Source organism: Bremerella alba, from assembly GCF_013618625.1.
Lineage (GTDB): Bacteria > Planctomycetota > Planctomycetia > Pirellulales > Pirellulaceae > Bremerella > Bremerella alba.
In genome coordinates, this window is the sequence record NZ_JABRWO010000001.1 from 1 (window position 1) to 57671 (window position 57671).

The window sequence follows — 57671 nt, forward strand, 5'->3', positions numbered from 1 at the left end:
TCAGTCGGCCAGAAAAGCCTACCGATAACGCCTTCATCGAGTCGTTCAACGGCAGCGTGCGAGCAGAATGCCTGAACGAAACTTGGTTCTTGTCATTGAAGGACGCCAAGGAGAAGATAGAATCCTGGCGACGCGACTACAACGAACATCGACCACACAGCGCCCTGGGCAACCTGGCCCCCAGGGAATTCGCTTCATCTGGCCAGGCTAGCCTGGCCAGATGAAGATCCTGGATTTTCTCACTTAGGTTGGTACAGAAAAGGGGAGCAGGTCATTACCTCCCAATCTCGTCCCAAAGGTATCACCAGATTCGACGGCGAAGAGAACTCTCCTATGCCTCGCAAGTGCATCCTCACCTGGCAGCCCGGATCAGGCGATCGCCCTGGTGGTTGGCGAAAGAAGTATAAAGGCCGCGTCATCTATTGCGGCCATGGCAATTCCAAAAGCGACATCGAATCGTATAAGAAGGCCGTGAACGGCTTGGTGGCGTGCTAAAGCACTATCATCGCCAAGCTGCGTGATTAGCTTCTCCGAAATTCTTCTCTCGTTCAACAGCAAGTTAATAGCGGCTGACTTGTAGTGCTGCGCTCGTGATTGAAAGCTCTGTCGGAAAGACGGATTCGCAGTCGATAATTCTGGTTCGCCTACGTTCAACCGATGTCCAATCAACCAAGCTTCGTCGCTTTTTATTGTATTCAAATCGACGTCTGACTTTTTGCACGGGACGAGTCAACACGGAAGGAATTTATGCGGGTAAAGATCGAAAGGAAATCGGCAGAGGGTCCTTACTCGATGGTAATCCTATTTGGAAATTTCTGCAGAATTTAATTGGCAAAGAGCCTAGAAACACGGTCCATCTAGATGAGTTCGCGCTCACAACCAGTAGTTGGCAAAATCGAACGCGGGGAAATCGGAAGAGTCCTTGGGAGTTCTCGAAATCAAGGCAAAAAGCGGCCGATCTCTTGGACGCCTTGGGGCAGAAGCAGCGCAAGTAAACGATTGGAGTACGCGCGGATATGCTTTGATCCAAAAGTAAATAGGACAAGTATAGTTCAATAACCGGACCGTCCATGTCGCCGATACCTTTCGTCGTGGAATAAGATGCACGATGAGACCAGTGGAACTTGCCCTGCTCAACTCGAAATCAGTCAAGCCTTGATTTCATCGATCTGTTTGGTTGCGATGCCAACCGGGCGGTCTAGCGGTACTTCGGCGGCCGAGAGCAATGTCGTGAGCAGGTCACCTTGATTGCCCTTTATATCAGGCAGGAAGCGACCGGTATTAATCGAACCTCCCCCCCTGCCCGCGATGATGAACGGCAGGTTTTCGCGAGTATGCCTGTCACCGTTTTCCAGACCTGATCCCCACATCATAATACAGTTATCAAGCAGCGAGCCGTCCCCTTCTTTGAGGCTGTGCATCTTTTTCACCATGTAGGCAAACTGCTGAATGTTGAAAGCCGTGATGGCGGCAACCTTACTGACCTTTTCCGGCTGGTTGTTGTGGTGAGTGGTCGAATGGTGCTTATCCGAGAACCCCAACTCTGGATAGGACACGCCGTTCGGGGTGGAACCGATGTACGTGCAGACGCGGGTCGTATCAGTCTGAAATGCGAGTACATTCAGGTCACACATTACCTGCATGTACTCGCTTCGTTTGTCCCCTTCGGGAATCTTGATCTCGATTGGTGGCGAGTCCGCGTCATTGCGTCGGCTGGACCGGACGCCCGTCTTCTCGAGGGCTGCCTCTTTTTGACGGATCTCGATCGCGGCTATGCGGCGTTCCACCGATCGAACGCTATCCAGATATTCGTCGAGTTTTCTCTGATCGTTGGCTGGCAATGTGCGTCGGAAATCACGTGCACCGCTGAGGACCAAATCCAACATACTGCGGTCCAAAGGACTTGCCCCGGTCGATGCCTGTCCGTTTTGCTCTTTCTTGTTGAACAGCCGATTGAGCACGTTGCGTGGATTGATCTCGGCCGGGACAGCCTGAGTCGGGGAACGAAAGCTGCAGTGCGAATAATAGGCCTCGTTCAGCCCAGCCTGGTTCTCTTTCCACGTTTGAGGCATCGTGGCAAGTTCTAGCGACGGAAGCGTTGTGAATGCACCCAGGGCATTGGCGGCAATCTGATCTGCAGAGATCGAGATACTGATCTCGCCCCGCCGGTTCGGATCGGGCAATGCGGCTGTAAGCCAGGTCGATAGCTCCAGTGCGTGAGGCGCGCCTTTGAATGGACCGTTGGAGACTCCCGCGATCCCTTTCAGCATCAGGCATTGATCTATTACCGGTCGCAGCGATTCAAGTGCAGGTGGCGGTGATGTCAGGAAACTCTCCGCGTCGGCAGGCCAGAATTGATCCATGATCACGCCATGCGGCATGTACATGAATCCGAGGCGTACCGGCGGTTTGAATGCCTTTTTCTCGCTCGCTTCCGCCCAGCCCATCGTGTCTAACAGCGGCAACGCAAGAGCCATGCCCACGCCTTTGAGGCAAGCACGACGGTTGATGAATCGGTTATTACTCATGGGAAGGCCTTTTCGTGGGATTGGTATCCGATTACGGGGCTGTTATCGGATGGAGGGAAAGTCCGCCGGACCATCAACATATTATGACCGATTACCGGGATGATTTCGAATACCTCTTTTCGATCTTCTTGCGGAACTCGGGGTCGGTGAACGGATCGTCCGTCCGCTCTTGCCAATCGGTCAGCGCTTGTTTCAGCCGCTGTTTCTGGTCGGTATATTCGGAATCGTTCGACAAATTGACAAACTCTATGGGGTCATTCTCCAGGTCGTATAACTCCCACTCCGGTGGATTCTGCAATCGCTCCAGGGCTTGCCGGGCTGGATGATCGGCTCCAAGTTGCTTCGCCATTGCAGGTGCCCGGTCTCCATCAACGGAGGAGGAAGCCGACAATTCATTGGCACGAAGGTTGTGAATCAATTTAAACCGCCCATCGGTGATGGCACGTCGCGGGAAAAAGGGAGACTCGCCATGGTAATGGAATTCCGCAGCAAGCGTGCTACGCCAATCAGCCGAGTCCGATGCCGTTAAGACTGGCCGGAGTGAGCGACCGTGGAGTCTTAACGGCATTTCGACACCCGCTGCGTCTAGGATGGTTGGGTAAATGTCGACGCTTCCCACGAGCCGCTTCGAGACATGTGGTTGAGAAACCCCAGGCCAGCGAACGAGGAACGGCACACGCAGACCGGCTTCGTAGCAACTAGTCTTGCCGCGAGCGAAAGGAGGTCCATGATCACCCAAAAAGAGGATCAGTGTATTGTCCCATTGATTCGTCTCGTGCAGCATTTGCTTCAGCATTCCGATCGCCGCGTCGATACGATGCACGCAGTTGTAATAGCCTGCGATCTTTGTGCGTTGCTCTGGGGAATCGATCTGCTGCCAAGGCCAGGCGGGAACGTCGTCTGCTGTTAGGACTGACTTGGGCAATCCTTCGACTTGATCGGGGAAGAACTGCGGCCCTCGTCCGCCATCCGGCATGCGTTTGCGGGCAACGTGCGGATCAAACAAGTTGAACATTAGGAACCAAGGTCGATCGTTAGACTGGTTGATAAACTCGCGCGCGTATTGCACTTGCTTTTTAACTTGGCGGTTCCCGAATCCATTTCCTTGTCGCATGTCGAACTGGAATTGCTTTTCCGGATTCACGTGCAGCTTGCCGATGATGCCGGTGCGGTACCCGGCCTCTTTCAGCACATTGGGCAGCAAGTTGTCATACATTTCCTGATGGACCTGAAACCCAACGTTCGCGTTGGCGAGTCCATAGTGGCCGTTTCCGTGGGGGTACAGGCCTGTGAACATGGTGGAACGCGACGGGCTGCAGGATGCCTGGCTCACGTAAGCAGTTTGGTACTGAACCGATTGCTCTGCTAACTGGTCAATGTTCGGTGTTTGGGCGATCGGATCACCATAGCACGAGAGCTGAATTCCCAGGTCGTCGGCAGTGATTAATAAGATGTTGAGTTGATCTGAAGCATTACCAACACTAGGGCAAAGCAACAAAGTGAAAACAACAAATCGAACAAACAATTGAGCCACGTGGTTAACCTCATTGATGGACGATGGGTAAATAACTCAGCAGGGAAGCAGGCATTCTCACGGTACTTCTTCGGTGTCTCTCGTCAACGAGGGGGCCTTCTTTGGTATGGAAATCACCGAATCCCGCATAACCTGTATCATCTACCATGATGATGACGAAATTCGGGCGTTCGTAGGCCGTACTCCTCGAAGCCGACAGATAGCGGAGCAGGTTTTTCATGGTTGGTTTATAATTGAAAACGGTAGCTATCTACTCCAAACTTTGTCCTTAATTCGGCCGCGTTCGGAGAAGTTATCGCATTCAATCTTGGACTCTGCGATGTGTAAACAAGTAGCTAGTGATAACCTCCGCGATCATCGTTCGCATACGGTAATCTTCCTGGGCAATCTTGACCATCAGTTGATCGATCACGACCTCATCATAGCCTTCCAGGTTTCGCCCAATCGCATAGGCCATGAACCTTTCGGTGAGGTTACGAGCGAGGTCTTCCTTTCGCTTGGCCAACAGCCCTTTCAATTCGGCTGGAGTGGAAAAGCTTTCGCCACCGGGAAGCTTGCCTGCGGAGTCGATCGCAACGCCGGCGTTATTCTTGTCGCGCCACCGACCGATCGCGTCGAAATTCTCTAGACCGAAGCCAATCGGATCGAGAACCTTGTGACAATTTGCGCACGTGGATTCCGATTGATGCAACTCCGTTCTTTGACGCAACGTTAATCCCTCGAAACTTTTCTGCTCCTGCTCTTCGAGTTCGGGGACATCGGGCGGGGGTGGTGGAACACGCTCTCCCAGAACCTGCTCAAGTACCCAAACACCTCGCCGAACAGGGCTGGTCCGATTGGGGAACGACGTAGTTGCCAGTGTGGCCGGCATGCCGAGGATACCGCCTCGGTCGGGATTTTCCAACTTGACGCGCCGCATCTTCGGCCCCGTAATGGATTGCTCGAGACCGTACAATTCAGCAAGTGGCTCGTTCACAAAGGTGTAGTCGCTGTCCACAAACCGCCATACGCTTTGGTTTTCTTGAACGATGCTTTGAAAGAACAGACGTGCTTCTTCTAGCATGGCCTTGCGCAGCGCAGGGGACATTTGCGGGAACAGATCCGGATCAAACGTCTGATTTTTCAACTCACCGACTCTCAGCCATTGGGCACCGAAACCATCGAACAGAGCCCGCGATCGCTCATGCTTTAGCAGTCGCTCGACCTGAGCCCGTAGCACTTCCGGCTTGTGAAGATCGCCATCGTCAGCAAGCTCGGAGAGCTCGGCATCGGGAGGGGCAGACCAAAGCAAATAGGACAGACGGGAGGCCAGCTGAAAATCGTCAAGCGGTACGACGGTCTCTTTCGAGTCGACTTCAGCCGCTGGTGTGATGAAGAGAAACTGTGGAGAGACGAGGATTGCCTTCCACATTAGGCTGAGCGACTCCGTATAACTCAGATGGTTCTCGCGCCCAAGAGCAAAGATGCTCAATAGGACATCCAATTCCGACTCAGTAGGGGGCCGTCGGTAGGCGTCGCGAGCCAGCGACCGTGCGACATCGCGAGCCGCTGCACGGAGATCAGTACCCTGGGATGGCATCTCGCCAAAAAGACGTTTCTGGACTCTTGTCGGCGGGTCATCCTCCGGTGCCACGACCTGATTGACAACCTTGTTCGCGATATCGAGAAATAACTCAGACTGCAGTGGAGAAATCGAATTCAGATAACCCTCGCCGACGACCTCTTCTGGCAGGCTGTCTGCGATCGACTGGGATACTCCGTAAAGGTCGTGTAGTGTGTTGCCGTACTCGACTTTGCTCAGCCGACGAAGCACGAAGGAGCCTGGGTCGCGTGGAGCCAAATACTTGAGTTTGCCGATCCACTCGATGAATTGGCGGCGTTGCTCTTCGGAAGGGATCTCATCCGCATATTCGGGCGGCATGTCGTGCACCTTGACGTTGGCGACCGACTTCTTCCAGTGCAGGAACGACGACGTGGCGCCGGGGGTCCTAAGGGCAGATTGAAGATTAATTCCTGCCTCGGGACGAGTACCGTGGCAACTTATACAGTACTTCTTGACGAAGGGGCCGACCTTTTCTTTGAATGTTTTTTGTGCATCGGCCCGAAGCGCCGCCTCGCTCTCGGACTCTGCATGGCAGAGCGAAACCAATGACAAGACCAGAGCAATGCACATTGCCGGAGGTATCATCTTGCGAGCCGCAAATAATTTCGTTCTATACGACAAGTCGACTGTTCTCATTTTTATATGCTTCTGAATCTCTTCAGGTCAAAACTCTCTTTGCCACATGCGACCTGCCCCTTTTCCGTAATAGCCTATGCGACAAAATACAGGAACTTCATCTGGCCAAGCTACCCAGAGGGCTGCAGTAGCGGTGCTCGGCATTAACGCAACACCAGAGTTCTATCTTCTTCTTTACGTCGAGCCGTGGCAAGAACCTTTGTTCGTTCAGGCACTTGGCGTGCAAACTGCTGCCGCACGGTTCAAAAAAAGCGTGTCCTGAATAAGTGCCTAGGCGTTACCAGTAAGAACTGCGTGGCCTGTGCGGGGACTGTGCGATTTTGGAGCAACCGACCGCTACAATACTAACAGCGAGTATCAACGAGCAACTGAACAGCACGAATGGGGGTCGCGGTTCGATAGTCAATCGGATCCTCGCCTTGCTGTCTCGGCATCTGACCTTTGTTGCAGGGGGGCTGGGGCAACGTACGGTGCTTGATTAGAACGCGGTGGTGGCAAAGACAACTTCAACTTACGGTCGTTTAATCGTCAGTAGTCAAGTCAAAGTTCAAAGTGTTTGTTCCGGCTTGAACCTTATGTTTTAGCTCGGATTTGCCTCGATACTTCTTGGGGACCATCTCTTCAATAATTTCCGTGTTCACAATTTCGCCTTCAAGCTTTTCTTGTTTGAACTTACCGGTCCCTCGTCGCCCCATAATTTGCACAAGATGTTGGCCTGGTACTGGGCCATCCGAGGCGTGAATTTGGTATTTACCATCTACAATTTTGCCGCCTGTCGCGGGCCCGATCGTTCCGTCCGTCGGTATAAACGTGATGGAGCCCATCTCAACAGGGACTCCGTCCACGGTTACAGTGCCGTCGACCGACGCACGCTGAAGGCCGTCTTGGGCATTGCACCCACACAAGACCAAAGTTGCGAGAACTAAAAGTCCCATACGAATTGATCGAGATAACATAGAGACAACGGCCTTATTTGGAAAAGTCAAAATGGAATAAAAGGTGTGCGAATAATTTCACTCGTAGTGGCTGATCATCGCGAGAGAGGTTCAGGGGCTACTTCGATGGCTTGAGTAGCATCTAGCGACCGTTCGGTGCTTCGGCTCCAATAGTTTGCCAGAAGCGACCCTGAGATATTCATCCAGGTACCAAAAACATTCGGAGGCAATGCGGCCACATGGCTCTTAAGGACGTTTACGGCAAGCCCCGTCGCCATGCCTCCGTTTTGCATACCGACCTCAAACGCAACAGTTCGGCAGTCGCTTTCAGAAAGACGTGAGAGCGGGGAATCAAAAACACCTAACCAATGGCCAAGCCTGCCTGTCAGGTTGCCAACGGCCTTAGCTCCCCAGTATCCGACCGATAGCCCAACTGCGTTATGAATCACCGCCGCAACGAAGAGCATACCGCCAACCTGAATCAAGACGTCGTAAGTCTGCGCTGTGATGATAATCAAGATAGCGCAGATACCAAACATCGATAAAATCGGCAGTGCGCGATCTAGCCAGGTTTGTCCGTTTCGCCCCATCGTTATCAGGACCGTTTTCACGGTTGCCATCGATCCAATAAGGATGAGAGAGAATGACAGGCTATTGGCAAATCCCTGCAACTGCGGGGCGTGGCTTGCAAACAATAAGGCGACGGACGTACCCGTCGCTAAGAACGCGATCGACACGCCGAGCAAAATGCTGGGCCGATTCAGCCATCGCTCCTGACTAAAGAGAATAGTATGGGCAACCATGCCTGCAATAACAGGAGCAATAATGATATTCACCACGCCAATCAGCATGGCGAACGTATCGACGTCGATGTACTGACCAGCGAAGATGGTCATAATCATCGGGGTCATAATCGGTGCAATTGAGGTTGAGAGGGCCGTCATCGTAACGGATAAGGCAACATTCCCTTTTCCGATATAGCTCATTAGATTTGACGCCACACCTCCCGAGCACGCACCAGTAAGTATGATTCCCGCTGCTAATTCACCGCTGAAGCCAAAAGAAAGAACCAGCAGGTAGCCCGTAATTGGCATGACTCCATACTGCAGCGAGATCCCAAGTAATACCGGCCAAGGCTCCTTTACGATTCGCAGGAAGTCCCCGGCACTTAGGGTGGTCCCCATGCCGAACATAATCAGTTGAATTAAGGGAACGATCAGGGCCCCCAAAGAGATTCCCCACCAGACTTGAAAGGCTTCTGGATAGCAAAAGGCTGTACCTACTCCTGCGAGCACCCAAGCAGTAAACGCTATGCTTTTCAAATAGCGTGTTGCGAGAATCGCCATGATGATCAAACTGGCGACAATGATCCCTTCAATGCCCATTGTTTTCCGTGGTGTTTTTGCCTAGTCAGAAAGTTCCCAAGACGCTAAGCAGGTTTATTACTCTTGCTCGTCGGCAACCGTTGTCTTTCCAGTGGTATCGATAAGCCCTTTGAAGCCTGGACCACCTCCAGCAACAAATCCATGACTTGCCCCAGATTCATCAGGTGAGACCCAGAACGAGTACAGTCGACCGTTTTGAAGATGAAAGCGGAATCTTATCGGCTCGCCAGCAAGGGACGAAAGATCGCTCCCTTCTTTCCAGGTAACTTCTTTAAGTGTGCTGTTTTCGGATATGACATGGCAATCTTCCGCCGAATATTTTTCGAGGACATCTCCATCTTTGTTGATGACATCCACAGTCAGTTTTCCTTCGGGACAGTCGACGTTTACAAAAAGGCGATTCCCTTGAAATACGACCGGCCTTGTCGTCAAGCTACCCCCAAGCCCGTCGGCATCCACGGATGCGAAGCCGTCCCTTCTTAGCTTGGCTATTCCCGTTGACGCATTGGCGTACATACCGTTGGCATCGATCGGCAGATTCTTTCTCTCGGGGTCGCCTTGAAAACCGGTGTAATAGAACCACAGCTCGTCTCCCATTACCAAGCAAATCGCAGAGTTGGAATGGAGATAGCCTCGATCCCAGGCACCTTCCTCTCGGGAAGCTCCAATGAAAGGTGTGCGGTCGTCCGGTCGATGCCAATGGAAACCGTCACGGCTGAACCCAAGATGGATCTCCGTTAGCTTCGGAACACCTTCCTTCGCACAGGTTCCGTTGTCCGGACCTTGATAGATAGCTAAAGCTCCTAACATCAACGATTCGTAGGCCACGGCATCCAGGTTGTAAAGCGAAGGAGTGGTTGGCTTACCAGTACGATCCGGAAAAGCATAAAACCAATGGTCGTCTGGCAAATCTAAGTTATCTGCCCGCATCCACCTCACTTGGTCAGATACGGGGGCACCTGCCAGAAAATCGTCGCATTCGCTGTAGTTTCGGCTTCGGCCATGCCATCCAGACCGGATACTATAAACCCATTTTTCGCGAAAGGGATTGAAGAAGATTGTGCTACGATCTCCCATGGAGCCTGTGGCGACCGGTTGGCTCCACTGGATGCCATCGGCAGAAGTGAAGCTTTCGCCCCCTTGAGGACGGCTCCAGATCAGCATCTTGAAACGTTGTGCTGCGTCGTCTGTGAATGGATCGAAGATTACGGCCGCTGAGTCACGAACTCCCTTGCGAGGGACGATTCTGTTGGTGCCAGGAACGACCTCAAGTTCAGGGCGTTCCCAATGAAGGCCATCTTTGCTTTCTATGTAGGCTGTTCCATCGAACCAACCAGCGCAATACCACATTTTGAAACGATTGTCGTTATGGTCGTACCAGACTCCGCCACTAAAGGGCGCGGCCATCGGAGAGTTTCCGCTTGAGGTGCCTAACTCAAGATCGGTTTTGGGAGATACAATTGGGTTGCCCTCGAACTTGCGTGCCTTGTGCCAGGTACGCGTCAAGGTCGTCGATTCAATAAGAAAGTCATCGACAAACAGCTGACGTCCTACGTCGATGGCAATATTCTCCGGAGGAAACTCAACATAAGGAACTGGAAGTGGGGAGTCATCTTTCGCGATGACATTCTCCGGAGGCCACATCGCGGGCAGACGGATTGAGTTGTAAAGTAACTCGCCTTGATTCTCTGACCAAGGCTTGGGTTGCCACTTCGTTATCTTCGTATTTGCCGGCAATAGTAAAACAGCCCACTTGTCGACCTTTAACGTTTCGTCTTTTTGCAACGTCTTGCGGAATGCTGAGACGCGATCGATCTTGTTCTTGCCAAAGAGTTGAAACTCATCCTCGGAAAGCTTTTCAAATCCTTGGTTGATTAAACCGTCTTCTTGGCTTGCGGCACCAGGTTGATCGCTATTTGGCGTCAAGGCGAAAACGACTCCTGGGCTTGTACATCGCATGCGAAACCCATCAATGCTTGTCGTCGCGATGCTCATGCCTTGAAAACGTTTGGGAACCGTAGGTGCCGTATATTCCCGATCTAAAAAGAGTATCGCTCCCTTTTGAAATAGCTCGAGTTCAACCGGAATGAAGAATTCTATCCCCGGGGCTGGATAGCTCTCTGGCTGCGATGAATCGCTACTTGAGTCCGCTCCGCTTACTTGCATAAGTGGATGCGACAAAATAAATGCCATGCCTATCGCCAGTGGCAATATGGCGAGCGGCAAGGATGTTCGCGTTTTTTTTGGTGAGCGTGAAGAGAAGGTGTGCATTCGACGGATCTCGGTAGGAGTGAAGTGTCTTGATTTGCGGGAATCGAAAACGCGCGAGAACTGCCGGTTCGTGACACAGATCCTTTCACAAGATCTGGATGCATTAACGCGACGGCTTTGCGGTCTGAAGGTGTTAGGAAAGAGGGCATTAGAGAACGTTAGTATTCGCCAACAACTTCTCCCCCTTGAGCCGTGCTAAGAGAACGCCAGGTAACGGTGTCGATCGTTTCGCTAAAGAAACGTACCGAACCATCGCACAGTGTCGCGTTAACGCCGCCCGTGTGTCGACTTCGTGGGGCAATGACCACCTCTTGAATACTGTCCCAGTTGCTGGCAAGCAATACGCAACTGGCAACGTTGTTCCATGCCGTGTCGAGCGGACAACCACGTGTGGATTGATCAGGTGCACTGGAATTGGGTGTTAGAAAGCCGTTGAACGTTTGCCCGCCCTTGGCGTAACTGATTTCGCTGACGATGAGATTGTTGGTTGTTTGATCGGAGGTAATCACTTCCGAGGTCATGAGCGTGTTGGATAGCCCATCGGTGATATCCCGAAACCCCTGGCCTTCTTGCTGACTAAATGGAGCACCCTGAAAAGCTAAACCATCCTGAGCTGTTTGGCCGTAGTTGGTATTTCCAAAATTGACAACATAGCTGCCGGTCCATGTCGAGTAATTGTCTTCGGCGGTTGTTCCCAAACAGGTTTGGATCATTTTATCGGATGGACACCCAAACATGGGCACTTGAACTTGGCGTGCCGCCGCATTGTGGGTGGTTCCTGCCCAGGGACGATTATGATCGATCAGGCTATCTAGCCCAGACTGCTCAACGAAAGGCAAAATCATGATGTACCACGATCCGTGATCGATCCAAGACACATTGGACACGGGGTCACTGGGGCCAGATCCGCCCCCGGCATTTCCTTTCATACGAGAGCCGGGAACCAAAGTATTGTGCGTGTCGTGGTAGTTGTGCATTGCTAAGGCCAATTGCTTTTGCTGATTGGTGCATTGCATACGACGGGCAGCTTCCCGCGCTTGTTGGACAGCCGGCAAAAGCAAAGCGATCAAAATCCCAATGATTGCGATGACGACTAAAAGTTCCACCAGGGTAAAGCCGCGTTTTATTTGAACGTTCAAAGAGAATAGCTCCACTGACATGTAGGAAAAGAATGAAAACAAAACGCTTCGCAAGATCTCTAGTAACGCTGAAAACGAATCCGGATTGCCATGAGAAAGTTCGCAATGAGATGCCTGCGGGCTACAGCGGGCTACTTGTCTCGATGCACAAGGCTTTTTCCAGTCTGGCATTATCCATAGGCAGACAGATGAAATCCATTGCCTCAATTAGTTAATCTATTGCGTAATATTGTCATCCGACATTAAACTGAATTCGTTAGATATTGCCCTTCGTGGCTCAATTACTGGGTTTTCACCCAAAAGGTCCTCGGCGTGCCATGCCAGTGTGTGTTGAATGTCCGATCGATTTCAAATTGCTCTCCTCGTCGAAACGTCACGCGGCCACGGTAGGCAGATTATCGAGGGTGTGGCTCGTTATTCTGCGGAGCACGGTCCTTGGTCGCTTCGCATGGAGCCACGTAACCTCAATGATCCTCCACCAAGTTGGCTAAAATTCTGGGATGGCGATGGAATTATTGTCCGATGCGACTCTGCAGCTATGGCCAAGGCTATTCAGGCAACAAAGCTTCCAGTAATCGATGTGCGCGGTGGAGTTCCCGAGGCTAATTTCCCACTGGTTGGTGTTGATAATAATGCCATTACAGATGCCTCGTTCGAGCATTTTCAGCAGCGGGGATATCGGCATATCGCTTGGTACGATTTCGGGATCCGTAAACTCAGCTGGGGCAACCAACGCCGAGCACGATTGATCCAGCGTGCCAACCAAACCGGCATCACTTGCAGTGTCTTTTCAACAAAGCAGAAAAGGCCAAGTATCACGACGCAATCACAACACGCGTTTAGCGACCTTATCAACTGGCTCGCTCAACTTCCGCGCCCAACTGGGATTTTGGCTTGCGATGACGAACAGGCTCACTTGATATTGGACGCCGCTCAGCATTTGGAAATACAAGTCCCCAATGACTTAGCCGTCCTTGGAATTGACAATGACGAAGTGTTTTGTCGTGTCTCCAACCCTCCTCTGAGTAGCGTCGACGTCAACGCTGTGGCGGTTGGGTACAAAGCGGCTGAAATGCTTCACCGGCAATTGCAAAATAAGCAGGTTCCTAGTCGGACACTACTTCCGCCACGCGGAGTCGTCACGCGACAGTCTTCAGATATTATCGCCGTAGAAGATCCAGAGGTCGCGTCAGCGCTTAACTACATTCGCGAGAATGCTTGCCAACCAATTCAAGCGTCAGACGTAGCTGAATTCTTATCTGTATCAAGAAGTACGTTAGATCGATACTTCCAAGTCGCCATTGGGCAGACCACGACTGATGCGATCATGCAAGCGCGACTTGGTCAAGTTAAAACGGATCTTGTTAATACCGACCTACCTCTGAAATCGATCGCAGCCCGATCAGGCTTTGCTTCGGTTCAACACCTGGCCAACCTCTTTCGAGAACGTGTTGGTACAACGCCGGGCAACTACCGCAAAGACATGCGATATTAAGGAGCGTTCGCCTAATTGCGATCTAAGTTCTTTCTCTGGGTGACTTCGCTTCTTCGCTTTACAAACGAGCGGGGTTCACTGGCACGGTGGGCGTCTTGCCTGACGCTTTCTTTTTCAGTTTGATGCGTAGCGATGCCATCACCGCTTGGGCTCGCTCGTCAGGATCTTGAGCCAGGTTATGAAACTCGTTCGGATCGGTGTGATGATCGTATAGCTCCACGCCATATTTGCCGTCGCTCCACTCGGTATAGCGGTATCGATCGGTGCGGATGCTGCACCCCATGACCATCTCTCCCAAGCGGTCGTCGGCCGGTCTAAGGACTTGCGTGATGGCTTGGCCGTTCCATTCTGCATGCGGATTATTGATCAATCGACGCAGGCTACGACCGGCCAGATTGTCCGGCGTCTCGACTCCCGCCAGATCGGCTACCGTCGGATAGATATCGACGAACTCAACAATTCGATCACAGGCTCCTTGCCGTTTCTGACCAGGAGCATGAACGATCAACGGAGCGCGAGCCGCTTGCTCGAACAGAGTACGCTTCTGCCAGATACCATCGTGCTCGCCCAGATGGTAACCATGATCGCTCCAGAAAACGACGATCGTATTCTCGGCGATCCCCAACTCGTTCAACGCCGACAGCAGACGGCCGATCTGGGCATCCACCATCGAGACACACGCGTAGTAGGCCTGCGTCGCCTTTAACAATGTCGGTTCGTCGAGACCATAGTTCGGCACGGGGCAATTGTGTGCCAGCGCGGCTGTAGGGATATCGTTGCGGTCATTCTCCGGGGCGTAAGGTAATCGCAAAGAATCGAGCGGGTACATCTCGAAAAACTCTTTGGGAGCCACGTAAGGCGTATGAGGTCGAAAGAAGCCCACGCCCAGAAAGAATGGTTCGTCCTTCTTTTCATGCATGATCTTGATTGCTTCGGTGGCAACCATGCCGTCGGTCTGCTCCTGGGCGGTCCCCTCGGCGGCTAACCAACTAAGGGCCCCGCTGATCTGGCGATGTGGTTCAGCATTGAAAATCTGCGCCTCTTCGGCCTTGTCACGTCCCTTGGGATTGATCGTTCTATCCCACGAAGGAGGATCGTCGAAGCCATCGGTTCCAATCGCTGCTGGCACGTTGTAGTGATAGATCTTTCCTACGCGTGCCGTGAAGTAGCCCGCTTTTTGAAAAGCCTGCGACAACGTCACCACATCGGGCACTTTGTCGCGGAAGTGACGGTCGAGATCATACACTTTGATCTGATCGGGCCGCAGTCCCGTCATTACCGATGCCCGAGTCGGATTGCATAGCGGCAATTGGTTATAAGCCCGCCGAAAGCACGTTCCCTCGGCTGCCAAGCGATCGATGTTCGGTGATTTCGCGACGACATCGCCATAACATCCAAGCGTGCAAGCCAAGTCGTCCACGGCAATGAACAACACATTCGGCTTGGCAGCATGGGCAGGCGCCCCGTGGAGAAGCAGAACAACCAGCGCACAAAGAACCGGTAAGGCAGAATGAACTGGTTTCATGATGGCTCTCGAAAAGATTTCGCCGCGAAAAATGGATCTCCAGGAAGACGACAACTTCCATCGTACCCCAACCTCGCTACCGAGATCGAGCCCTGACGAAATCATCTCGAACCGGAGTATCCATTGGCAATAGCATCCCAAGCATCGACAGAACGGACAAAATTTCAGGGACCAAGAAAATAGCCCAAGGTGGCCCCGATATGGCCGTCCTCTAGCCTGCGTCCAAACAGCTGAAAGCACCTATTATCTGGATCGAAAGGGGAAAGCCCTGAACCGTCTGCGTCCCAGATGCTGGCCACCACTCAATTGGCCACGGGCACGAAAGGCCGTAACGAGTTGATAACTTTTCCTATCTGACGCCCTAGATGAAGTTGACTTGGGTCACACACATCGTTGGCCGTGATCTTCGTATCGTGTATTCAGTAGAACACACTTGCCGGATCTCATCATAGACTACCCATCATGGCGTAGTCGCCGTTGTGGCAGAATAGACGGTCTTACCACCAACTACCGTTTGCAAAACGCGGACATCTCGAATTTGCTGCGGTTCTAGCGAAAGTGGATCCTGATCCACGATCACAAAGTCGGCAAGTTTTCCAGGAACAAGACTTCCCTTGATATCTTCCTCGAAGTTCTGCCATGCGGCATCAATGGTAACGGCTCGCAGCGCAGCACTGACTGGGATGCTTTCTTGAGAACCAAGTACCTTGCCGCCACTTGTTTCGCGATTGGCCGCTACCCAGACCAGTTGCAATGGATCGACTGGAGTTACCGGCGTGTCGTCATGTACCGTGAATGGGACCGATTTCTGTAAAGTCGTCGCAAGCGGGCTGATACGACTTCCTCGCTCGGGGCCCAAAAAGATGTCGCGATGCCGGTCTCCCCAGTAATAGACGTGCCCAACAAAGTAGGAAGGACTTACGCCGAGCTCATGCATTTTTTCGATCTGGTCTTCACGCATCATCTGAGCATGCTCGATGCGATGGCGTGCATCGGTTCGGGGGAATTCCTTCTGGGCTTGCTCGTAGGCGTAAAGTATGTCATCGATCGCCGCATCTCCGTTACCATGAGTGGCAATCTGAAACCCCGCCCGGTGCAATGTCTTCACTTTCTGAGTGAGTTCCTCTCGGCTACGAAATGGTAGGCCTCGATGTTCACCGGATCTGTAATAAGGTTCACGGAGATAACCCGTGTACCCTTGGATAGAGCCATCTTGCATTAATTTAATTGCCCCAGCTTTAAGAAGTGGGGAGTCTAGGTCTAATACTTCCGCACGGGCCTTCGCGTACGGCCCACCAGAGGTCATGGTCACAATGCGGAAGGAGAGGATGTCTTCTGCGATTGCACGCTTCAATAAACTAACTGAACGAGTTCCTCCATGAGCAATTACAGTAGTGGTTACGCCTTGACTAACGTACTGCTCAACAGCAGCCTTCACAGCTGCCAATTCATTTTCATCTGAATTGCGTGGAATGTGGCGTGTAATGAGCCCACCACACTCTTCTAGAACACCATTTGGATCCCCTGTTTCGGGATTTTTGCGAATGTGCGAGCCCTTGGAGACCTTAGTGTCTCGAGTAACCTTTGCAATCTCCAACGCCTTTGAGTTTGCCACGCCGAGATGACCCGATGTATGCCCAATCCAAATTGGATGAACCTTTGATACTTTGTCCAGATCATTTCGCGTAGGATGACGCTGTTCTTTCATCAGGGTGTCATCATATCCCCGCCCTCTAATCCAGGTTCCAGCGGGAACCTGAGAAGCTTGCTCTTTTAATACGGAAATCAATTCATCGATCGTTTGAATTTTGCCAATCGGAGGACTGCTTAAGTCGACTAGTGTTATGCCGACTCGGCCTGAACCAGGAAAGTGGTCGTGCGCTGCATACAAACCAGGCAAAATTGCCTTGTGCTGTAAATCGTGCATTTCCGTTGTTGCTGCTGATAGCTTTTGTATCTCCTCATTGGTTCCCACGGCGAGGATCTTGTTTCCACGGATCGCCATGGCCTGGGCGACATCGTCATCTTCGTCAAGCGTGATGACTGTTCCGTTGAAGTAGATGGCGTCTGCGATCTCTTGTGCCCATGAAATCGTTGAGGTCGAGTATAAGACCAGCCAGAAAAACGCCAGGGTTGTGTATTTCACGAAGGACATGCAGGCTCCTGCTCGGACTAAATTTTAGGGAGGGGAGTATTTATAAAACGTGGCACTCCAAAGTCGTTCTCGAAGTGCTTCCTAGATACCAAAGTACGCATACGATGTCGCTAAATGCGACTGAATCAGTTCTTTAGGAAGAGGTCGCATTGACCACCCAATATCGTCCTTCGCGTCTAAGGGATGTACCCCGTGTTCGACTTGCCTTGTTCCCTAAGGCATGGGCAACAACGATTTAACTTGGGCAATGGTTTGATCAGCCTGCATCAGGCACAGGAGTGGTGGACAATTCCAGATCAATCTGATTACTGCCGGGACTCACCTCATAGATCAGAAAATCATTCCCGTAGTAATGAATCGGAATGATTGACGTAGCCGTAGTCACTGGCTCTCTCGGCTCAACCTCCATGGGCGAGACTCGCACTTCATGTTCGCCCGTTTTGGCTCCTAGTTCCCGGGATGTATATCTCAACTGGTAATTGCCCGAAGCATCGGTGATTCCGTAGCTTTCTCGCCCGCCGGTACTAGGGGTGAACGTCACCACAACCTGAGGTACCGGTTCCCCGTCTAAGGAAACGGTACCTGACACGCTACCCAAGCCGTCTCCAGTACCGTAGCCGCAACCCGATATACAAAGGCAGACACAAATGATCAAAAACAAACGATTGAACATGGCGAAACCGAGAAGAGATTGAATAGTCATTTATCGAGTTCCATTGCAGCAAAGGCAAACAAAGGTAAATCAACCAAGGGAACGCCAAACATCTGTCCAAAATCCCCACTTCCAATTGATGCCTGCGAAGGCACGCAGGCAGTCATGTTGGATGTCTTTGATCTCTAGTATGCTCCGACAACATTTCCATCCGCTCGATCCGCGAGATCTTCCGATACTTCCCCGTCGATTGTCTCAGGAAGAAAGTGGACCGAACCATCTCCGAAGAGAAACTGTGCTCCGCCAGGATGGTGAGCACTAAATGCGTTTCGATAGGTGCCGTTAATCCGTCGAGCCGTCGTATTGGCAAGTGATTCGGAAAGCACGCGGACCACTTGATCGTTACCGTTCCAGCCGGTGCCGTCGTACATACCTATCCATGCGCCTGCCATCCGGTCGACTCCATCGCCCAGGTCGCCGTAGGTAACCTCACCGATGGCTAGTGTGTTAGATGTTCCATCAGTGATGTCGCGGAACTTGACCTTGCTTCCCGCACCAAAAAGCCCCGTTTCCGCATTGAAGCAATAGCCTCGCCACCAGCCACTGGGACAGTCGGAAGGTCCACCTGAAGTTGCACCCTCGTTAAACGATCCGAAGACTCCCTTGTAGTTGGAGCTCGATGGGACGTCGGCCGCGTCAAAGGCGTTCTTCTTGAACTTGGCATTTAAGTCGTCGATCGGAGACGAAGGACAGAGATACGCTGTTAGTTTCGCTTGCGAAAGTTCAACGAAATTAGGAATCGTGGCATGGTTTTCCAGTCGATTGAAAGATACCCCCAGAGCTTCGTGTAGCGCATCCTGTTCGATAAATGGCAGAATTAGCGAGCCCCAACCCCAACCTGGTTTGCCGTACCAACCTAAGGACGTTGTGTACGGGGCACGTATGGTCGCCGAAGGTAGCGAACCGTACACATCGTGATAGTTATGAAGTGCCAGCCCTATTTGCTTAAGGTTGTTGTTGCACTGCATACGGCGAGCCGCCTCGCGTGCTTGCTGCACGGCAGGCAGCAAAAGAGCAATCAAAACGCCAATAATGGCAATCACAACAAGTAACTCGACCAGCGTAAACGCCGCACGCGGCATCGTCGCACGATTTGGAGCAAATGACGACATCTTCCGGATCCTCTATAAATGTATGTTTGCGGAAAGAGGTTCGTAGGTGGCGTTGGGGCTGGCTCTACGAACAATGACAGCAAAAACGGGGAGCCATGTTGTCAATCGTTGTGTATGACCTAAATTCGACACACCTAGACTAAACCGCCGTGAACGATGCTTCTTGCGCAAAGAAGACTTATTTGTGCCTGATCAAGACATAGAACGACCATTTCAAAACAAAATGCGTCTGCTTGTGCCTGGCCAATTAGCTTGAGGCCTTCATGGCAGGGTACTGGCGTATGGCATTTCGAGTTCGGGTTTGCCGAGGAGAGACTCCGAACTTCTCTCGATACACGCGTGAGAAATGCGATTGCGATTGAAAACCACAAGCGAATGCCACTGCGTTGACACTCATCTCGCTATGTAAAACCATTTGATGAGCACGATCCAACCGCAGTTCCAGGTAGAATTGCCCCGGGCTGATCTGCAAATGCTCCTTGAAAAGACGCGATAACTGCCGTGGGGAGAGACAGACCGCGTCTGCAAGCTCTGCAGTACTTAGAGGTTCCTCGATTTCGGCCTCCATCAATTCAATCGACTTCACTAGCTTGTTATGGTGAATGTCCCACCGATCGGTCGTTCTCAGGCGTTGGCCTTCCGAGCCATTGCGGATTCTCTCGTGCATGAAATGTTCGGCGGCACGGATAGCAACATCCCTTCCGTACTCAGCCTCGACTGCGTGCAAGACCATATCGATGCCTGCGGTACCACCGGCACAGGTCACACGATTTCGATCAAACTCGAATAGATTGAGAGTTAATTCCGATTTGCGAAATCGCTCCCGAAACGCCGAGGCATTTTCCCAGTGGACCGTGACTCGGTAGCCATCCAGTAGGCCGCCCAACGCTAAAACCTGCTGCGCCGTGTCGAGCGCACCTAGCATACTGCCCTGACTGGAAAACCAGCGAAGCTTAGAAAACAGTTGACTCGTTCCAAAACGATTTGGAGCCGTCCCTCCGACCACGATGACCGTCCCCGGAGGATCGCTTAGATCGAAGAAGTTCTGCGAAACACAGATTTCGATTCCATTGGAATCTTTCGCTGAACCGCCCTCGAGCGACGTCAGGTTCCACTCATACTTGCGAGGAGCGTATCGGTTGGCGACACGGAGCGCTTCAACAACTGAAAACAGAGCGATCGACGTGAATTCGGGAAGCAATAAGAAGGTGATGGGATTGGGTAGCGTATAGGGCGTTTCATCCGTCCGACTTGCTTTGCCGAGCCGCTCACGCTGAACATTTTGAGAATCGATCACCAGATTTAACTCCGCGAAAGGCCTAAGCAGTCAACGCGGTGCGATTGGCGTCGAAATTGTCAGCCGGTGGCCCCCTCAAAAGGTTGTTTCCACCGAACGAGCCGCGTTTCAATCTGCCGCAGAGCTAAATCCATCAAAGTGCCCAGCAAACCGATCGTTAACATCCCGACGATGACAACATCCGCATGGAATGTCTGTCGGGCATCTACGATTAGGTAGCCGACACCTGATTCGGCGGCAATTAGTTCTGCAGCGACAACACATGTCCATGCAAATCCAATACCAATTCTCAACCCCGTGAGGATTGACGGCAGTGCCCCGGGCACAATCACCCTTGTGAAAAACTTCCACCAACGGATCTCGTGGACACGTGATAACTCGATAAACTGCTTGTCCGTTTGGCGGATCCCTGCGATCACGTTGACCAGAATAGGGAAGAATGCGCCCAGAAAAATAATGAACACTTTCGAGACCTCTCCGATCCCAAACCACAAGACAGCCAAAGGAAACCAACCGATTGGTGGAATAGGTTTAAGGGTTTGCAGCAGCCAGTCACAAGTTCGATCGAACCTGGACCAGAGCCCGATCGCCGACCCCAGAACAATTCCGCAGAGTGCCGCGAGCAAGAACCCTTCAAAAACGCGCAGCAGACTGACTGCGACGTGCTTAAAGATTTCGCCAGTGCTGACGAGGTTCACAGCGCTGTTGGCGACAGCCCATGGCGAAGGAAGTAACAAGGGAGTAACCGCACCAGCGCTGGACATACCTTGCCAAATCAGGATAACGGCGACCGGCAACCAGATTCTCCAAGCAATATTCGCCATCGTCGTTATTTAACCTTTAAAGTGGCATCGGGTTGGAACTGAAAATCGATGAATTCGGCGACATCGATCGTACGTCGATTCACCCCGAGCTCGTGTAAGAATTTCTGGGTCGCATCAAACTCCGCAAGAGTCGCGTCGTCGAGAGGAGTAATGTACTTGATCTTCTGAAAAGCAGTTACAAGTTGCTCGGGTTGCAGGTCGACATCCGTAGCAATGAGCTTTGCGGCGTCTTCGGGGTTTTCTCGCAAGTAGTCATGCCCCTTACGAAAGACTTCCAGAATCTTTTGCACTACGTTTGGCGATTGCTGGGCTAAATCCCGAGTGACCACAATGACTTCATTGCCCGACTTCAAGTTGGTGCCATCGAGCAGGATCTTTGCTGAACCGCTAGACAGAATCTGTGTAATGTAAGGTTCCCAGGTCACACCTGCGTCGATATTTCCGGTTTGCAGGCTGGTGTTGATTTCAGGACCAGACATGTTGATGAAACGAACATCGTCAAGTGAAAGTCCTTCCTTCTGCAGTGCGAGGGCCAAAAGATGATGACAAAAAGACCCCTTAGTCGCAGCGATCTTTTTTCCTTTTAAATCCGCGACGCCTTTGACCTGTGAATCGGCAGGGATCAGTATTGCCAGGCTTTCGGGGCTGGTGGCAGCTAAGGCCACAACCTCTATATCTAGGCCTGCAGAACGTCCGATGATCGCTGGAGTATCGGCCGTGAGCGCCACGTCGATCATACCGGCAGCAAAAGCCTCGTTCTGAAGTGGACCATCCCGCATCGTCGACCACTCTACGCTACCCAGTCCGGCTTCATGAAGGGCTTCCCGCAGCCAACCTTTGCGTTTCGCGATCCAGAGAGGGGCATACGAAGGAATCGGCTGCAAACAGACCCGTACGACGTGGTCTTCAGGGGAAGTGCTCGCCGCAGACGAACATCCGGCAGCGAGCACAATCGCCGTCAAACTAGCGAGAAATACGCTTTGTATTTTCTGTATAGAGCACTTGAAAGAATAGCTCATGACGTCTCATCTTATTATTTGACCAGGTACTCGGAAACTTCTTCTTGCTCCGTTGCGATAGGCGTCGCTAACGCCGATTGATCCGAGGGTTCCGGCGTCTTCGAGCTTGGCCGGAAAATAGAATCCCACAACTGTTGCCGCAGCTGATCGAAGCCACGATCACCCCGACTTCGGGGCCGCGGCAATTCAACCTGAACCAGTTCTCTTACTTCGCCGGGACGGTTCCCAATCACAGCGATTCGATCTGCCAGAAAGATGGCTTCGTCGATGTCGTGTGTCACCAGGACCATCGTGGTCTTCTCGGCCTTCCAAATGCGAAGTATTTCGTGTTGCATCTGCTGTCGCGTTAATGCATCAAGCGCCCCCAGGGGCTCGTCCAGTAAAAGAACTTCGGGGCAATTGACTAGGGCCCGTGCCAAACCGACCCGCTGGGCCATTCCACCGGACAACTGCCGTGGATAGGCGTTCTCGAATCCGCAAAGCCCTACGAGCTGGATGTGCTCTGCGACAATTGCCTTGCGGTTCTGTTTAATCGATTCGCGGAGTCCAAAATCAATATTTTGCTGGACAGTCAGCCAAGGCAGGAGGCGATGCTCTTGAAACACCATTCCGCGATCTAAGCCTGGTCCAGATATCGTATGACCTCCTACCGAGATGTTTCCTGCGGTCGGCTGCTCTAGGCCAGCGATCATTTTCAGCAGGGTGCTCTTGCCACACCCGCTGCCACCCACGAAGCAGAAGAATTCTCCTGGCTCAATGCGCAAGCTGATTCCTCGTAGCACATCAACCTTCTCTTGGCCGACCAGAAAGCTCTTGCTGCAGTTGTCGATCTCCACGCCATTACCGCCCCAAGAGGCTCGGTCGGATGGAGAATCAGGCTGCGGAATTTGCTCTGGGACAACTTGTTGATTCCCTCGCAACGCGCGGGCTAACCTCGATACGATCTGTCTGGCCGAAATAGCGATCGTTCCACCTAGATGGCTGTTATGAAATCTTCGCGTGAAGGGGGCATATTCACGAAAAAGTCCATAGGTAAGGATCTTATCTGAACGACGTGCGATGATGGAACAAGGCCAACCTAGCTAAGAAAGCTGCTGCCTGTTTGCCTGACAGGGACGTTTATTTGCCAGTCATGAACATAGTACTTGTAGCGTAGCAGCGGCTCCAAGCCTCTTTAAAGAATTATGTCGACTTCGGTTCATTTGACTCGGATTGCAGGCCCCCATGAGGACTAATCGGCAAACGAAGTTGCTTAACAATCAAGCAGATCTTGCAACCAATTTGCGCGAATGAAAGTCGCGATGCCGCGGAAACCACTTCCTGGATGGTTGCCTTCTGCTATTTCGCCGTCGCCGATAGGCATAAAACAGTCAACCTCGGTCAAGAGGGATAATCGGGTGCCATCTAACCTGGATATCCGCCAGAGAGGAACACTTGGGCTGCCAATGCAAGGTGAAAGCCAGAAGAAGGAGGCAAACATGTCGCTAGACATAGATATGAGCAATTATTGGATGCCGTTCACCGCGAACCGAGCATTCAAGGAGTCGCCGAGGATGATCACCTCGGCTCAGGGTATCAACCTGTTTGACCCTTCGGGCCGCCGCATATTGGATGGTTCGTCAGGTCTGTTCTGTGTGCCGGCGGGACATTGTCGCCCCGAGATTGCCACAGCGGTCGGCGAGCAGTTGCGCAAGCTAGATTACACGACCCCCTTTCAGTTCTCGCATCCTGGCGGTTTCGAACTGGCAAATAAAATCGCATCATTGACACCACCGGGACTCGATCGCATCTTTTTCGCGAACTCTGGCTCTGAGTCGGTCGATACGGCCTTGAAGATCGCGTTCGCCTATCATCGAGCCAATGGCCAACCGTCGCGTTACCGAGTTGTCACCCGCGACTTGGCGTATCACGGAGTGAACTTCGGGGGGCTCTCGGTGGGTGGCATGATGAAGAACCGAGAGGGATACGGTTCACTTCTTCCTGGTGTGGTCCACATGCGGCATACCCAAACGGTCAAGAATTCGTTCACACAAGGACAACCCGAAACGGGTGCCGACCTGGCAGATGACTTACTGCATGCCATAAATCTCTACGGAGCGGATTCGATCGCTGCTGTCGTCGTCGAGCCGATCGTGGGGTCGGTCGGGATTCTCGTTCCCCCTAAAGGATATCTACAGAGGCTGCGGCAAATTGCCAACCAGCACGGTATTTTGCTTATCTTCGATGAAGTCATCACGGGATTCGGCCGAACGGGTACACCCTTCGCGGCAGAAACCTTCGATGTCCGGCCTGACTTAATGACCATGGCCAAGGCACTCACCAATGGCTCGATGCCCATGGGAGCTGTCGCGGCCTCGACAGAAATCTACGACACCATAACGAATGCCGCAGCAGAGAACGCGATTGAGTTCTTTCATGGCTATACCTACTCTGCCCATCCGGTCGCGACGGCCGCAGCACTTGCAACGTTACGAATCTTCGAGCAAGAAGGATTGTATGAGCGTGCGGCGGAACTTGTGGCGCCTTTCCAGCATGCCGTGTCGGAACTTCGATCGCTTTCGTTAGTCACCGACATCCGGGGCTATGGCTTGCTCGCGGGAATCGACCTCGCGACAGACGAACGAATGGGACAGCGAGGCTATGCCGTGCTGAGAAAACTATTCGAGGCTGGTCTGATGGTCCGTGTTACCAACGACACCATCATCATGGCTCCCCCATTCGTATCCGAGGTGGCCGAAGTCGAACAGATGGTAGATATCGTCAAAGCAGTCGTCACGCAATTGTAAATTGTCGACATCATCCGCAATGATCATAAACACAGGATAGATAATGAAATTCAAACACATTGGTGAAGAACGAGTTCCCGTATCGACAGTGGCACTGGGGTGCATGGGAATGACCGACCTCTACGGAGTGCGGGATGACAAGGAGTCGATAGCGACGATTCATGCGGCCCTGGACGCCGGTGTAAATTTCCTGGATACGGCGGACATGTATGGTCCACACTCGAACGAACAGTTGATAGGCGAGGCGATTCGGACACGCCGTGAAGATGCCTTCATTGCGACCAAATTTGGCATCGTGCGAGACCCGAACGATCCACAAAAGCGAGGAATTTGTGGCCGGCCAGACTACGTTAGGCAGAGCTGCGAAGGTTCGCTTAAGCGATTGGGAATCGACACCATCGATCTTTACTATCAACATCGCATCGACCTGAACGTTCCCGTCGAAGAAACGGTGGGAGCAATGAAGGAGTTGGTGACCGCAGGAAAGGTCCGATTTCTAGGACTCTCAGAAGCCTCCGTCGAAACAATCAAGCGGGCTCAAACTGTACATCCAATTGCATCGCTTCAGACCGAATATTCGATCTGGAGTCGAGACGCAGAAGATGCCGGTGTCATCGAACATTGCCGGACAAGCAATATCTTGTTCGCCTCGTGCAGTCCCCTGGGGCGTGGATTTCTCACTGGCCAGGTGACCAAATTCGAAGATCTGGCTGAGGACGACTATCGTCGTCATTCGCCACGTTTCCAGGGAGAGAATTTCAAAAAGAATCTGGAGGTATTGGATCGTCTTCGCGAGATCGCAAACCAGCGAGGAATGACGCCCGCCCAATTTGCCCTGGCTTGGCTCATGAAGAAAGAAGACCATATGATTCCGCTCTTTGGCACTAAGAAGGTGAAGTATCTGGAAGAGAATTTACGCTCCCTTGACTTCACTCTGACAACAGAGGATATGCAGCAGATTGAAGAGGTCGCCCCTGAGAGCGCCTTCGCAGGGACTCGCTATACCCAGGAATTGATGAAGCTTGTCAATGCTTGAGTCTGCTCCATAAGCTAACTCTCCCAAGGCTCACCTTCGCGTGAGACGCCATAAAGCAACACTTAGCAACGGTGTTTACAATGACGGTTCTGCGCCCTGGGATGTCCACCACAGCTCGAGTAGCCCATGTCCGCTGACCCGCTAAATCGCATGGGTGGCAAGCGGCAGATACTCGAGCCTCATTTTGCTTTCTGCTAATTTTGAGTGAAGAGCGCTGATTCGTTGAGTTTTTGGCCGCTTGCCGCAATCTGGTCTTTCAGAATTGACAGAATACCTGCAGAAGCGTATCGTTAATCGACGATAGGCAATTTAGCTTAGATTGGTGAATCAATCTCAGAGGCGTTAAAAAATGGTCCAAACCAAGCCAGAAGCTCAAGAGTGTTGCACCACCGGCGAAAAATTATCGCTGCCGGATGTCGCATGGGCAGAAGACATAGCCAAGCTGACCTGGGCTCTGGCGCATCCGGCTCGAGTACGAATTGTGCGATTACTGCTAAACCGAACTTCGTGCATGTGCGGCGAGATCGTTGAAGAAATGCCACTGGCTCAATCAACGGTTTCTCAACACCTAAAGATCCTCAAGGAAACCGGCTTGGTGCAGGGCGAAATTGATGGCCCGCGCGTTTGCTATTGCATCAACATGGAAGCGATGGCCAAGTTGAAGAATCTAGTCGCAGAACTGTAAACGAACCAATTTTTTTACCTGCACCCATCGTCTCCCGGCGATAGGCGATAATAAGTGAAGGAGTTCACAATGAGCGAGCGAAAGATTATCGACGACGTACGAGACCAGTACGCAGGCGTGGCCCGAGGCGGCCTATCGAACGAGTCGAATTCGATTCGGTCGATCGCTTCTGCTTTTGGATATTCCGAGGATGAACTGAACCAGCTGCCGTCTGAAGCCAACATGGGACTGTCCTGCGGCAACCCCTTGGCACTGGCTGGCATTCGCGAAGGCGAAGTCGTTGTGGACCTCGGATGCGGAGGTGGCATGGATGTGTTTCTGGCGGCTCGCAAAGTGGGAACGTCAGGCCGTGTCATTGGCATCGACATGACAGCCGAGATGCTCGAGCGTGCCCGGGCCGGCCAAGAGAAACTTGGACTAACGAATGTCGAATTCCACCAATCTACCATCGATCGATTGCCGCTGCCTGACAATTCCGTCGACTGCGTGATTAGCAATTGCGTGATCAATCTGGTGCCTGACAAGCTGGCCGTCTTCCATGAGATCCAGCGAGTGCTCAAGCCTGGTGGCCGCGTGGCACTGAGCGATATTGCGCTTAAGCAAGAACTGCCAAACGAAGTAAAGCAAAGTGTCGAAGCCTATATCGGTTGCATCTCAGGTGCAATTCTCATCGATGAGTATCGCAGCTTATTGCAGCAAGCGGGCTTTGCCTCCGTGGCAGTGACGGATACAGGCGTAGATCTAAATGCGTATGCAATGGCGAGTGACGGCGAATGCTGCGGCGAGGTTTCGTGTTGTTCCGATGCAGGCGGATCGACTGGCGATACCGAGCAAAAGTCATTACATGATGGACTCGCTTCCGTCATGCGATCGTTCGATGCCAATGCGTATGCCGCGAGCGTACGAGTGCACGCCCTAAAGCAGTCCTCGACGCATGAGTCGAACCCCCTTCCCGTTTTAAATCTTCAACCAGTTACAGAGGAGAAAGCCATGAAGTCTGTTCAAGTCTATGACAAACCGATGTGCTGCTCGAGCGGCGTCTGTGGTCCAGATGTTGACCCAGTATTACCAAAGTTCGCTGCGGATTTGGACTGGATCAAAAACCAAGGCCACAACGTTGAGCGATACAACTTGGCTCAGCAGCCACAAGCCTTCATCGAGAACAAGGCGATTCACCAATTGTTGAGTACCTCTGGAACGGACTGCCTGCCAGTTGTGGTCATCGATGGAGAGATCGTCAGTCAAACCACTTATCCATCGCGTGAAGACCTTGCCGGCTGGGTCGCAGGTTCACCTGCCAAACAACTTTTACCGGTTGCCAAACCAGACGGTGGATGCTGCGGAAATAGCGGTTGCTGTTAGGGACAACAAAGCGATGGCGATACGCTGGCAACAGATAATCAACACAAGGAACGTGACTCATGAAATTTCTAGATCATCCAACCCGGAACTTGTTCTTCACCGGTAAAGGTGGCGTCGGAAAAACTTCGGTGGCATGTGCGACCGCGGTAAAACTTGCAGATACAAACAAGAGAGTATTGCTAGTTTCCACCGACCCCGCGTCAAACCTCGATGAAGTTCTGGGCATCACTCTAGGTAACCATCCCACAGCGATCCCAGAGGCACCGACGCTGTTCGCGATGAACCTTGATCCGGAGAAATCAGCAGCCGAGTATCGCGAACGCATGGTTGGGCCTTATCGTGGGGTTCTCCCCGAGGCCGCCGTCGCCAGCATGGAGGAACAATTCTCCGGTTCTTGCACGCTTGAGATCGCGGCCTTCGATGAGTTCTCACGGTTGCTCGGCGATCCGTCGGCCACGGCTGAGTTCGACCATGTGATCTTTGATACGGCTCCGACCGGCCACACGTTAAGATTGCTGACGCTACCATCGGCCTGGGATGGCTTCATGGAGCAGAACACAACCGGCACGAGTTGCCTTGGGCCGCTGGCCGGTCTGCAGGCTCAGCAGAAGCTTTACCAAGAGTCGGTTAAGGCGCTCAGCGACACCGCTGTAACCACACTCGTGCTGGTCGCTCGTGCCGAGCCCAGTGCCTTACGAGAAGCGGCACGAACCAGCGAGGAACTGGCTGAGTTGGATGTCCGGAATCAACATCTCGTAGTCAACGGGGTTTTCCAGGCAATCGACTCGAGCGACTCGTATGCCGTCGCATTACAACATCGAGGGACGACAGCACTTGACGCGATGCCTGAGCAGCTGAAGACGTTTCCTCATACCATCGTGCCGCTCAGCCCAAATGGCATCATGGGGATCGATTCGCTCCGTCGTCTCGGTACAGCCGATGCCCCTTCCGCTACTAGTTTAAGCGACGAAGATAATAACAATAGGCTTGAAGAACTTCCGCCGCTATCCGACTTAATCGATGACCTGGTTGCCCCAGGGCATGGGGTAATCTTGGCGATGGGCAAAGGAGGCGTTGGCAAAACGACTGTTGCCGCAGCGGTCGCAGTAGCGATTGCCGAACGAGGCTACGAAGTCCATTTGTCCACAACCGATCCTGCGGCACATATCGCTGCAGCGATGAACGACGAACGCTTGCCAAACTTGTCGGTCAGTCGTATTGATCCGGCTGAGGAAACCGCCAAATACTCGGCAGAAGTTTTAGGCAAAGCAGGAGCAAACCTCGACGAACAAGGCAAGGCACTTCTGGAAGAAGACCTGCGTTCGCCATGCACGGAAGAGATTGCGGTGTTCCGAGCATTTGCCGATGCCGTTTCTGCTGGCACCAACAAATTTGTTGTTCTCGATACAGCTCCCACGGGGCACACGGTATTGTTACTTGATTCGGCTCTTGCTTATCACCGCGAAGTGACTCGACAGTCGAGCGAAATGCCCGAAGCAGTCACGAACCTGCTACCACGACTCCGCGATCCAAACTTCACGCGAGTACTGATTGTCACGCTTCCAGAAGCGACTCCGGTGCATGAAGCGGCTACGTTACAGCGAGACCTGCGACGCGCCGAGATTGAGCCTTACGCCTGGGTGATCAACCAAGTGCTCAGCCCTCTGCCGATCACCGATCCGCTGATGAAACAGCGTCGATCGTACGAGCAGAAGTACTTGCGAGAAGTGTCAGAAACGCAGGCCAGTCGTGTCGCAATTATCCCTTGGCAGCTCGAGCCACCAACCGGCCTTCAAGGACTAAGCCGGTTGACACATTCGGACCTAAGCATCTTAAAATCCTAAAGCGGCTCCACCATAGCCAAAGTCTAAGTCCTAGGTACCGGCTGGTGGAATGCAACGAAGGTCGTGCTGGTGAGGAATTCCAGCACGACTACAAACTCTGCATGGCAAGACTCGTGCTAGTGATGACCGTGATTCACGAGCAGCCCAAGTGTCAACACGCACCACAATTCGCATCTCTTACGGCTTTAATTCTCGTCGCTTGCCTCGAATCGCAAGAACGCTCCGCTCGTCTTGTTGGCGTAGGCGACAAGTGCCAGCATCACCGGGACTTCCACCAGCACACCCACAATCGTCGCCAGAACAACGGGCGAAGACGTGCCAAACAAAGTGATCGCGACAGCGACCGAAAGCTCGAAAAAATTCGATGCGCCGATCATACCTGCAGGGGCAGCAATGTCATGATGACAGTGAAGCCTGTAGCAAGCACCATAGGCCAGAAAGAAGATCAACACTGTTTGAATAATCAATGGAATGGCGATCAGCACAATATGCAGCGGATTGTTGATGATCACTTCGCCTTGGAATGAAAAGATTAAGATCAGTGTCAGCAGCAGCCCCGCAATCGTGATGTTGTTGAACTTAGGGATGAACACGTTCTGAAAATATTCTTTCCCCTTGGAGCGAACGACCAGATTTCGAGTAAGCACTCCACCGACTAACGGGACAACCACAAAGAGGAGCACGGAGACGATCAACGTCATCCATGGAATCGTAATCCCACCAATGCCGAGCAAGAACGCCACAATGGGAGTAAACGCAATCAAGATAATCAAGTCATTCGTTGCCACTTGAACGACGGTATAGGCAGCATTACCGCGAGTTAAATGACTCCACACAAAAACCATTGCTGTGCACGGTGCGGCACCAAGCAAAACAGCGCCGGCCAAGTAATCCTTGGCCAGTTCAGGCGGGATCCACGGCTTGAAGACCACATAGAAAAAGAAGGCAGCAATGCCAAACATGGTAAAAGGCTTGATAAGCCAATTCACGATCCAGGTAACGAATAGGCCTTTCGGATTCTTTCCAACGTTCTTCACACTGGCGAAATCGACCTTCATCATCATCGGGTAGATCATCAACCAAATCAGAATTGCGATCGGTATCGAAACGTTGGCATACTCAAACTTCGCAAGAAACGCGGGAACAGCCGGCAAGAATTTCCCGATCAGCACCCCGATCACCATGCAAAGGGCGACCCATATCGTGAGTTTTTTTTCAAAGAAGCTGATTGCAGCCTTTTCAGCTTTGTCCATTTCGAGTCACTTTCTGATTCTTTAGCTTGTAAATGCTCATGTTTACCCCAACTGCTTAAGCTTTCTGGATACGCCGTCGACACTAAGTTTTCGCAGGCCTGCGTTTAGGGCGATAACCTTCAATCGCTTTAGCCAATCCACGAAAAGCTTCCGTGAGGTGTTGATATCGAACGGCATAGAAGACAGTGCGTCCTTCCTTCGTAGCAGTAAGAACGCCAGCTTTCTCCAGCACGCCCAAGTGACGTGAGACCACCGACAAGTCGACTGCACAGCATTCGGTCAGTTCTGTAACAGAGCATGGCCGCCCACACTTTGCTAAGCAAGAGAGCAGTTTCAATCGCGTCGGCTCGCCCAATGCTTTGAAGAGTGCCGCGTCCAGTAGGTCGTCGATCGGTCCGCAGCACTGGGAAGCTTCTTGTGGTTTCATGCTCGAACACCTTTTAATGCATACTTGCGTCACTTTGCAAACGTAGCGGCTTCCACGAACAACGTCAAGCTGGTAAATTGTTCTCGTTAGAAGAAGACCGCACGGGGAAAACGATCAGCTGAGTTTGCGATGGTCGTTTACTTTGTCACAACCTGAGCCATTAGAAGGACCTCAGATGTCCGTAAAGCAACCCGCTTCATCGGCCAACTCGTTTTACCCAGAGTTGCTGCGATACCTGAACGACAGAGCATTGGCTTTCGATACAATTCCTAGCGATCGAAAGGCTGAGCTCGCTAAAGTTGCCGACTACATTCGCGAGCGTCGGTCGAAGTCCGAGCCTGCAAAACTAATGTTCATCTGTACTCACAATTCGCGACGAAGCCATCTTACTCAGATTTGGGCACAGGTTTCTGCGAAATACTTTGGGCTGGACGGCGTTGAAACATTCTCAGGAGGTACCGAAGCCACTGCGTTCAACCCTCGCGCGACTGCCGCCATGCAGCGATGTGGATTGAAGATCATCGCCGATGATCCAAACGCGACCAATCCACGCTACAGCGTCTACACATCCGACACATCGACTCCAGAAATTTGCTTCTCAAAAGTCTATGATGCGCCACCCAATCCAACCAAGGGTTACTGTGCGGTAATGACTTGCTCACAAGCTGATGAAGCCTGCCCGCTCGTGATAGGCTGCGAGCTTCGCATGCCGATCCGATATGAAGATCCGAAAGAAGCCGACGACACCGAGTTCGAGGCTCAACGGTATGACGAGCGTTCCGTCCAAATTTGCAACGAAATGCTTTACATGATGTCCATAGTTTAGAGCAAAACAGGATGCTCCCGGCTTCTCATATCCTAGTATCCTACTGCCGGGTTAGCCGTGTATTCGACACCTTAGTCACCCGCGTTTTCAGGCACAAAACGGTCTTCACATATTCAAGTGGGACCATCATAGATGTTGCTTCCGCTACTGAGTTGAGCTCGTTCATCTTAGAAATCCAGATACTTAGCCCGCACAAACTAAGTCCAAATTTTCAGGCACTGGCTACAGCAACTAGCCTTGGTAAAATCGGTTTTCGGGCTATCAAGAAGCATATAGCGTTAGTCGCGGCGTGGTGACGGAAAACGTCCGCCAGTAAACTTCTCTATCCCCAACGGGGCCGTTCCTAGTTTGAGTGCAAGCACGACCAGGTCGGCATCGCTGCTTTGAGGCAAATGCGATTCGCTAGCGATCACTCTATTCCAACCGATAGGCAACAACTGATGAAATGCTGCACACTGTTGATTTTGGCTGTCACATCATTCTTCTCGATGGGGCTGATGACTTGTTCAAATGTCCAGGCAGAACCGACCAATGCGAAAGAAGCTGCTGCGGAGAAAGCAAGAGCAGATCAGGAACTCGATGACCGGTATCAAGCGTTGGTCAAGACACTTTCGCCGGCTGAGCAAGCCTGGGAACGTGTACTACAAGAGAACCTGGGCAACTTCTATCTGCCGATTCACAAGCGGGAAAAGATCGCCGGCAAATCAAATGCCTGGGACTTCGTCAAAGACGATCCCCAACTTCCTCGTGTGCTATTGATTGGGGACTCGGTTTCCCGTGGCTACACGCAAAGTGTCCGCAATGAACTTGCGGGCAAAGTCAATGTTCATCGGGCCCCTGCCAACTGCGGTCCCACATCGCTCGGCCTGAGAAATCTTGACGTCTGGCTAGGCGATGAAAAGTGGGACGTTATCCACTTCAACTTTGGCATCCACGACCGGAACACGCCCATAGCCGAGTATCGCCAGCGACTGGAGCAGCTTATCGCGCGGATGCAAGAGACAGGAGCGAAGCTTATCTGGGCCTCAACGACCCCCATTCCTGATGATGCTGCAAAGAAGCAGACGGCAGCCTCAATCGCTGAACGCAACAAGGCAGCAGCCGAGATCATGGCGAAACATGGCATAGAGACCAACGACTTATTCATCTCGATCACTCCTTATCTGGACAAGATGCAAAATCCGAATGACGTTCACTTTAATGCGGCAGGGTACAAATTCCTTGGCCAAAATACGGCTAAAGCAATCAGTAACGCATTGAAATAAGGCCAGTCATCCGCCGTTTAGGAGAAAATCTCATGAACAACCTTGCCACCTTCCGGCCCGGTCAGGCGATGCTCTCTTCCTTCATGATTGAAGGTCAACTTGTCGTGCCGTAATCCGAGAGCTTGCAGAATGGTCGCATGCAAATCATGGAAATGCACTTGCCCTTCCACCGCGCGCGAGCCAGTATCGTCGGTCTTGCCGTGCGTATAGCCGGCTTTCACGCCACCGCCAGCCAACCAAAATGTGAACCCGCGGTAGTTGTGTCCACTTTCGTCCTTGCCATTGTCAGGCGTCAGACCTGGACGACCAAACTCACCTCCCCAGACCACCAGCGTGTCTTCCAATAGGCCTCGCATCTCAAGGTCACCCAGCAAAGCAGCAATCGGAGCATCGGTAACTTCGCAATTGGCTTCCAGATCTCGTCGATGGTTCTTGTGTTGGTCCCAGCTGCCGTGATTGACTTCGATAAAACGAACGCCAGCTTCGGCAAAACGTCGGGCCAACAGGCATTGCCGGCCAAAATCGGAAGGCTTACAGGTTCCCACCGAAAGCGATTTACCGACACGATACCGCTGTAGCGTCTCCTCCGATTCGGTACTTATATCCAGCAAAGCTGGTGCGACGGACTGCATGCGATAGGCGAGTTCCATCGACTCGATCACACCTTCCAGCTTTTCGGCATCCTGGTTTTGCTGAAGGTGCTGACGGTTTAGCGTTTGGATGAAATCTAATTGATGACGCTTAGCCGCACTCGATAGGTGATCACCACGAATGTTGTTGATTGTCGCCTTCGACATGCTCTCGCCATTTGTGCCGATAGGCGTGCCCTCGTAAACAGGCGGCAGAAATGCGCTGGAGTACACTGACGGCTTCGAGGTGTTTAGACTGATGAAGCCAGGAAGATTTTGATTCTCAGTCCCCAATCCATAGTTGACCCACGAACCCATGCTTGGCCGATGCCGCAGTCTTTCGCCGGTGTGTAGCTGCAAGAACGATTGAGCATGGTTGCCGGTATCGGCATGCATGCCGTTGACGATGCAAAGCTTATCGGCATGTCGGGATATTTCAGGCAATAAATCTGAAACCCATTGTCCGCTCTCACCCCGCTGGCGAAATGGATAGACCGAACCGGGATGCTTCTTTTGACCTGTTTGCGGCTTGTAATCAAACAAATCCAATTGCGCGGGGCCGCCGCTCATGCACAGGAAGATGACTCGCTTGGCTCGTGGACGCACTGGCGGAACTTTCAATTCCAGCGAATCGGTCGATTCGGCCAGGAGCGACTTTTGGCAAAGGGCCGAAAGAGCTAAGTACCCGAACCCACACGATGCCGATTGCAGCAGGTTTCTTCGAGATGAAATCATAGGAGACCTCGCTGTTGATTGGGTACGCCGGATCTTAGCTTGTAGGGGTTACTCGACATAGCGAAATTCATTGGCCGCGAAAAGTGCTTGGCAGAAGGCCGCCCATTGACGCACCTGCTGGGTATTCTCTACATCAGAGCTATCCCCTGACAGTCGCTCGAGCAACTTGACCGCCTGCATCAATTCGGACTGGGCAGGGTCACGCTGAAACGCTCGATGGAAGGCTCGCTTGATCTTCTCTTCGGTCGTCGCCTTGGGATCAGCGGTTACCAGCAATGCCATATGCTCTGCCTGCTGAATGACAAAGGAATTATTCATCAGGAATAGTGACTGCGCCGGCAATACGGTTTGACTTCGCTTACCGGTTACCTTTAGCCCGTCCGGTAAATCGAAGGCCGCTAGTTCCGCAGGCGGAGCGTTTCGCATGTAACAAAGATAAATACTTCGATGATTACACGAACGATGCAATGTTGATGCGTGGTGTGGAGGCTTATTGATCAATGCATCAATGTCCTGAATCGGACTACCTTTGGCAGGCTCAAGATTCAGCATACCGCTTGCCACCAAAATCGAGTCGCGTAACTGTTCGGCGTTCAGCCGCCGCTGCCGATGCCGTGTTAGTAGTTGGTTAGCAGGATCGTGTAGGGCAATCTGCGAATCGTAATCGCTCGACAACTGATAGGTACGGCTCAGCACGATTGAGCGAATCAACCCTTTGATCGACCCGCCACGGTCAACAAAATCTTGAGCGAGCCAATCGAGCAGTTCGGGATGGGTCGGCCGAGCACCGTACACACCAAAATCGTCCGGCGTCGAGACAAGCCCTTCCCCCATTAACTTCAACCAAACCCGATTCACTATCACCCGCCACGTTTGAGGCTGCCGAGGATCGGTCAGCCAGGCGGCTAGTTCGAGCCGTCCGCTGACGCCTTCGGGAACGACCAACTCTGGCACGATCGGAGAGGACTCATCGCTCTGAGCGACCTTCCAGCATGCGGTCAGTGCGCCGCGCGGCACCACAGCGCCCAGCTTCGCTCCGGTTCCATTGATATGAACCTTACTGTCGACAGGCTTCTTTGCTTCGCGTATTCCCATCGCCAGACCAAGTTGGCTGATACCTTTGGGGCGGTCGGAGGCATCGTGTAAGTCGACAACTTCGGCACCAGAAAGCGGCTTTGAAAACAAACTAAAGTGAGCCAGATTTCCTCTGAGCGGCGCGAAGCCTTCGCTTCGCCCTCCCACGCTAAAGCGTGACTCTTTGCCGAAGGTTGGCTCGAGCTTGCCCTCGATTTCCGGCTTCTGCATCCCATTGAGATAAACACGAACCAGATCCCCTTTGCGGACCAGCACAACGTGATTCCAGGTTCCCGGTGAAATGATAGTGCTGCCTGCCAGGGAAGCCTTCTTCTTGTTGCCATTGAACACGAACAGCCGTCCGGTGCGTTTCGGATCGTGCTTTCCACCGACTCCCAGATGGTCGCCAGGAATCTCTTTGTTACCTAGTTCACCCCGGCTAAACAAATAGGCCGTGATCGGCCGTGAATCATTGTCCAACGCATTCTTAAACCAAAAAGAAACGGTATAGTCCGCAGCCAGAACGGGGACACCCCCTTGCAGATAAGATTCCTTGAGCTGTGCGAAGTGTGCCTGAGAGAACTTCGACGAGCCAACTTCTTTCCAGCCCTCGGGCAAACGATCGAGCGAAACATGAACTTCAGGCTTTAACAGTTGAGTCTGATCGAGATACCCCTCAGGCAAAGCAAGGGGAGCTTTCATCCGATCAAGCCTGGTGCCGTCGCTGGGCAGTTGCGAACTCAAGACATGCAATTCGGTGGGAGGGGCCGTAAGCTTCTCGTTGCCTGCCACACCATATAGAGTCTCACTGCTTTTGAAGATACCAGCCAGGGCGTAGTAGTCGCGTGTCGGAATGGGATCGTGTTTATGGTCGTGGCAGCGTGCACAAGCGACGCTAAGCCCCATGAACGCGGTGCTTACCGTGTTGATTTGATCATCGACAATATCCATCGAGAAATCTTTGTTCATGGCAGACGCTGGCTTCGAGCCGATCGCCAAAAATCCGGTGGCGACTAGCAATCGGTTTCGCTCTTGCGCCGATGAGGCAGGCAACAAATCACCGGCAATCTGTTCCGTCAAGAACCGATCGTAGGGGATGTCGCGATTGATGGCGTCTATGATGTAATCGCGATACCGCCAGGCATGAGGAAAAGTGGCATTGCGAGATAAGCCGTCGTTGCCGTTCGACTCACCATACCGAGCAACATCGAGCCAGTGCCTTCCCCAGTGCTCACCAAACTGCGGTCTCGAAAGCAAATCATCCACTAAAACTTCAGTAGCATGCTGGCGATTCTTCCGCGCGGCTTGCACGAAGGATTCGATATCTTCCAAAGACGGCGGAAGACCGATCAAATCGAAATACAATCGTCGAGTCAACGTACGAAGTCCGGCATCCTCGGCTGGCCGGGCCCCTGCCTGTTCTATTCGGTGCAACACGAATTGATCGATCGGACCGTGCGGCCAGTTCTTCTGCTGGACGCTCGGCGGCTGCGACACCTGCCGTGGATAGAATGACCACAGGTCTTCAGGAGTCCAATTCTCCTGGGGACCTAACGTGGTCTCCTTCGTTCTCGGGTCCCAAGCACCACGGCGAATCCACTGTGAGACCACATGGATGTCCGATTCCGACAGTGGTTTGTCCGGCGGCATTTCGAAAGTCTCGTAATGCAAAGCATCTACTAGCAGGCTCTTCTCAGGCTCGCCAGGTATGATCGCGGGCCCAGACTCACCACCTTTTAAAACTCCCATACGGCTATCTAGGAGCAGCTTTCCGCCAATCTCTTCAGAGTCCTTCGAATGGCATTCGTAGCATCGGGCGGCGAGAATGGGACGGATCTTTTCCTCGAAGTAAGCAAGCTCCTGGTTTGGGATCTGCTCTTGGCCCACAGCGATCGAACCGATTGCCGGAGCGATTAACAATGAAAACAACAGCAGAGGAAGCCGGTGCATCATGTCCGGGTCCTATTCAGGCGGGAACTGGAAAACAAGAGAAAGGAGGCGGGTTGGCGTCGATTGTCGCCCTGGCAGTGATGGGTTGCAATGTTTATTCCCCAAGTAGCCTCGATTTTATCGACAAACGGTCGTCCAAATTTGTTCTTTTGAATTCCAATTGCTTCATGCTGTAATAATGGGTATTTTGGGAAGATGTCTCCTGACATCACCTTGGCTCTGTTTCCGCTGCCGCCGAATGTTTTTGACAATTCTTAGCACGCGGGCCAAGCATTGTAATGTTGTTAGGTGGTTGTTAAACATCGTCTGAAGAAAACCTGGGCGGCGATCACTAAAAATGACGTGCTCAACAGGTTCACCAAACCGCTATTCATGAAGTTATTACGCGGTTCGACTTCTCGCGCGGAGCGAAGCATCACTGCTGGTAACTGCTGATTGAGAGAAACATCGTTTCGACTCGCTGATCGATTTCGGATATCATCATCATTTGGCGATGATATCAACGCCGTCCCACCCACAAACAGTCTCTCCCCCTAAGATGCCATGAGACTCCTCCTCGCTGCTCTTGTATTGCACCTCTTCACGCTGCCTGTGTTAGCGGATGAGGACTACTACGAAGAGCATATTAAGCCGCTGTTACTCACTAAATGTTCTGCTTGCCACGGAGCGCTCAAGCAAGAGTCCGATTTGCGGCTCGATGCCGGTCAGCTCATTCACTCAGGTGGAGTAAGCGGTCCCGTCCTTGATCTAAAAAACCCGCCGGAAAGTATGCTGCTGAGTCGGATTCAGTCCGAAGACGTCGACCAGCGGATGCCGCCCGAAGGCCAAGGTGAGGCACTCACCGCCCAGCAAATTCAAGTTTTGATGACTTGGATACGAGGCGGAGCGAAGTTTCCTAAAGCTGAAAAAGTTCCGCCCGATCCACGACAGCACTGGGCCTACCAAGTGCCACGAAAGGCAGAAGTACCTCGAATCGAGAATGAATTGGGGGAAGTGCATCCGATTGATGCGTTTCTGCTTGCCAAGCTCCAAGCTCGTCAGCTCCCGGTCGCCCCACTTGCGGATCCTGCTACCGTAGTGCGCAGGGCTTATCTGGATTTGATTGGCTTGCCCCCTACGCCAAGTCAGCAACACGCATTTCTCGACAACCCTGCGTCGAGTGCCTGGAGCGACTTGGTCGATGAGCTCCTCGAAGATCCCGCCCACGGCGAGCGTTGGGGGCGGCATTGGATGGACGTTTGGCGTTACAGTGACTGGGACGGCTATAAGGACCAGCTACGCGGAAGCCAGCGTCATATTTGGCGCTGGCGCGATTGGATCATCGAATCCGTCAACACTGACAAGCCATACGATCGCATGGTTATGGAAATGCTGGCAGCGGACGAGCTCGCCCCTGCAGATCCAAACACCCTGAGAGCCACCGGTTTTTTGGCCCGTAACTACCATAAGAGCAACCGGGATATTTGGCTCGATGCTACGGTCGAGCATACGGCCAAGGCGTTCCTCGGAATGACGATCGACTGTGCTCGTTGTCACGATCATAAGTTCGATCCGATCGAGCAAGTCGAATATTACGCGATGCGGGCTGTTTTCGAGCCGCATCAAGTACGCACTGAACGACTGCCCGGCGAGGCCGACCTTAAGAAGCAAGGTTTGGTTCGTGCATACGATGCCAAGCTGGATTCGCCTACCTATCTTTATATGGCAGGTAACGAGAAGAACCCCGACAAGGAGCATCCTGTCGAGCCCAATCTGCCGGAAGTGATCAACTTGCCCTTTGAGCCACAACCGATTGAGTTGCCGCCAACGGCGATCTTTCCGAGCCTGCGTGAATTTATCGAGCAGGAACAGTTGGAAGCTGCCGTAAAGAAAGTGAAAATCGAGGAAAAGAACCTCGTCGACAAAGAGGGCTCTGCCAACCAGCCGTTGCATCAACAAGCGGTGGTTGCTGCCACTGCGGAATTTGAATCACTGCAAGCTCGCTGGGCTGCCGATCGGGCTAAGTACACCGAGACATTGAATCCTGCTCAGCTGCAGCCACTTGCAAAACGTGCTGCCGCAACAGAGAGCATCGCTAAATTGGAGCGAGCGCGACATACGCTACTTGTGAAGCAGCAAGCGTTGCAGCAGGCCGAGTCAAGCGAACAGGCCGACGAAAAGCGGAAGGCAGCAGTTGAAAAGTCTCGGAAAGAAGTCAACCAAGCAATCAAGCGACGCGAGGAAGCTGAACGGTTAAAAAATGCCGATGCCATCGAATACTCGTCAGTCGGCACCGCATACCCTAAGACGAGTACCGGCAGGCGTTCTGCCCTAGCCCATTGGATTACCGATCATCGTAATCCACTCACTGCACGCGTGGCAGTGAATCACGTTTGGATGCGTCACTTTGGTACCCCACTCGTTGCCAATGTGTTTGACTTTGGTCTTCGCTCGCCCCAACCGGAACACGTCGAGCTACTCGATTGGCTAGCGGTCGAGTTCATGGAGCATGACTGGAGCATGAAACACCTACATCGTTTGATTGTAACCTCGGCGGCCTATCGTCGTGCTTCAAGCGTTTCCGGTGACGAGTTCGCCGCCAATCGAGAACACGATCCAGATAACCAGTTGCTTTGGCGGGCAAATGTTCAGCGACTCGATGCTGAAATCATTCGAGATAGTGTGCTCCATGTTGCTGACAAATTGGATCAGACGCTGGGAGGTCCCGAAATTGATTTCCATCAAGGAGAAAAGGTTCATCGCCGCAGTCTCTACTTTCGACATGCTTACGAAAAGCAGATGCAAATGCTCGTCACTTTCGATGCAGCTGCCCCCAATGAATGCTATCGACGATCTCCGAGCATTATCCCACAGCAGGCACTTGCCCTATCTAACAGTTCACTGGTTGTCGAACAATCACGCCGTTTAGCTGCCATGCTAAGTAATATAGCGCCTAATACCGAAGATTTTATTCATCTGGCTTTCGAAGCGATTCTTGGTCGAAATAGTACCGCCGAGGAACTGGCTGCCTGCCAAGACTTTTTAACAAGCCAGTCGAAACGCCTGAGTGATCCTGAAGACCTGACTCCGATTCCAAGTGTCACCAAGGCCGAAGTCCCTGCGGCGAAAACTCCCGCCCAACGCGCCCGCGAAAATCTCGTGCATGTTCTTTTTAACCACAACGACTTTGTGACGGTCCGATGAGCCAATTCACCCACCAGACCAATCCGCCCACCGCCCCACTTACCCGTCGTTCGTTTCTCCAGGACATGGGCCTGGGTTTCGGTAGCATCGCCCTTTCAAGCATGCTCGCGAAAGAAGGTTTTTCCGAGACCCAATTGCAGCAGATTGCACCTCGTGCGAAGAGCGTGATTTGGCTGTTCATGATTGGTGGAGCAAGCCATCTGGAAACTTTTGATCCCAAACCAGCTCTCAACAAATATGCGGGCAAGTCGATTGAAGAAACTCCTCACGCCGGAGTGCTGAAGTCCTCGTTTTTGGAAAACGAACGAGTGGTAGCTTTCGATCCAAATAATGGATTCATCCGCAATAAGCTGTACCCCATGCAGGTCGGCTTCTCGCCAAGAGGTAAAAGCGGACTGGAAATCAGTGACTGGCTACCACACGTTGGTGCCCAGGCTGACGACCTCTGTTTAATCCGATCCATGTGGACGGAAGACAGCAATCACGGCGCACAATTGCAGTTTCATACTGGGCGTCATCGGGTCGAAGGATTCTTTCCCGCAATCGGCTCATGGGTGAACTACGGATTAGGTTCAATCAATGAAAATCTGCCGCAGTTTGTGGTCATGGGTACACCGGTCGCTGACTGTTGCGGAGGGAGAGAATGTCATCGGGCGAATTATCTTGGCCCCATGTATGATGGTGTTCCGCTGAGTATCGACCCAGCCAACCCGCTTCCGTATGCCAAGCCGCCGACAGGCACGTATCAGGAAGAGCAAGCCGGGCAGTTTGAATTATTACGCAAACTGAATGGACTGACTGCCGATAATTTTCCCGACGATGATGCGTTAGTTGCTCGAATTCGCTCCTATGAGCTTGCCTATCGCATGCAAACGGCTGTGCCAGAGGTTGTGAAATTTACAGATGAAACGCAGGCTACGATTGATCTATATGGGATCGATCAACCAGAAACGAAGACCTTTGGCCAGCAAATGCTTACTGCCCGCCGTTTGGTTGAACGTGGCGTTCGGTTCGTTCAAGTCTATCACGGTAGCAATGGCGGGGCCGGACAATGGGACAGCCATAAAGGGCTCAAGGCAAACCATGCCAAGCTGTGCAAGCAAATCGATCAGCCGCTCGGTGCACTGCTGAAAGACTTGAAGCGACGTGGCCTTCTCGAAGAAACACTTGTCGTCTGGGCAACCGAATTCGGCCGCACACCTGGTTCCCAAAAAAGTGATGGGCGCGACCATCATCCATACGGCTTCACTATCGCCATGGCAGGCGGTGGCATCCAAGGGGGTGTGGCCCACGGTGCGACCGATGAACTCGGCTTTCATGCCGTGGAGAATCGACATTATGTCACTGATATTCACGCCACGGTCTTGAATCAACTAGGCCTAGACCCTCGTGCAATGCATGTTCCGGGAAGGAAGCGATTAGAGAAAGACTTCGGCCATGTGATTAGGGAAGTTATATCGTAGCGACTGTCTTATTCGTCAAACGCATTTCTTCCAAGGTTTGACGTGCCTAAGCTTTCTCACAAGCGCTGGACGGACCTGGGGTTGCTGATCATGCGAACAAGCAAGTCTGCAATTGGGCGTTGTGATCTTCTATGAAATAGATGTGCTTACGGTTGTATGCCTTGATACCGCGCCAGAAACATGCTCACCGCAGAATCGATGATGAGCTCGATTTCCTCGGCATCTGGGGTTGGATTGCTACCTAACAAGGGTGGCCAAAACACGGATCCCTGCAGTAAGCTATTAAACTGTTTTCCAGCCATCTCCGTGTCGTCGACCTGCAATCGGCCATCTAAGACGGCCGCTTCAATCCAGGTAACTAGTTTAGCGCAAAATCGTTTTTCATCGCCAATCGTTTGCTTGGCAAGATTTGGTGTTAATAGGAATCGCGAAAGAACCACGCGGGCTAGCGACTGGAAATCGGGCGAAATCACAATCCGAACGATGTTTTCCGCATACCCACGAAGCTGCTCTTCGAGCGGGTTCTCACGCTGGTAGATCATTGCTGGAATCGATTCCGTGTTCTCGATCAACAACGTAACGATCGCTTCGAAAAGCGATTCCTTACTCTCGAAGTGGTTATAGACGGTTCTTTTACTGACTTCCGCCACCTCGGCAATCCGGTTCATGCTGGTATTGTCGAACCCATGAGCCTCAAATTCTCGGATGGCGGCCGTCAGAATGGCTGCTCTTTTTCGATCCGTAAGTCGTTCTACTATATATACTTCAGACAAAACTACACTCTGAGATTTACTTTTTTCGTAGCCACCGACTAAACAACTTCCGGCTAAAGCCGGCAGGTTTGAAGATTTCGTGAGATTCGGACTGAAGTCCTCAACTCACGAAGGAGTTATTCGGAAGTGGTCGCCCCCATCGCCCGGTTCCGTTCCAATTGTTACCTTTACCTGGATGTTACTTCGAGAAAAGTACTCGGATTCCACCAAGGCACAAAGCGTGAAAGAATTTGTCAAATGGTGTATTACGACAGGACAAGATTACAGCAAGGCATCAGGAAACGTTCGGTTAGCTCCCCACGTCATTCGAGCGGCCGAATCTAAGCTTGATAAAATCGGGTCGTAACCGGATAGGTGCGAGATATGTTCGAAGCGACATTATTAATTTCAATGCTTGATTTCTAAATCTCCTGCGAAGCGACTAAGGCCTGCCGTGACTAAGGACGATCCTTCATTTGCCGAAAAAATGCTCTTCAATGCGAATCTCCAGGAATTCGCATCTAGGGTCGGCCTTATATGTGGGCTGGAATCGCAAGATAAAATTTCTCAAGCCGAGGCATACGCTCAAATCAAACAGCTTTGGAAGGAACTTAAAAGAAGCAAAAGGAATCTCAAAATTGGCAATAACACCGAGCAAGATTAATCCGTTACGTCGGTTCAATTTCCAATACCCAAGGCTTTCTAGCTGAACACCGTTCACCGGTACCGGAGGCAATTCTACCAAGAGAATAATCCTTGAAGGCTGTCACTTAAAACCTGGTTCCACCCGCAGGGTCAGGTCATAGCAAACACCGATCTTGAGAATATCCCGACATCGCATAAAAGAGAGTGGGCGTTCTCTCTGACAACGACAGCATCCTTGACAGTGCCGAACTCGAACTGGCCCTGCTGTGAAGATGCTGACGGTCGACTGGCAATTCCAAATTGGACAGTAAAGTCCGTACTCTTGCACGACCAGCCTTCACTCTCCTCTAAGGTTGAACCTCTGAACTATTTTTGGAAAGCGTGCAAACTCGAAAAAACGCTCTCTCAGACGCTGTATCTGGCAGGCATTTACAGTCGAGGTGCTCCGAATTTCTCTATTGTAGCTACGTTGGGCTTTCGAGTAGATTGCTTCCACACGGCCTCGCACTACCTTTGAGCTAAGCTAATTTTGCCCCTATTAATTTGGCACCGACGTAAATTTTGGTCGAGATTTCGACGGAAATAGCCGCCTCGGCCATCGTGATTCACGCGGTATTATGGTGGGTTCGCTATAGCAGGGTAGTTTGAGCAAAAGTTGTTAGAGGAAGTTCGGCTGGAAATTTGGTCTTCGATCAAGCTATCAGCCGCCAGGAGACCCAAGCAAGGAAGCTGGTAATGCTGCGCGTAAAAATCTATGGTGCAGGCTCGATCGGGAACCATCTCGCAAATGCATCGCGACAACTCGGCTGGGATGTCACCGTATGTGATGTATCCGAAGCCGCTCTCACGCGGATGCGTGATGAAATCTACCCAGCCCGCTACGGAGCATGGGATCCTGCGATTCAGCTTTGTACCAACGACAATGCTCCTCAAGGTGGTTTCGACCTTATTCTCGTGGGAACCCCGCCGGAATACCACCTACCTCTGGCGATGCAGGCATTGGCTGAAAATCCTAAGGCCATCATGGTTGAAAAACCGGTCTGCGAACCATCGCTCGAATTAGCTCAAGCCCTCTGTACAGAAGCTGGTGATACAAAGCTGTTCGTCGGATACGATCATGTCGTTTCTCGAGCTGTGACCACAGGTTGCCAGTATCTGACGGATAAAGTGCTGGGGCAGGTTCACTGGATTGATGTCGAATTTCGCGAACACTGGAAAGGGATTTTCGCCGCCCACCCATGGTTGAGCGGACCGTCCGACACCTACCTCGGGTACTGGCAGCGTGGTGGCGGTGCTAGTGGGGAACATTCACATGCGTTGAATCTCTGGCAGCACCTGGCTCACATTTGCGGCGGCGGACGAGTTTCCGAAGTCGACGCCAAGATGGTATACGAAAGTCATGACCAGGGGACTTACGATAGTCAGTGCATGATGAACCTGCACACCGAAGCCGGCCTAGTTGGACGTGTGGTACAGGACGTTGTCACTTATCCTCCGTCCAAACGTGCTGTCGTTCATGGCGAACTAGGGTCGCTGCAAATCGTCATCGGCTACAAGCCTGGTTGCGATGCCGTCATCTTACATGTTGGAGACAACTCTCCAGTAGTCAAAGAATTTACTAAGACGCGGCCTGACGACTTCATCCAAGAGCTTCGACATATTGCCGCGCATCTTGATGACAAGGCTCCGGAATCGCCTATCTCATTGGCACGCGGTCTCGACACCATGCTTGTCATTGCAGCAGGCCATGAGAGCGAGTCGAAATCGTGCCGCATGCAGTTAGATTACCAAACTGGGTATTTACTCGACGCAATTTCCTGCTGCCCTGCGAAAACGCTGCCGCAACCCACGACGAATCGCCAGTGTGCCTAAGCCACTGGTCCTTTTGCTCATGCACTATTCACTTGGTTAGGTGAGGTTCCCGTGTCTCCGTTCAACTTCAATGGTCTTTTCGTACTTGACTTGGCAAACAACCATCAAGGCGATCCGGAACATGCGACAAACATCATTCGAGCGATGGGGGACGTCGTTAACGAGAACGGCGTTCGCGCCGCATTAAAGTTCCAATTTCGAAATCTCGACACGTTCATTCATTCCGACCATCTCGAAGAAAGCTCAAATAGGCACGTTGATCGCTTTCTGTCGACGCGTCTATCGAACCAGCAATTTGCGGGACTCGTGGACGAAGTGCGTGCCAATGGAATGTTCACCATGGCCACGCCATTCGACGAAGAATCGGTGGACTTTGCGTCCGATCTCGACATCGACATCCTGAAAGTTGCTAGTTGCTCCGCTACGGACTGGCCACTGCTGGAACGGATTGCCGAAGCCAACAAACCCGTCATCTTCAGCACTGGCGGGCTGAGCATGAAGCAAATCGATAATGTCGTAAGCTTCTTCGACCATCGCCGTGTGCGATTCGCGATTATGCACTGCGTCTCGATCTATCCTACTCCCAAAGAGCACTTACACTTGAATCAGATCAGTGCTCTTCGACGACGCTACCCCGATAAGGTAATCGGATTTTCGACCCATGAGGAACCAGATGAAACGGGTCCTGTGCAAATCGCAACAGGGCTTGGCACCGGCATGCTCGAGCGGCACGTTGGAATTGAAACGGAATCGATCAAGTTGAACAAGTATTCGTCGACGCCGACACAAGTCGATCGATGGATGAAAGCAGCGATCGAAGCAAGACAGATTTGCGGGTCACTCGAACGAGTACCGCCTCAATCTGAAGAAACAGATGCTCTTCGCAGCTTGATGCGGGGAATCTATGTGCGACGGCCGATTGCGAAAGGACAACTAATCACACGCGAAGATGTTTATTTTGCGATGCCGCTGAACGAAGGCCAATTGACTTCGGGAGAGTGGTCGGAAGGGATCGTCGCTAGCACGGACTTAACCAAAGACCAAGCCGTACTTACAGAGTCCGCCATTCGCCCAAAACCAGACGACACCCAGACGCTCACCTCGGCCATCCATGGCATGAAGGCGATGTTGAATGAGGCTCATATCTCGCTGCCGCCGACTTTCGAGACCGAATTCTCCCACCACTTTGGTGTCCGTAATTTCCATAAAGTCGGTGCCACGTTAATCACGTTTGTTAACCGTGAATACTGCAAGAAGCTTATCATACAACTGCCCGGGCAACGACACCCGGCTCATTACCACAAAGCCAAGGAAGAGACGTTTGTGGTTCTGCACGGCAAGCTAGAGTTACTGGTAGAGGATCGACATTACACGCTCTACCCCGGCGATATGCAACTCGTTCAACAGGGTGTTTGGCACGAGTTCTGGACGGACAGTGGTGTGATCTTCGAGGAAATCTCAAGTAAACACGGTTTGTGTGACTCGTTTTACGAGGACAAATCGATAAACAGCATGGATAGCGACTCGCGAAAAACGCGGGTAAATCAATGGGGACGATACCAGATCCGTCCAGCAAAGCCAATTCGAAGGATGGCTGCTTAGCCATGCAATCTGCGATGATACAAATGTGCCCGATCTGTAATTCAACCGAGTGGAAAATAGAATACGAAGGGCCAGTACGGGACGGCGTATTTGGCAAGTATGACGATGGCACCGTATGGAGATGTATCGACTGTGGGGTTAGCCATTTGCCACCACGGCAGTCGAACCTTGAGGACTATTATCAGTCGGACGAATATCGCGAGGATGTAGGCGAAAAAGCGGATCCTCAAGACTTCTTTTCGCGTCACGACGACGAGCAATTTGACAAAGCCCGATTCCTGAAAGGCACCTCCATTCGAGGCAAAGTCATCGCCGACATTGGTTGTGCAGGTGGCTCGTTTTTAGATGTCGCGAAGGGGTTAGCAGAAACATCGATCGCCATCGAACCTGGCAAGTCGTATCATGCTTCTCTCCGTGAGCGGGGACATCGCGCTTACTCCTCGTTAGCAGCGGCGTCAGAAGAGTGGGCAGGTAAAGTCGATGTAGCGGTCTGTTTCAGCGTTATCGAGCATGTTAACGACCCAGTCGAATTCCTAACCAGCATAGGGCATCTTCTGAAGCCTGACGGAGTCCTCGTCTTAAGCACTCCTAATCACCGAGACGCATTGCTTGAATTCTCTGGGGATCCTTATCGATCGTTCTTTTACCGTTGGGTTCATCCGTGGTATTTCGACGAAGATTGCTTACGCTCGGCCTCAATCAAGTGTGGAATGACCTTCGAGCCACACTACGTTCAGAGGTTTGGATTCGCTAATTTTGCAGCATGGTTGCGCGACGGAAAACCAACAGGGAACGATCACGGCGCAGCTCTTGGATCCGTTTTTGATGACGTCTGGAAGTCGACCCTTGAATCGCAAAAGAAGTCAGACTACCTCTACGGATTTTGCCGACCTGCCGTATGAGATCCCATTTCGTCAAGGATGGTAAACCAAAATGAATTCAACAATTCGTACGATCGTGTTCGACTTCGATGGGGTCTTGGTCGCTTCTAACGCTATCAAACGGGATGCGTACTTCCGAATTTTTAACGACGTCGAGATTTCTTCGAATCAGATCAACACTTGTATTCGCCAAAACCATGACGGAAACAGATATGACGTTATCGGTGCGGTCTTGGATACTCTGCTGGCACAGAACCAGGTACCCGATGAGCTAAAGCGAACTAGTCGTATCGAGCAGTACGCTCAGCTTTACAACAGGCACTGTGAATCGGCCGTCGCAGAATGCTCCGAGGTTGCCGGAGTTTCAGAGTTGTTTGATCAACTCGCAGGCAAGATACCACTGTATATCAACTCTGCCACCCTCGAAGAACCTCTTCAACGAATTGTTCACCGACGAGGCTGGTTCGATCGGTTTCATGGTGTCTTTGGTTCACCGACCTCGAAAATCGAGAATCTAGAAAAAGTCCGGCAGGCTGAAAACTGCCTACCGGACGAGATCGCGTTTGTCGGCGACGGTCAACGAGACTGGAACGCCGCGATAGATTTTGGCTGCCGATTCATCGGGGTTCGAAACGGCTTTACCGACTTCGACAAGCCTGCACCCACTGAAATTGTTCGACTCAACGATTTGATCGGGGTCTTAGAAACAATCGCCCCCAACGCCAAGGCTGCATAAATGATCCAAGATAAACGAGTGCTTGTTGTCGTTCCGGCTCGCGGTGGCAGCAAGGGAGTGAAGTTGAAGAATATCCGCCCGCTCGCTGGTCGGCCACTCATTCATTATACCGCTGAACTCGTCCAGCAATTGAACTACGTCGATCGTGCCGTCGTATCGACCGATCACATAGGGATTGCTGCCGAAGCGCGTGCAGTTGGTCTCGATGTGCCTTTTTATCGTCCTGCCACGCTTTCCGGCGATCGCGTGGGCGATTTGGAAGTGCTGCAGCATGCCCTTATTGAAACAGAGAAGATTGACAATGTTGCCTACGACATCATCGTCATGCTACAGCCAACATGCCCACAGCGAAAGCTTGAGCATGTGACCCAAACAATTGAGCGTTTCGCCGAGGGAGATTATGACGCGGTTTGGACCGTCTCGCCTACCGATCTGAAATATCACCCTCTTAAACAATTGCAAATAGATTCACACGGCAATCTGAATCATTTCGACCAGCGGGGACGACAAATCATCGCTCGTCAACAGCTTCAGCCAACCTATACCCGCAACGGGGCGGCATACGCGATCAGTCGCTCGTGTTTGCTAGAGAAGAAGTCCATCATGGGCGACCGAGTCGGCGCAGTTGTGATCGAAGAGCCTCTTGTGAGCATCGACACACTGGAAGACATGCGTCAAGTAGAACGCTTAGTTGCCTAAGAAAGTTCTGTATCGCCTCCAGGTGAATCAACTGGGACAGGATCAAGCAGATGAGCAGACTTACCAAACTTGTTCGCAATTATACCTCGTATGCCAAGCGGATGATCAATCCGCCGCCTGAACAAGCGAGTTTAAATGTCGTCGAGGAACTGGGCGTGCGGCTGCAGTGGCAGCAAGTCTTAAAGGACAGTTCCCACATCGTTAACAATCTACCGGCCCCGACGGGGACGCGGGTATTGTTTGCGACCTCATGGGGGAGCACCGAACAATGTCTAGTACTGGAATCAATCCTCGCGATGGCGCTGCGAATGCGTGGTGAAAACCCGTTCATGCTGCGTTGCGACCAGACTCTTCCAGCTTGCGAATGGAATCCCAATGCCAAGTTCGTCGAACCGTACGAAGATGTAGAATCCAATAACGCCGCCGCGGCCAGACCCGAAATCTGTATCAAATGCGCTCATGATAGCCGGCAGGGATACGATCCGTTGCCCATCGAGACGTGCGCATTCAGCGACTATTCGAAGCCGGAAGATCTTTCGCGAATTCTAAAGATCGTTGACCAGATTCCTTTTGAAGAACATCGTGATTTTAACTACTTGGGCATCGCAGTCGGCGAACACGCCTACTCTACGACGGTGCGCACGCAACGCCGCGGCACGCTTATCGACAATCCTGAGACCCGAGCCCTAAGCCGTAGATATCTAGCTGCCTCGATGATGGTGGTGGACTTAATGGAACGTCTGATTGAAGACGTGAAGCCTGAACGTGTCGTCGCAATCCATGGCGTCTATGTAACCCATGGCACGATCTGTGAAGTAGCCCGGAAACATAATATTCCCGTCGTCGTCTACGGGACACCACTCCGGAAGAATTCGATTTGGCTCTCACACAAAGACACTTACCATCGCACTTTAATCAGCGAACCCAAGCATCTGTGGGAAAACCTCGCGCTTACCCCAGCCCGCCGCGCACGGATGAACGAGTACATCGCTGGAAAGCGACTTGGTGGACGAGAGTATGCAGCGTATTACAAAGACTCTATCGATTCGCCGGATGCGATCCGACAGGAGCTAGGCCTAAGAAGCGATCTTCCGGTAGTAAGTCTCTTCACCAATGTGTTGTGGGATGCTCAGCTTTATTATCAATATAACGCGTTTGACAACATGCTGGATTGGCTCAATCGCACGATCACCTATTTTGGCGAACGCGGCGATGTGCAACTTGTCATTCGCATTCATCCGGCCGAAGCCAATGGTGGTCGAGGCTCACTGCCTACCAATCAGCCCATTCTCGCCGAGATAGAGCGAGAATTTAGCCAACTTCCGGCGAACGTGAAAATCATTCCACCGGAAAGTAAAATGAATTCGTATACTTTGGCCGAGATGAGCAGTGCGGCCCTTATCTATGGCGCCCGGATGGGCGTCGAAATCGCCATGCTAGGCGTACCTTTGATCGTTGCAGGCGAAACATTTAATCGTGGCAAAGGCTATTCCCATGATGTCGAATCGGCGGAAGAGTACTTTGAGCTTCTCGATCGGGTCACGGAACTTCCCAGCAGAGTGCCTGATTCTATCGGTCTCGCTACCAAGTATGCATACCACTACTTCTTCAAATTGATGATGGACTTCCCTCTCTACGGGGTGAGCGACGAGTTTCAAGTATCAGGAGCTCGCCTGGCGTTCAAAACTCTCGACGAGCTCAAGGTCGGCAAGTGTGCCTCCCTGGATACGATTTGCAATGGAATCTCAGACGGGGAAACCCCCTTTTTGCATGACGAACTATCAGATGCCGCTTAAGGCTCGCAGCACTTTTAGGTCGCCGTAGGGCCAAGCGACCGCTGGATATTAGTATTGACCCAGGCATATCTGATCTCTTACAACCGCCTCGCATTGTGAAGAGAGCCGGTTGAAGTGAAACGACTCTAATCCCTCTCGACCACGTCTGGTACGACGCCCCCTCTGACGTATTGCGAAGACCGTTAGTCTCAGACGATCCCCTGATATAAACGCTGATACTAGGAGAGTGTGACGTGAAATGGCTAAAACGAATCCGTGATAAGGCACGACGTCGCATAAGATCGATCCGACAAAGCATCTATTCTCGTTTAACGAATGCCGAGCAGCGACGCGAAATCAAGGAACTACAAGACGAACTGTTCTCGGTTCCCCCCCTACCCCCAATCCAATTTCTCTCTGACCCACTCGCAAATTGGCTTAGCACGGCTCGGGAAGAGATGTCCGAATTCCTCGCAGAGGAAGATGGCATTTCGGATGAAGAGCACCAATACCTTCTCATGCAAATGTTCTTTCGCGGCCCGGTCGATAAGATACGCGAGGAACAACGCGAAATCCTGGATTCGATTGAAGTAGATGAATCAATTCATTCGCTTCCCGTCTGGGATCTCGGCTGTGGTCGAGGAGAACTCTTGCAAGTTCTAAATGAAGCGGGATTCCGCGCGGTCGGAATCGATAAGAGTGCCTTGATGATCAAAAAGATGAAGGATCTTGGGTTAGAAGCTCTCCATGGAGACGCCATCGATGAGCTTCAAAAGACCCCCGATGGTAGCCTGTGCGGAATAACGGCATTTCACGTCATCGAACATATGCCGTTTGAGGTAGTTTTAGAGCTTCTGCGAGCTAGTTATCAAAAGCTTGCTCCTGGCGGTTTCTTATTACTTGAGACGCCCAATCCTTTCTGCTTTGAATCACTTAGCTTTTTTCATACCGATCAAACGCACGTTCGTCCCATTCAGCCGTATCAATTAGCGTTTCTAGTCGAGACCGCTGGATTCGCCGACACACGTTTGCACTTCACTGCTCCTGTGCCCACGACACGGAGACATCAGACCCACAATTTCATGCAGCTCTACCAAAATCATGGAATCGTCGCCAAGAAACCGTTGGCGTCTGATGCGTGCCTGAAGAAAGTTGCCTAGTCACGGGCAACTATGATTTTTACGCTCAGGACGCGCGTCGAGTAGCCACACTCATCGCGTGTTACGATTGGCTAGTTTCAGTTGTCTATTCTTTTCTCTGCATCTGGTCGATCGTGTCTTTCATCTTGGCAGCCACTTCCTTTGTATCTCCTAAAGGTTGTGGCGGCACGGTCTTCTCGCGGGTATAGCCAATGTGTTTCATCCAATTGGCAGAACGATGCTTTCGTAATTTGTCGACCTGCTTATAGATCGGATCGGCCTGAATCGCATCGAGTGACTGCCTTGGAATGGGAACGTTCAGAGCAGCCAAAATCGTTTGCGCCATGAACAAATGCCCCTCGGCCCCGGGATGGACTCGATCTTTGGAATAGACCTCGGTTCGAGCATCGCGCGACTTACGCATGGCGGAATGCAAATCAATGACGTGAACAAATGGTTTATCGAGTGTCATTTCCCATGCCGCGTATTTTGTCATCACCGAATCATAGTTGAATTCACCAGGCTTCGTATTCGCATCGTAGATGGGAGGAGTAACAATGAATAACCGCTCAACTCCCGAAGCCAGACATTGCTCTATGAGCTTATTAACACCATTCTGAAAAGCCAAACAACGCTCTGAATCGAGCGGTTGATAGATCCCATCGTTGATTCCGTAGCAGGCAAAAACAACCTCAGGCTTTGCTCGGTCCAAAAGACGTCCGAGACGCTCAAACAAGCATGGTCTCGGAAAAGCACCGCCTGCATGATTGTCTTCGCTAAGTCCAGAAAGTGTCTCGCTCGATAGGCCGAGGCCACAGACGTCAAAGTCTTGTTCGGGATAAATCGTCTTTAGGTAGTAGTCGACGAAGGTGATGTATCCGCCCGACTGCGTGATGCTGTCTCCGAGGAATACCACGCGTTTGCCAGCAAGGCTCTTCACCGTGAAGCCATCCGACGAATCGACTTCACTTTGCGTGGCAATCGGTTCTTCAGCCAAAACACTCGCCCCAACGAATAACGTCAAGACAATGGCAACAATCTTCATGGAACTCATAATCAGCCTCTAAATTTGGTTGGCTTGGTTAAACTTCATTGTAAGCCACAGCCCTGTTTAATTTCGACGGTTTGCACCCCCGCGACAATATTCGTAAACTATTTTCAGCTTTCTATCTCAGCTGAAAGACACCACGTGTGTCTGGCCTGCCGCAACGCTTTCAGCGGTTCGGTAGTCGCGTTTCCATTGTTTCGACGCAAGATCACCGTGCAAACCACATCTCACTCTTTTAAGCGTCCTAAAGCGGATCTTTCAATACTGGAATTGCTGGCATTGCAGTTCCCAAATGCTGATGCGGCCATCGCAGAGACCGCGCGACTGGCTGCAGTGCAAAGTTTGCCCAAAGGGGTAGTACATGTGATCAGCGATATCCACGGTGAAGACAAGAAGTTGAAGCACGTCATCAACAACGCTTCGGGAACGCTCCGTCCACTGGTCGAAGAGATGTTCGCCGACTCGATGACTTCGAACGAGTTGGAGGAGTTCCTAAAGCTAACCTTCTATCCGGCCGAATTGACTAAGCGTGTCGGAGAAATGCTTACGCAACCGGAAGAGATTCGAGCTTACGCGCTACAGATGCTGATGCCTCAGCTAGAACTGCTGCGTTATCTTGTTTCAAATTTTAGCCTTCGGTTGGCAACCAATCTCTTCCCGGCAGAATATCGCGAACTACTACTAGAAATGATGCACGCGCCTTCCACGGAACGAGGGCCGGAATTCATCGGAGCAATCCTCGATGAACTTGTTCGACGAGGTAGAGCGTTGCACCTAGTCCACCTGCTGGGCCGATTAATTCGTAATTTAGCGGTAGACGAATTAATTATCGCTGGCGACCTGTGGGACCGAGGACCACGCGGCGACCGAGTCATGGACTATCTCCGCTTGCAACCCAATGTCGAGTTCATCTGGGGTAATCACGACGTATTATGGCTGGCTGCCTCGCTTGGACATGAAGCCGCGATCTGTACGGTATTAAGAGTGTCGCTAAGATATCGACGTATTGGCCAGTTAGATGAAGGGTATAGCGTTCCACTGACACCTCTGGAACACCTGGCACGTACCATCTACTCCGATGACCCTGCCGAGTTCTTCATGCCTAAAGGTCAAGGCATGCGTCCCAACGAAGTCGTTGCAAGAATGCAAAAAGCCGCAGCGATTATGCAATTCAAGCTCGAAGGTCAGATGATCGAGCGAAACCCTCACTGGGAGTTGGGGCATCGAAGATTGATGCACCGCATCAATCATGAGGAGGGAACCATTGAACTTGACGGCCAGACATACGCCCTACGCGATAACAACTTCCCAACGGTCAACCCAGATAATCCCTATCAACTGAGCGAGGAGGAATCGGCCTGCCTCTCGCGTTTGAAGCATTCATTTCTGAATAGCCAAAAACTGCGGGAACAGATGCGATTTATGGTAGGTCATGGCTCGATGTACCTAAAACGAGATGAGTGCCTGATCTTCCATGGCTGCGTACCGGTCGATGCTGAAGGCAACTTTCTGCCGATCACCATCGACCAGAAGTCTGTCTCAGGACGAGCCATGTTCGAGGAAATCGAAACCATCGTTCGTCGTGCTGTTGTTAACTCGGAACAAGCCGATTTAGATTTCCTGTGGTACCTTTGGAGCGGCCCGAGTTCACCTTTGTTCGGAAAAGACCGAATCGCGACTCTGGAACGCGACTTTATTGCAGACAAACGATCACATAACGAGACGAAGAACACTTATTTCACGCTTATCCACGAATCGGATTTTTGCGACAAGATACTCAAGGAATTTGGCATGGAGGCCGACAGGAGCTTGATCGTCAATGGCCATGTTCCAGTCAAAGTCGAAGCCGGTGAATCCCCCCTAAAACGAAGCGGTAAGGCTATTACGATAGACGGAGCGTTCTCCGAAGCATACGGTGACTATGGTTATACGCTGGTACTGGAAACGGACCGCATTGTCCTGGCCCAACATTCTCACTTTGAATCCGTAGAAGCAGCCATTCGGGATGGGGTTGATATCATCCCCAAAGTTCAAAACATTCGCGTTTTTGATTCACCTCGGCGTACCCGCGATACGGAACGCGGTCAACGAATTGGTTTTCGAATCGAAATGTTAGAACGTCTGATCGAAGCCTATCAAGAGAATCGCTTACACGAGCGCCCCGTTGCTACGACCCCTTGAGTTCGCATGCGAAGCTACATCCGTGCTGGGGGGGCCTCAAACTAAGGAAGTTTCGCGACTCTGCCAGACTTCCGATCCAAGTCCCGTCCAGAGCCGCAAGAAGCTCCACCAAGGACACTCATCAGTTGGAGCTTCCGCCCGCGTCGAGATCTGTGTTTGTGCGATAGAGAAAAGCGTCGGACGTAAGCAGCGATGTCAGCATCGCTTTCATGCTCCCTCCGTTTTCTTTATAAGCCCGATATGCATCCTGAAGAACAGGCCGGTCGTTGAGTGTCTCGTTACGTCCCATCCAAAACCGAAATGCGTGGCGAACGAATACCTGCTCGGTACGCTCGCTTTGTGCGATCTTATTGATCATCTCGATCACGTTGGCAACCTCACCGTCCAAATCAGGATCTCCGGAATCAATGATCTCGCCAGAAGTGTCGACCGGTTTCTCAAGCTCTGTCTCTCGGAAGATCCCGGCGTGATTGTACATCTCGAAGGGCAAGCCCAATGGGTCCATCTTCTTATGGCATGTCCAGCAGTATGACTCTTGAGTCACCCGCATCCGCTCACGCAGGGTGTTACGAGGTTCATCCGGCAACATGGCGTCTACGGTGATGGGAACATCAGGAATGCCACCACCGAGCAGGCGTTCGTACACCCATCGCCCACGGCGAATGGCGTGATTGTCCATGGCATCAGAGTGAGAGACGAGCCAACTAGGGTGCGTCAGGATGCCAAGACGCTGCCCCTCAGGCACGGTAGCCAATACACGCTCTGGTTTCATGGACCCGCTGCCGAAGCTCCGCGGCCCCACGCGAGCGTGCAACGGCTCGCCCGTTAGATTCGCTTCCTTGACCTTGTGATTCACCCGATTTCGCTTGCTTGTCAGCGTCCTTGGTGGATCTTCTCCGGGATTCGCTTTCCGCCAGGCATCGATTTCAGCTTTGAACTGCTTATTCCATTCGGCGGCCGCCCTGGCTGTTTCCTTTTGAGTCCGTCGCTTACCAAAAAATTGATTGTCACCCTTCGTCGCAGCAACCTTGTCCGTAGTCAGCAATCGCTTAAGGACTTCCCTGTCATCCGCGAGAATCAATTCGATCAAGCGATCGGTACTCGCGGTCGCATCGAACATAGAGCGATAGTACCCATCTCCGGTTTTAGCTCCTGTATCCGCAAGGGCCTTGGTGTCTTTGCAGATGTAGCCGCCAAGGTCATAGTCAAAGTAGTCGCGGAAGAACTGTAAAATGCGTGGTTTTCGAATGCTGTCGTCGTCCAACATCCGCTCGACTTCTCGTTTAACGTCAGCCTTGGTCCTCATACGCCCTTCGGCGATTGCATCACGCATTGGTTCATCAGGCGGGAGGTAACGAAACGCATGATTGACCGCTAAACCGAGTTCCCAGTCTCTGAGCATCACGCGCCCGTAACGATCAGGCTGGCCTCCAGCGGCAAGTTCCGTCCGAAACAACGAGTCGCGATCAAGGAAGATTGAAGATAAACCAAGAACGGCTCCGTCTTCCTTGCCAAGCTTGTCGATAGACTGCTGAACAATCGCGAGATAGGCGTCAGACTCGTGGGGCGTTGGCGGGCGAAACGTGAGTGCCTCGAAAAGGTAATTGACGGCCCGACGCACGCTGGCTTCGTCGGTGCCCTCCTCCTTCATCA

General features: G+C 52.0%; 44 protein-coding genes (1 of these 44 running past the window's edge). 21 read left to right on the forward strand and 23 right to left on the reverse strand.

What is annotated here, in order from left to right:
* Together HOV93_RS00005 and HOV93_RS00010 are read left to right on the forward strand one after the other, a co-directional pair.
* Nucleotides 1-224 (forward strand): integrase core domain-containing protein (locus tag HOV93_RS00005; protein WP_207394399.1); only part of this gene is annotated, 224 nt, incomplete at its 5' end.
* Between the two features lie 109 nt (nucleotides 225-333).
* Complete coding sequence (locus tag HOV93_RS00010) at nucleotides 334-495, forward strand: hypothetical protein (protein ID WP_207394400.1); 162 nt, start codon at nucleotides 334-336, stop codon at nucleotides 493-495.
* 653 nt (nucleotides 496-1148) lie between these two features.
* Here the strand turns inward: HOV93_RS00010 and HOV93_RS00015 are convergent.
* The 7 genes from HOV93_RS00015 to HOV93_RS00045 form a co-directional block, all read right to left on the reverse strand.
* The gene (locus HOV93_RS00015) at nucleotides 1149-2528 is read right to left on the reverse strand and encodes a DUF1552 domain-containing protein (protein ID WP_207394401.1); all 1380 of its coding nucleotides are present in this window, start codon (nucleotides 2526-2528) and stop codon (nucleotides 1149-1151) included.
* A gap of 91 nt (nucleotides 2529-2619) precedes the next feature.
* On the reverse strand, nucleotides 2620-4062 hold the full coding sequence (locus HOV93_RS00020) for a sulfatase family protein (protein ID WP_207394402.1): 1443 nt from the start codon (nucleotides 4060-4062) through the stop codon (nucleotides 2620-2622).
* A gap of 301 nt (nucleotides 4063-4363) precedes the next feature.
* Nucleotides 4364-6301: a DUF1592 domain-containing protein gene (locus HOV93_RS00025; protein ID WP_207394403.1), complete on the reverse strand. Its 1938-nt coding sequence runs from the start codon at nucleotides 6299-6301 to the stop codon at nucleotides 4364-4366.
* Between the two features lie 521 nt (nucleotides 6302-6822).
* Nucleotides 6823-7125 (reverse strand): hypothetical protein, encoded by a 303-nt coding sequence (locus tag HOV93_RS00030; RefSeq protein WP_207394404.1) that lies wholly within the window; start codon nucleotides 7123-7125, stop codon nucleotides 6823-6825.
* A gap of 206 nt (nucleotides 7126-7331) precedes the next feature.
* A complete protein-coding gene (locus HOV93_RS00035; RefSeq protein ID WP_207394405.1) occupies nucleotides 7332-8621 on the reverse strand; it encodes a bile acid:sodium symporter family protein in 1290 nt (429 codons plus the stop codon).
* A 57-nt stretch (nucleotides 8622-8678) separates the two neighbouring features.
* Nucleotides 8679-10814, reverse strand: a complete 2136-nt coding sequence (locus tag HOV93_RS00040; protein ID WP_207394406.1) for a hypothetical protein — start codon at nucleotides 10812-10814, stop codon at nucleotides 8679-8681.
* 236 nt (nucleotides 10815-11050) lie between these two features.
* Nucleotides 11051-12031 (reverse strand): DUF1559 domain-containing protein, encoded by a 981-nt coding sequence (locus HOV93_RS00045; protein WP_207394407.1) that lies wholly within the window; start codon nucleotides 12029-12031, stop codon nucleotides 11051-11053.
* A 334-nt stretch (nucleotides 12032-12365) separates the two neighbouring features.
* On the opposite strand from HOV93_RS00045, the gene HOV93_RS00050 reads away from it, so the two are divergent.
* Nucleotides 12366-13526 (forward strand): AraC family transcriptional regulator, encoded by a 1161-nt coding sequence (locus HOV93_RS00050; protein ID WP_207394408.1) that lies wholly within the window; start codon nucleotides 12366-12368, stop codon nucleotides 13524-13526.
* Nucleotides 13527-13584: 58 nt separating this feature from the next.
* Here the strand turns inward: HOV93_RS00050 and HOV93_RS00055 are convergent, their stop codons facing one another.
* The 8 genes from HOV93_RS00055 to HOV93_RS00090 all read right to left on the reverse strand — a co-directional run bounded on the left by HOV93_RS00055 (nucleotide 13585) and on the right by HOV93_RS00090 (nucleotide 23006).
* Nucleotides 13585-15051, reverse strand: coding sequence for a sulfatase (locus tag HOV93_RS00055; protein WP_207394409.1), 1467 nt, complete (start codon nucleotides 15049-15051; stop codon nucleotides 13585-13587).
* 460 nt (nucleotides 15052-15511) lie between these two features.
* A complete protein-coding gene (locus tag HOV93_RS00060; RefSeq protein WP_207394410.1) occupies nucleotides 15512-17206 on the reverse strand; it encodes an amidohydrolase in 1695 nt (564 codons plus the stop codon).
* Nucleotides 17207-17462: 256 nt separating this feature from the next.
* On the reverse strand, nucleotides 17463-17909 hold the full coding sequence (locus tag HOV93_RS00065) for a carboxypeptidase-like regulatory domain-containing protein (protein ID WP_207394411.1): 447 nt from the start codon (nucleotides 17907-17909) through the stop codon (nucleotides 17463-17465).
* A 134-nt stretch (nucleotides 17910-18043) separates the two neighbouring features.
* Nucleotides 18044-19030 (reverse strand): DUF1559 domain-containing protein, encoded by a 987-nt coding sequence (locus tag HOV93_RS00070; RefSeq protein ID WP_207394412.1) that lies wholly within the window; start codon nucleotides 19028-19030, stop codon nucleotides 18044-18046.
* 247 nt (nucleotides 19031-19277) lie between these two features.
* The gene (locus HOV93_RS00075; protein ID WP_207394413.1) at nucleotides 19278-20327 is read right to left on the reverse strand and encodes a GlxA family transcriptional regulator; all 1050 of its coding nucleotides are present in this window, start codon (nucleotides 20325-20327) and stop codon (nucleotides 19278-19280) included.
* A gap of 59 nt (nucleotides 20328-20386) precedes the next feature.
* Nucleotides 20387-21151 (reverse strand): ABC transporter permease, encoded by a 765-nt coding sequence (locus tag HOV93_RS00080; protein ID WP_207394414.1) that lies wholly within the window; start codon nucleotides 21149-21151, stop codon nucleotides 20387-20389.
* A gap of 5 nt (nucleotides 21152-21156) precedes the next feature.
* Nucleotides 21157-22170, reverse strand: a complete 1014-nt coding sequence (locus tag HOV93_RS00085; RefSeq protein ID WP_207394415.1) for an aliphatic sulfonate ABC transporter substrate-binding protein — start codon at nucleotides 22168-22170, stop codon at nucleotides 21157-21159.
* Between the two features lie 14 nt (nucleotides 22171-22184).
* The gene (locus HOV93_RS00090) at nucleotides 22185-23006 is read right to left on the reverse strand and encodes an ABC transporter ATP-binding protein (protein ID WP_449243528.1); all 822 of its coding nucleotides are present in this window, start codon (nucleotides 23004-23006) and stop codon (nucleotides 22185-22187) included.
* Between the two features lie 642 nt (nucleotides 23007-23648).
* Between HOV93_RS00090 and HOV93_RS00095 the strand changes: the two genes are divergently transcribed.
* The 5 genes from HOV93_RS00095 to arsA all read left to right on the forward strand — a co-directional run bounded on the left by HOV93_RS00095 (nucleotide 23649) and on the right by arsA (nucleotide 29883).
* A complete protein-coding gene (locus HOV93_RS00095) occupies nucleotides 23649-24956 on the forward strand; it encodes an aminotransferase class III-fold pyridoxal phosphate-dependent enzyme (protein WP_207394417.1) in 1308 nt (435 codons plus the stop codon).
* A gap of 43 nt (nucleotides 24957-24999) precedes the next feature.
* Nucleotides 25000-25992 (forward strand): aldo/keto reductase, encoded by a 993-nt coding sequence (locus HOV93_RS00100; RefSeq protein ID WP_207394418.1) that lies wholly within the window; start codon nucleotides 25000-25002, stop codon nucleotides 25990-25992.
* A 349-nt stretch (nucleotides 25993-26341) separates the two neighbouring features.
* Nucleotides 26342-26677, forward strand: a complete 336-nt coding sequence (locus tag HOV93_RS00105) for an ArsR/SmtB family transcription factor (protein WP_207394420.1) — start codon at nucleotides 26342-26344, stop codon at nucleotides 26675-26677.
* Between the two features lie 69 nt (nucleotides 26678-26746).
* The gene (gene arsD / locus HOV93_RS00110; RefSeq protein WP_235989635.1) at nucleotides 26747-28039 is read left to right on the forward strand and encodes an arsenite efflux transporter metallochaperone ArsD; all 1293 of its coding nucleotides are present in this window, start codon (nucleotides 26747-26749) and stop codon (nucleotides 28037-28039) included.
* 59 nt (nucleotides 28040-28098) lie between these two features.
* The gene (arsA, locus tag HOV93_RS00120) at nucleotides 28099-29883 is read left to right on the forward strand and encodes an arsenical pump-driving ATPase (protein ID WP_207394421.1); all 1785 of its coding nucleotides are present in this window, start codon (nucleotides 28099-28101) and stop codon (nucleotides 29881-29883) included.
* Between the two features lie 185 nt (nucleotides 29884-30068).
* Here the strand turns inward: arsA and arsB are convergent, their stop codons facing one another.
* Together arsB and HOV93_RS00130 are read right to left on the reverse strand one after the other, a co-directional pair.
* Nucleotides 30069-31136, reverse strand: coding sequence for an ACR3 family arsenite efflux transporter (gene arsB / locus HOV93_RS00125; protein WP_207394422.1), 1068 nt, complete (start codon nucleotides 31134-31136; stop codon nucleotides 30069-30071).
* Nucleotides 31137-31218: 82 nt separating this feature from the next.
* Nucleotides 31219-31563 carry an ArsR/SmtB family transcription factor gene (locus HOV93_RS00130; RefSeq protein ID WP_207394423.1) on the reverse strand — a complete coding sequence of 115 codons (345 nt, stop codon included), beginning with the start codon at nucleotides 31561-31563 and terminating at the stop codon, nucleotides 31219-31221.
* A 175-nt stretch (nucleotides 31564-31738) separates the two neighbouring features.
* On the opposite strand from HOV93_RS00130, the gene HOV93_RS00135 reads away from it, so the two are divergent.
* Nucleotides 31739-32389: a protein-tyrosine-phosphatase gene (locus tag HOV93_RS00135; RefSeq protein ID WP_207394424.1), complete on the forward strand. Its 651-nt coding sequence runs from the start codon at nucleotides 31739-31741 to the stop codon at nucleotides 32387-32389.
* A 278-nt stretch (nucleotides 32390-32667) separates the two neighbouring features.
* On the opposite strand, the gene HOV93_RS26095 is transcribed toward HOV93_RS00135, so the two are convergent.
* Nucleotides 32668-32802: a hypothetical protein gene (locus tag HOV93_RS26095; RefSeq protein ID WP_261358545.1), complete on the reverse strand. Its 135-nt coding sequence runs from the start codon at nucleotides 32800-32802 to the stop codon at nucleotides 32668-32670.
* An 84-nt stretch (nucleotides 32803-32886) separates the two neighbouring features.
* Between HOV93_RS26095 and HOV93_RS00140 the strand changes: the two genes are divergently transcribed.
* The gene (locus HOV93_RS00140; protein WP_207394425.1) at nucleotides 32887-33654 is read left to right on the forward strand and encodes an SGNH/GDSL hydrolase family protein; all 768 of its coding nucleotides are present in this window, start codon (nucleotides 32887-32889) and stop codon (nucleotides 33652-33654) included.
* A 17-nt stretch (nucleotides 33655-33671) separates the two neighbouring features.
* On the opposite strand, the gene HOV93_RS00145 is transcribed toward HOV93_RS00140, so the two are convergent.
* Together HOV93_RS00145 and HOV93_RS00150 are read right to left on the reverse strand one after the other, a co-directional pair.
* Nucleotides 33672-35018 (reverse strand): DUF1501 domain-containing protein, encoded by a 1347-nt coding sequence (locus HOV93_RS00145; protein WP_207394426.1) that lies wholly within the window; start codon nucleotides 35016-35018, stop codon nucleotides 33672-33674.
* A gap of 48 nt (nucleotides 35019-35066) precedes the next feature.
* Nucleotides 35067-38045, reverse strand: coding sequence for a DUF1553 domain-containing protein (locus HOV93_RS00150; protein ID WP_207394427.1), 2979 nt, complete (start codon nucleotides 38043-38045; stop codon nucleotides 35067-35069).
* A 540-nt stretch (nucleotides 38046-38585) separates the two neighbouring features.
* Here HOV93_RS00150 and HOV93_RS00155 point away from each other — a divergent pair.
* Together HOV93_RS00155 and HOV93_RS00160 are read left to right on the forward strand one after the other, a co-directional pair.
* Nucleotides 38586-41225 carry a DUF1553 domain-containing protein gene (locus HOV93_RS00155; RefSeq protein ID WP_207394428.1) on the forward strand — a complete coding sequence of 880 codons (2640 nt, stop codon included), beginning with the start codon at nucleotides 38586-38588 and terminating at the stop codon, nucleotides 41223-41225.
* Complete coding sequence (locus tag HOV93_RS00160; RefSeq protein WP_207394429.1) at nucleotides 41222-42688, forward strand: DUF1501 domain-containing protein; 1467 nt, start codon at nucleotides 41222-41224, stop codon at nucleotides 42686-42688. The genes HOV93_RS00155 and HOV93_RS00160 overlap by 4 nt, the downstream gene beginning before the upstream one ends.
* Nucleotides 42689-42834: 146 nt before the next feature.
* Here the strand turns inward: HOV93_RS00160 and HOV93_RS00165 are convergent, their stop codons facing one another.
* Nucleotides 42835-43461 carry a TetR/AcrR family transcriptional regulator gene (locus HOV93_RS00165; protein WP_235989637.1) on the reverse strand — a complete coding sequence of 209 codons (627 nt, stop codon included), beginning with the start codon at nucleotides 43459-43461 and terminating at the stop codon, nucleotides 42835-42837.
* 466 nt (nucleotides 43462-43927) lie between these two features.
* Between HOV93_RS00165 and HOV93_RS26685 the strand changes: the two genes are divergently transcribed.
* The 8 genes from HOV93_RS26685 (at nucleotide 43928) to HOV93_RS00200 (ending at nucleotide 52810) form a co-directional block, all read left to right on the forward strand.
* The gene (locus tag HOV93_RS26685) at nucleotides 43928-44104 is read left to right on the forward strand and encodes a DUF7219 family protein (RefSeq protein WP_449243529.1); all 177 of its coding nucleotides are present in this window, start codon (nucleotides 43928-43930) and stop codon (nucleotides 44102-44104) included.
* A 716-nt stretch (nucleotides 44105-44820) separates the two neighbouring features.
* Entirely contained in the window at nucleotides 44821-45957 is a 1137-nt protein-coding gene (locus HOV93_RS00170; protein WP_207394430.1) for a Gfo/Idh/MocA family protein, read from the forward strand.
* 51 nt (nucleotides 45958-46008) lie between these two features.
* Complete coding sequence (locus tag HOV93_RS00175; protein WP_207394431.1) at nucleotides 46009-47559, forward strand: N-acetylneuraminate synthase family protein; 1551 nt, start codon at nucleotides 46009-46011, stop codon at nucleotides 47557-47559.
* Between the two features lie 2 nt (nucleotides 47560-47561).
* On the forward strand, nucleotides 47562-48461 hold the full coding sequence (locus HOV93_RS00180; protein ID WP_207394432.1) for a class I SAM-dependent methyltransferase: 900 nt from the start codon (nucleotides 47562-47564) through the stop codon (nucleotides 48459-48461).
* 31 nt (nucleotides 48462-48492) lie between these two features.
* Nucleotides 48493-49176 carry an HAD family hydrolase gene (locus HOV93_RS00185; protein ID WP_207394433.1) on the forward strand — a complete coding sequence of 228 codons (684 nt, stop codon included), beginning with the start codon at nucleotides 48493-48495 and terminating at the stop codon, nucleotides 49174-49176.
* A complete protein-coding gene (locus tag HOV93_RS00190) occupies nucleotides 49177-49875 on the forward strand; it encodes an acylneuraminate cytidylyltransferase family protein (RefSeq protein WP_207394434.1) in 699 nt (232 codons plus the stop codon).
* A 50-nt stretch (nucleotides 49876-49925) separates the two neighbouring features.
* Complete coding sequence (locus HOV93_RS00195) at nucleotides 49926-51671, forward strand: hypothetical protein (protein WP_207394435.1); 1746 nt, start codon at nucleotides 49926-49928, stop codon at nucleotides 51669-51671.
* 233 nt (nucleotides 51672-51904) lie between these two features.
* Nucleotides 51905-52810 (forward strand): class I SAM-dependent methyltransferase, encoded by a 906-nt coding sequence (locus HOV93_RS00200; protein ID WP_207394436.1) that lies wholly within the window; start codon nucleotides 51905-51907, stop codon nucleotides 52808-52810.
* An 85-nt stretch (nucleotides 52811-52895) separates the two neighbouring features.
* Here the strand turns inward: HOV93_RS00200 and HOV93_RS00205 are convergent, their stop codons facing one another.
* Nucleotides 52896-53843, reverse strand: coding sequence for an SGNH/GDSL hydrolase family protein (locus tag HOV93_RS00205; RefSeq protein WP_207394437.1), 948 nt, complete (start codon nucleotides 53841-53843; stop codon nucleotides 52896-52898).
* Between the two features lie 135 nt (nucleotides 53844-53978).
* On the opposite strand from HOV93_RS00205, the gene HOV93_RS00210 reads away from it, so the two are divergent.
* Entirely contained in the window at nucleotides 53979-56018 is a 2040-nt protein-coding gene (locus tag HOV93_RS00210) for a fructose-bisphosphatase class III (RefSeq protein WP_207394438.1), read from the forward strand.
* A 121-nt stretch (nucleotides 56019-56139) separates the two neighbouring features.
* Here the strand turns inward: HOV93_RS00210 and HOV93_RS00215 are convergent, their stop codons facing one another.
* On the reverse strand, nucleotides 56140-57671 hold the 3' portion of the coding sequence (locus HOV93_RS00215) for a DUF1588 domain-containing protein (RefSeq protein ID WP_235989639.1). Its footprint extends 964 nt past the window's final position; only the last 1532 of its 2496 coding nucleotides appear in the window; its start codon lies off the right edge, out of view; its stop codon occupies nucleotides 56140-56142.

Bases quoted from the DNA above. Each gene is read 5' to 3' on its own strand.
- HOV93_RS00105 (WP_207394420.1), top strand. From the start codon at position 26,342: ATGGTCCAAACCAAGCCAGAAGCTCAAGAGTGTTGCACCACCGGCGAA.
- HOV93_RS00135 (WP_207394424.1), top strand. From the start codon at position 31,739: ATGTCCGTAAAGCAACCCGCTTCATCGGCCAACTCGTTTTACCCAGAG.
- HOV93_RS00130 (WP_207394423.1), bottom strand. From the start codon at position 31,563: ATGAAACCACAAGAAGCTTCCCAGTGCTGCGGACCGATCGACGACCTA.
- HOV93_RS00190 (WP_207394434.1), top strand. From the start codon at position 49,177: ATGATCCAAGATAAACGAGTGCTTGTTGTCGTTCCGGCTCGCGGTGGC.
- HOV93_RS00055 (WP_207394409.1), bottom strand. From the start codon at position 15,051: ATGAAACCAGTTCATTCTGCCTTACCGGTTCTTTGTGCGCTGGTTGTT.
- HOV93_RS00035 (WP_207394405.1), bottom strand. From the start codon at position 8,621: ATGGGCATTGAAGGGATCATTGTCGCCAGTTTGATCATCATGGCGATT.
- HOV93_RS00155 (WP_207394428.1), top strand. From the start codon at position 38,586: ATGAGACTCCTCCTCGCTGCTCTTGTATTGCACCTCTTCACGCTGCCT.
- HOV93_RS00170 (WP_207394430.1), top strand. From the start codon at position 44,821: ATGCTGCGCGTAAAAATCTATGGTGCAGGCTCGATCGGGAACCATCTC.
- HOV93_RS00180 (WP_207394432.1), top strand. From the start codon at position 47,562: ATGCAATCTGCGATGATACAAATGTGCCCGATCTGTAATTCAACCGAG.
- HOV93_RS00030 (WP_207394404.1), bottom strand. From the start codon at position 7,125: ATGGGCTCCATCACGTTTATACCGACGGACGGAACGATCGGGCCCGCG.
- HOV93_RS00010 (WP_207394400.1), top strand. From the start codon at position 334: ATGCCTCGCAAGTGCATCCTCACCTGGCAGCCCGGATCAGGCGATCGC.
- HOV93_RS26685 (WP_449243529.1), top strand. From the start codon at position 43,928: ATGCTCTTCAATGCGAATCTCCAGGAATTCGCATCTAGGGTCGGCCTT.
- HOV93_RS00205 (WP_207394437.1), bottom strand. From the start codon at position 53,843: ATGAGTTCCATGAAGATTGTTGCCATTGTCTTGACGTTATTCGTTGGG.
- HOV93_RS00015 (WP_207394401.1), bottom strand. From the start codon at position 2,528: ATGAGTAATAACCGATTCATCAACCGTCGTGCTTGCCTCAAAGGCGTG.
- HOV93_RS00080 (WP_207394414.1), bottom strand. From the start codon at position 21,151: ATGGCGAATATTGCTTGGAGAATCTGGTTGCCGGTCGCCGTTATCCTG.
- HOV93_RS00100 (WP_207394418.1), top strand. From the start codon at position 25,000: ATGAAATTCAAACACATTGGTGAAGAACGAGTTCCCGTATCGACAGTG.
- HOV93_RS00025 (WP_207394403.1), bottom strand. From the start codon at position 6,301: ATGAGAACAGTCGACTTGTCGTATAGAACGAAATTATTTGCGGCTCGC.
- HOV93_RS00140 (WP_207394425.1), top strand. From the start codon at position 32,887: ATGACTTGTTCAAATGTCCAGGCAGAACCGACCAATGCGAAAGAAGCT.
- HOV93_RS00050 (WP_207394408.1), top strand. From the start codon at position 12,366: ATGTCCGATCGATTTCAAATTGCTCTCCTCGTCGAAACGTCACGCGGC.
- HOV93_RS00150 (WP_207394427.1), bottom strand. From the start codon at position 38,045: ATGATGCACCGGCTTCCTCTGCTGTTGTTTTCATTGTTAATCGCTCCG.
- HOV93_RS00040 (WP_207394406.1), bottom strand. From the start codon at position 10,814: ATGGCATTTATTTTGTCGCATCCACTTATGCAAGTAAGCGGAGCGGAC.
- HOV93_RS00195 (WP_207394435.1), top strand. From the start codon at position 49,926: ATGAGCAGACTTACCAAACTTGTTCGCAATTATACCTCGTATGCCAAG.
- arsA (WP_207394421.1), top strand. From the start codon at position 28,099: ATGAAATTTCTAGATCATCCAACCCGGAACTTGTTCTTCACCGGTAAA.
- arsB (WP_207394422.1), bottom strand. From the start codon at position 31,136: ATGGACAAAGCTGAAAAGGCTGCAATCAGCTTCTTTGAAAAAAAACTC.
- HOV93_RS00185 (WP_207394433.1), top strand. From the start codon at position 48,493: ATGAATTCAACAATTCGTACGATCGTGTTCGACTTCGATGGGGTCTTG.
- HOV93_RS00060 (WP_207394410.1), bottom strand. From the start codon at position 17,206: ATGTCCTTCGTGAAATACACAACCCTGGCGTTTTTCTGGCTGGTCTTA.
- HOV93_RS00160 (WP_207394429.1), top strand. From the start codon at position 41,222: ATGAGCCAATTCACCCACCAGACCAATCCGCCCACCGCCCCACTTACC.
- HOV93_RS00065 (WP_207394411.1), bottom strand. From the start codon at position 17,909: ATGACTATTCAATCTCTTCTCGGTTTCGCCATGTTCAATCGTTTGTTT.
- HOV93_RS00070 (WP_207394412.1), bottom strand. From the start codon at position 19,030: ATGTCGTCATTTGCTCCAAATCGTGCGACGATGCCGCGTGCGGCGTTT.
- HOV93_RS00145 (WP_207394426.1), bottom strand. From the start codon at position 35,018: ATGATTTCATCTCGAAGAAACCTGCTGCAATCGGCATCGTGTGGGTTC.
- arsD (WP_235989635.1), top strand. From the start codon at position 26,747: ATGAGCGAGCGAAAGATTATCGACGACGTACGAGACCAGTACGCAGGC.
- HOV93_RS00095 (WP_207394417.1), top strand. From the start codon at position 23,649: ATGTCGCTAGACATAGATATGAGCAATTATTGGATGCCGTTCACCGCG.
- HOV93_RS00085 (WP_207394415.1), bottom strand. From the start codon at position 22,170: ATGAGCTATTCTTTCAAGTGCTCTATACAGAAAATACAAAGCGTATTT.